Annotated in this window: 59 protein-coding genes, 2 tRNA genes and 1 riboswitch (1 of these 62 running past the window's edge); of the genes, 53 read left to right on the forward strand and 8 right to left on the reverse strand. The window is 32.6% G+C overall.

The annotated features are described in order from the left end of the window. The 7 genes from HMPREF3058_RS00445 to HMPREF3058_RS00475 all read left to right on the forward strand — a co-directional run bounded on the left by HMPREF3058_RS00445 (position 1) and on the right by HMPREF3058_RS00475 (position 7,236). Positions 1 to 75, forward strand: a tRNA-Gln gene (locus HMPREF3058_RS00445). Between the two features lie 3 nt (positions 76 to 78). After that, positions 79 to 151, forward strand: a tRNA-Lys gene (locus HMPREF3058_RS00450). Positions 152 to 316: 165 nt separating this feature from the next. Continuing rightward, on the forward strand, positions 317 to 1,126 hold the full coding sequence (gene cdaA / locus HMPREF3058_RS00455; RefSeq protein ID WP_002475624.1) for a diadenylate cyclase CdaA: 810 nt from the start codon (positions 317 to 319) through the stop codon (positions 1,124 to 1,126). Then, a complete protein-coding gene (locus HMPREF3058_RS00460; protein WP_002447826.1) occupies positions 1,127 to 2,062 on the forward strand; it encodes a CdaR family protein in 936 nt (311 codons plus the stop codon). It abuts the gene before it with no gap. Between the two features lie 24 nt (positions 2,063 to 2,086). Beyond that, positions 2,087 to 3,442, forward strand: a complete 1,356-nt coding sequence (gene glmM / locus HMPREF3058_RS00465) for a phosphoglucosamine mutase (RefSeq protein WP_002447825.1) — start codon at positions 2,087 to 2,089, stop codon at positions 3,440 to 3,442. 630 nt (positions 3,443 to 4,072) lie between these two features. Next, positions 4,073 to 5,878, forward strand: coding sequence for a glutamine--fructose-6-phosphate transaminase (isomerizing) (glmS, locus tag HMPREF3058_RS00470; RefSeq protein ID WP_002491174.1), 1,806 nt, complete (start codon positions 4,073 to 4,075; stop codon positions 5,876 to 5,878). A gap of 500 nt (positions 5,879 to 6,378) precedes the next feature. Beyond that, positions 6,379 to 7,236 (forward strand): HAD family hydrolase, encoded by an 858-nt coding sequence (locus HMPREF3058_RS00475; protein WP_002491187.1) that lies wholly within the window; start codon positions 6,379 to 6,381, stop codon positions 7,234 to 7,236. A 318-nt stretch (positions 7,237 to 7,554) separates the two neighbouring features. Here HMPREF3058_RS00475 and HMPREF3058_RS00480 read toward each other — a convergent pair whose 3' ends face one another. After that, positions 7,555 to 8,706 (reverse strand): hypothetical protein, encoded by a 1,152-nt coding sequence (locus HMPREF3058_RS00480; protein WP_002499551.1) that lies wholly within the window; start codon positions 8,704 to 8,706, stop codon positions 7,555 to 7,557. A 132-nt stretch (positions 8,707 to 8,838) separates the two neighbouring features. Between HMPREF3058_RS00480 and HMPREF3058_RS00485 the strand changes: the two genes are divergently transcribed. Beyond that, the gene (locus HMPREF3058_RS00485; protein ID WP_002490707.1) at positions 8,839 to 9,570 is read left to right on the forward strand and encodes a metallophosphoesterase family protein; all 732 of its coding nucleotides are present in this window, start codon (positions 8,839 to 8,841) and stop codon (positions 9,568 to 9,570) included. A 263-nt stretch (positions 9,571 to 9,833) separates the two neighbouring features. Here HMPREF3058_RS00485 and czrB read toward each other — a convergent pair whose 3' ends face one another. Next, positions 9,834 to 10,787, reverse strand: a complete 954-nt coding sequence (gene czrB, locus HMPREF3058_RS00490; protein WP_002475612.1) for a CDF family zinc efflux transporter CzrB — start codon at positions 10,785 to 10,787, stop codon at positions 9,834 to 9,836. Further along, a complete protein-coding gene (gene czrA / locus HMPREF3058_RS00495) occupies positions 10,774 to 11,115 on the reverse strand; it encodes a Zn(II)-responsive metalloregulatory transcriptional repressor CzrA (protein ID WP_002475625.1) in 342 nt (113 codons plus the stop codon). The genes czrB and czrA overlap by 14 nt, the downstream gene beginning before the upstream one ends. A 144-nt stretch (positions 11,116 to 11,259) precedes the next feature. Here czrA and HMPREF3058_RS00500 point away from each other — a divergent pair, with 144 nt between their 5' ends. The 6 genes from HMPREF3058_RS00500 (at position 11,260) to HMPREF3058_RS00525 (ending at position 16,616) form a co-directional block, all read left to right on the forward strand. Then, on the forward strand, positions 11,260 to 11,916 hold the full coding sequence (locus HMPREF3058_RS00500; RefSeq protein ID WP_002491172.1) for an SDR family oxidoreductase: 657 nt from the start codon (positions 11,260 to 11,262) through the stop codon (positions 11,914 to 11,916). Positions 11,917 to 12,560: 644 nt separating this feature from the next. After that, positions 12,561 to 13,499, forward strand: coding sequence for a type I phosphomannose isomerase catalytic subunit (locus tag HMPREF3058_RS00505; RefSeq protein WP_002447815.1), 939 nt, complete (start codon positions 12,561 to 12,563; stop codon positions 13,497 to 13,499). 55 nt (positions 13,500 to 13,554) lie between these two features. Then, a complete protein-coding gene (locus HMPREF3058_RS00510; protein ID WP_002458728.1) occupies positions 13,555 to 13,782 on the forward strand; it encodes a hypothetical protein in 228 nt (75 codons plus the stop codon). Positions 13,783 to 14,014: 232 nt separating this feature from the next. Continuing rightward, on the forward strand, positions 14,015 to 15,391 hold the full coding sequence (locus HMPREF3058_RS00515) for an EVE domain-containing protein (protein ID WP_002491193.1): 1,377 nt from the start codon (positions 14,015 to 14,017) through the stop codon (positions 15,389 to 15,391). A 180-nt stretch (positions 15,392 to 15,571) separates the two neighbouring features. Continuing rightward, on the forward strand, positions 15,572 to 15,982 hold the full coding sequence (locus tag HMPREF3058_RS00520; RefSeq protein ID WP_001829885.1) for a thiol-disulfide oxidoreductase DCC family protein: 411 nt from the start codon (positions 15,572 to 15,574) through the stop codon (positions 15,980 to 15,982). Between the two features lie 187 nt (positions 15,983 to 16,169). Then, positions 16,170 to 16,616, forward strand: coding sequence for a Dps family protein (locus HMPREF3058_RS00525; RefSeq protein WP_001829900.1), 447 nt, complete (start codon positions 16,170 to 16,172; stop codon positions 16,614 to 16,616). Positions 16,617 to 16,740: 124 nt separating this feature from the next. Here the strand turns inward: HMPREF3058_RS00525 and deoD are convergent, their stop codons facing one another. Then, positions 16,741 to 17,451 carry a purine-nucleoside phosphorylase gene (deoD, locus tag HMPREF3058_RS00530; protein ID WP_002447810.1) on the reverse strand — a complete coding sequence of 237 codons (711 nt, stop codon included), beginning with the start codon at positions 17,449 to 17,451 and terminating at the stop codon, positions 16,741 to 16,743. A gap of 206 nt (positions 17,452 to 17,657) precedes the next feature. Between deoD and deoC the strand changes: the two genes are divergently transcribed. The 4 genes from deoC to HMPREF3058_RS00550 are packed head-to-tail and all read left to right on the forward strand — an operon-like array spanning position 17,658 to position 21,205. After that, on the forward strand, positions 17,658 to 18,320 hold the full coding sequence (gene deoC, locus HMPREF3058_RS00535) for a deoxyribose-phosphate aldolase (protein WP_002458726.1): 663 nt from the start codon (positions 17,658 to 17,660) through the stop codon (positions 18,318 to 18,320). Positions 18,321 to 18,353: 33 nt separating this feature from the next. Continuing rightward, on the forward strand, positions 18,354 to 19,655 hold the full coding sequence (locus HMPREF3058_RS00540) for a pyrimidine-nucleoside phosphorylase (RefSeq protein ID WP_002491189.1): 1,302 nt from the start codon (positions 18,354 to 18,356) through the stop codon (positions 19,653 to 19,655). A 12-nt stretch (positions 19,656 to 19,667) separates the two neighbouring features. Further along, on the forward strand, positions 19,668 to 20,858 hold the full coding sequence (deoB, locus tag HMPREF3058_RS00545; RefSeq protein WP_002496991.1) for a phosphopentomutase: 1,191 nt from the start codon (positions 19,668 to 19,670) through the stop codon (positions 20,856 to 20,858). Further along, positions 20,855 to 21,205 (forward strand): DoxX family protein, encoded by a 351-nt coding sequence (locus HMPREF3058_RS00550; protein ID WP_001829969.1) that lies wholly within the window; start codon positions 20,855 to 20,857, stop codon positions 21,203 to 21,205. Before deoB ends, HMPREF3058_RS00550 begins: the two co-directional genes overlap by 4 nt. A 159-nt stretch (positions 21,206 to 21,364) precedes the next feature. On the opposite strand, the gene HMPREF3058_RS00555 is transcribed toward HMPREF3058_RS00550, so the two are convergent. Beyond that, positions 21,365 to 21,835, reverse strand: coding sequence for an S-ribosylhomocysteine lyase (locus tag HMPREF3058_RS00555; protein ID WP_001829929.1), 471 nt, complete (start codon positions 21,833 to 21,835; stop codon positions 21,365 to 21,367). 226 nt (positions 21,836 to 22,061) lie between these two features. Between HMPREF3058_RS00555 and HMPREF3058_RS00560 the strand changes: the two genes are divergently transcribed. From HMPREF3058_RS00560 to HMPREF3058_RS00570, 3 genes are all read left to right on the forward strand, one after another. Then, the gene (locus tag HMPREF3058_RS00560) at positions 22,062 to 23,246 is read left to right on the forward strand and encodes a M20 family metallopeptidase (RefSeq protein ID WP_001829962.1); all 1,185 of its coding nucleotides are present in this window, start codon (positions 22,062 to 22,064) and stop codon (positions 23,244 to 23,246) included. After that, positions 23,246 to 24,436, forward strand: a complete 1,191-nt coding sequence (locus tag HMPREF3058_RS00565) for an L-aspartate--L-methionine ligase LdmS (RefSeq protein ID WP_002491191.1) — start codon at positions 23,246 to 23,248, stop codon at positions 24,434 to 24,436. Before HMPREF3058_RS00560 ends, HMPREF3058_RS00565 begins: the two co-directional genes overlap by 1 nt. 173 nt (positions 24,437 to 24,609) lie before the next feature. Next, entirely contained in the window at positions 24,610 to 25,275 is a 666-nt protein-coding gene (locus HMPREF3058_RS00570) for a DUF2750 domain-containing protein (RefSeq protein WP_002447806.1), read from the forward strand. A gap of 221 nt (positions 25,276 to 25,496) precedes the next feature. Here HMPREF3058_RS00570 and coaW read toward each other — a convergent pair whose 3' ends face one another. Further along, the gene (coaW, locus tag HMPREF3058_RS00575) at positions 25,497 to 26,294 is read right to left on the reverse strand and encodes a type II pantothenate kinase (RefSeq protein ID WP_002458722.1); all 798 of its coding nucleotides are present in this window, start codon (positions 26,292 to 26,294) and stop codon (positions 25,497 to 25,499) included. 302 nt (positions 26,295 to 26,596) lie between these two features. Between coaW and HMPREF3058_RS00580 the strand changes: the two genes are divergently transcribed. The 3 genes from HMPREF3058_RS00580 to HMPREF3058_RS00590 all read left to right on the forward strand — a co-directional run bounded on the left by HMPREF3058_RS00580 (position 26,597) and on the right by HMPREF3058_RS00590 (position 30,048). After that, positions 26,597 to 27,457 carry a GNAT family N-acetyltransferase gene (locus HMPREF3058_RS00580; protein WP_070731036.1) on the forward strand — a complete coding sequence of 287 codons (861 nt, stop codon included), beginning with the start codon at positions 26,597 to 26,599 and terminating at the stop codon, positions 27,455 to 27,457. A 110-nt stretch (positions 27,458 to 27,567) separates the two neighbouring features. Then, positions 27,568 to 28,104, forward strand: a complete 537-nt coding sequence (rpoE, locus tag HMPREF3058_RS00585) for a DNA-directed RNA polymerase subunit delta (RefSeq protein WP_002491186.1) — start codon at positions 27,568 to 27,570, stop codon at positions 28,102 to 28,104. Between the two features lie 336 nt (positions 28,105 to 28,440). Then, on the forward strand, positions 28,441 to 30,048 hold the full coding sequence (locus tag HMPREF3058_RS00590) for a CTP synthase (protein WP_002491188.1): 1,608 nt from the start codon (positions 28,441 to 28,443) through the stop codon (positions 30,046 to 30,048). Positions 30,049 to 30,273: 225 nt separating this feature from the next. Here the strand turns inward: HMPREF3058_RS00590 and HMPREF3058_RS00595 are convergent, their stop codons facing one another. Then, positions 30,274 to 30,795 carry a DUF2529 domain-containing protein gene (locus HMPREF3058_RS00595; protein ID WP_001829945.1) on the reverse strand — a complete coding sequence of 174 codons (522 nt, stop codon included), beginning with the start codon at positions 30,793 to 30,795 and terminating at the stop codon, positions 30,274 to 30,276. A gap of 219 nt (positions 30,796 to 31,014) precedes the next feature. Between HMPREF3058_RS00595 and fdaB the strand changes: the two genes are divergently transcribed. From fdaB to fabZ, 26 genes are all read left to right on the forward strand, one after another. Further along, positions 31,015 to 31,875, forward strand: coding sequence for a class IIb fructose-bisphosphate aldolase FdaB (gene fdaB / locus HMPREF3058_RS00600; protein WP_001829938.1), 861 nt, complete (start codon positions 31,015 to 31,017; stop codon positions 31,873 to 31,875). A 356-nt stretch (positions 31,876 to 32,231) separates the two neighbouring features. Continuing rightward, positions 32,232 to 33,491, forward strand: a complete 1,260-nt coding sequence (locus HMPREF3058_RS00605) for a UDP-N-acetylglucosamine 1-carboxyvinyltransferase (protein ID WP_002490695.1) — start codon at positions 32,232 to 32,234, stop codon at positions 33,489 to 33,491. A 427-nt stretch (positions 33,492 to 33,918) separates the two neighbouring features. Then, positions 33,919 to 35,346 carry an aldehyde dehydrogenase family protein gene (locus HMPREF3058_RS00610; protein ID WP_002475465.1) on the forward strand — a complete coding sequence of 476 codons (1,428 nt, stop codon included), beginning with the start codon at positions 33,919 to 33,921 and terminating at the stop codon, positions 35,344 to 35,346. A gap of 303 nt (positions 35,347 to 35,649) precedes the next feature. Next, positions 35,650 to 36,966, forward strand: coding sequence for a transcription termination factor Rho (rho, locus tag HMPREF3058_RS00615; protein ID WP_002447799.1), 1,317 nt, complete (start codon positions 35,650 to 35,652; stop codon positions 36,964 to 36,966). 117 nt (positions 36,967 to 37,083) lie between these two features. Further along, positions 37,084 to 37,341, forward strand: a complete 258-nt coding sequence (locus HMPREF3058_RS00620) for a type B 50S ribosomal protein L31 (protein ID WP_001829959.1) — start codon at positions 37,084 to 37,086, stop codon at positions 37,339 to 37,341. Between the two features lie 287 nt (positions 37,342 to 37,628). Next, on the forward strand, positions 37,629 to 38,228 hold the full coding sequence (locus HMPREF3058_RS00625; RefSeq protein ID WP_002447798.1) for a thymidine kinase: 600 nt from the start codon (positions 37,629 to 37,631) through the stop codon (positions 38,226 to 38,228). Further along, positions 38,228 to 39,304 carry a peptide chain release factor 1 gene (prfA, locus tag HMPREF3058_RS00630; RefSeq protein WP_002447797.1) on the forward strand — a complete coding sequence of 359 codons (1,077 nt, stop codon included), beginning with the start codon at positions 38,228 to 38,230 and terminating at the stop codon, positions 39,302 to 39,304. The genes HMPREF3058_RS00625 and prfA overlap by 1 nt, the downstream gene beginning before the upstream one ends. Next, the gene (gene prmC / locus HMPREF3058_RS00635; protein ID WP_002491178.1) at positions 39,291 to 40,127 is read left to right on the forward strand and encodes a peptide chain release factor N(5)-glutamine methyltransferase; all 837 of its coding nucleotides are present in this window, start codon (positions 39,291 to 39,293) and stop codon (positions 40,125 to 40,127) included. Before prfA ends, prmC begins: the two co-directional genes overlap by 14 nt. A gap of 164 nt (positions 40,128 to 40,291) precedes the next feature. Beyond that, on the forward strand, positions 40,292 to 41,335 hold the full coding sequence (locus HMPREF3058_RS00640; protein WP_002491180.1) for an L-threonylcarbamoyladenylate synthase: 1,044 nt from the start codon (positions 40,292 to 40,294) through the stop codon (positions 41,333 to 41,335). Next, a complete protein-coding gene (locus tag HMPREF3058_RS00645) occupies positions 41,332 to 41,751 on the forward strand; it encodes a low molecular weight protein arginine phosphatase (RefSeq protein WP_002491177.1) in 420 nt (139 codons plus the stop codon). The genes HMPREF3058_RS00640 and HMPREF3058_RS00645 overlap by 4 nt, the downstream gene beginning before the upstream one ends. Positions 41,752 to 41,859: 108 nt before the next feature. Then, the gene (locus tag HMPREF3058_RS00650; protein ID WP_002458715.1) at positions 41,860 to 42,384 is read left to right on the forward strand and encodes a TIGR01440 family protein; all 525 of its coding nucleotides are present in this window, start codon (positions 41,860 to 41,862) and stop codon (positions 42,382 to 42,384) included. 24 nt (positions 42,385 to 42,408) lie between these two features. Then, complete coding sequence (gene glyA, locus HMPREF3058_RS00655; RefSeq protein ID WP_002458714.1) at positions 42,409 to 43,647, forward strand: serine hydroxymethyltransferase; 1,239 nt, start codon at positions 42,409 to 42,411, stop codon at positions 43,645 to 43,647. Positions 43,648 to 43,675: 28 nt separating this feature from the next. After that, positions 43,676 to 44,305, forward strand: coding sequence for a uracil phosphoribosyltransferase (gene upp / locus HMPREF3058_RS00660; RefSeq protein WP_002458713.1), 630 nt, complete (start codon positions 43,676 to 43,678; stop codon positions 44,303 to 44,305). A 36-nt stretch (positions 44,306 to 44,341) separates the two neighbouring features. Then, the gene (wecB, locus tag HMPREF3058_RS00665) at positions 44,342 to 45,475 is read left to right on the forward strand and encodes a non-hydrolyzing UDP-N-acetylglucosamine 2-epimerase (protein ID WP_032602800.1); all 1,134 of its coding nucleotides are present in this window, start codon (positions 44,342 to 44,344) and stop codon (positions 45,473 to 45,475) included. Positions 45,476 to 45,627: 152 nt separating this feature from the next. Beyond that, a complete protein-coding gene (locus HMPREF3058_RS00670) occupies positions 45,628 to 45,978 on the forward strand; it encodes an ATP synthase subunit I (protein ID WP_002491197.1) in 351 nt (116 codons plus the stop codon). A gap of 25 nt (positions 45,979 to 46,003) precedes the next feature. Further along, on the forward strand, positions 46,004 to 46,732 hold the full coding sequence (gene atpB / locus HMPREF3058_RS00675) for a F0F1 ATP synthase subunit A (protein WP_002491184.1): 729 nt from the start codon (positions 46,004 to 46,006) through the stop codon (positions 46,730 to 46,732). A gap of 42 nt (positions 46,733 to 46,774) precedes the next feature. Then, a complete protein-coding gene (gene atpE, locus HMPREF3058_RS00680; RefSeq protein ID WP_001048816.1) occupies positions 46,775 to 46,987 on the forward strand; it encodes a F0F1 ATP synthase subunit C in 213 nt (70 codons plus the stop codon). A gap of 97 nt (positions 46,988 to 47,084) precedes the next feature. Beyond that, positions 47,085 to 47,600, forward strand: a complete 516-nt coding sequence (locus tag HMPREF3058_RS00685; protein ID WP_002447787.1) for a F0F1 ATP synthase subunit B — start codon at positions 47,085 to 47,087, stop codon at positions 47,598 to 47,600. Beyond that, positions 47,600 to 48,139: a F0F1 ATP synthase subunit delta gene (locus HMPREF3058_RS00690; protein WP_002447786.1), complete on the forward strand. Its 540-nt coding sequence runs from the start codon at positions 47,600 to 47,602 to the stop codon at positions 48,137 to 48,139. Before HMPREF3058_RS00685 ends, HMPREF3058_RS00690 begins: the two co-directional genes overlap by 1 nt. Positions 48,140 to 48,161: 22 nt before the next feature. Next, positions 48,162 to 49,673 carry a F0F1 ATP synthase subunit alpha gene (gene atpA, locus HMPREF3058_RS00695; protein ID WP_002458710.1) on the forward strand — a complete coding sequence of 504 codons (1,512 nt, stop codon included), beginning with the start codon at positions 48,162 to 48,164 and terminating at the stop codon, positions 49,671 to 49,673. 86 nt (positions 49,674 to 49,759) lie between these two features. Continuing rightward, positions 49,760 to 50,626, forward strand: a complete 867-nt coding sequence (gene atpG, locus HMPREF3058_RS00700) for an ATP synthase F1 subunit gamma (protein WP_002458709.1) — start codon at positions 49,760 to 49,762, stop codon at positions 50,624 to 50,626. 21 nt (positions 50,627 to 50,647) lie between these two features. Then, the gene (atpD, locus tag HMPREF3058_RS00705; protein WP_002447783.1) at positions 50,648 to 52,060 is read left to right on the forward strand and encodes a F0F1 ATP synthase subunit beta; all 1,413 of its coding nucleotides are present in this window, start codon (positions 50,648 to 50,650) and stop codon (positions 52,058 to 52,060) included. Between the two features lie 19 nt (positions 52,061 to 52,079). Further along, positions 52,080 to 52,484, forward strand: coding sequence for a F0F1 ATP synthase subunit epsilon (locus HMPREF3058_RS00710; protein WP_002491183.1), 405 nt, complete (start codon positions 52,080 to 52,082; stop codon positions 52,482 to 52,484). A gap of 148 nt (positions 52,485 to 52,632) precedes the next feature. Next, on the forward strand, positions 52,633 to 52,866 hold the full coding sequence (locus tag HMPREF3058_RS00715; protein ID WP_002495678.1) for a DUF1146 family protein: 234 nt from the start codon (positions 52,633 to 52,635) through the stop codon (positions 52,864 to 52,866). Positions 52,867 to 52,975: 109 nt separating this feature from the next. After that, positions 52,976 to 54,241 (forward strand): UDP-N-acetylglucosamine 1-carboxyvinyltransferase, encoded by a 1,266-nt coding sequence (gene murA, locus HMPREF3058_RS00720; protein ID WP_002458708.1) that lies wholly within the window; start codon positions 52,976 to 52,978, stop codon positions 54,239 to 54,241. Positions 54,242 to 54,274: 33 nt separating this feature from the next. Further along, positions 54,275 to 54,712, forward strand: a complete 438-nt coding sequence (fabZ, locus tag HMPREF3058_RS00725; protein WP_002447779.1) for a 3-hydroxyacyl-ACP dehydratase FabZ — start codon at positions 54,275 to 54,277, stop codon at positions 54,710 to 54,712. Between the two features lie 317 nt (positions 54,713 to 55,029). On the opposite strand, the gene HMPREF3058_RS00730 is transcribed toward fabZ, so the two are convergent. After that, a complete protein-coding gene (locus HMPREF3058_RS00730) occupies positions 55,030 to 55,470 on the reverse strand; it encodes a YwpF-like family protein (RefSeq protein ID WP_002458706.1) in 441 nt (146 codons plus the stop codon). Between the two features lie 190 nt (positions 55,471 to 55,660). On the opposite strand from HMPREF3058_RS00730, the gene HMPREF3058_RS00735 reads away from it, so the two are divergent. The 3 genes from HMPREF3058_RS00735 to tenA all read left to right on the forward strand — a co-directional run. After that, positions 55,661 to 56,056, forward strand: coding sequence for a single-stranded DNA-binding protein (locus HMPREF3058_RS00735; protein WP_002447777.1), 396 nt, complete (start codon positions 55,661 to 55,663; stop codon positions 56,054 to 56,056). Between the two features lie 387 nt (positions 56,057 to 56,443). Further along, positions 56,444 to 57,103, forward strand: coding sequence for a transglycosylase family protein (locus HMPREF3058_RS00740; RefSeq protein ID WP_002447776.1), 660 nt, complete (start codon positions 56,444 to 56,446; stop codon positions 57,101 to 57,103). A 113-nt stretch (positions 57,104 to 57,216) separates the two neighbouring features. Beyond that, positions 57,217 to 57,315, forward strand: a riboswitch (TPP riboswitch). Positions 57,316 to 57,386: 71 nt separating this feature from the next. After that, positions 57,387 to 57,671, forward strand: partial view of a thiaminase II gene (gene tenA, locus HMPREF3058_RS00745; RefSeq protein WP_002491179.1) — the start only. The gene runs 405 nt beyond the window's last position; 285 of the gene's 690 nt are visible here — the first part of the coding sequence; it begins with the start codon at positions 57,387 to 57,389; its stop codon lies beyond the right edge, outside the window.

Consider the following 57,671-nt stretch of genomic DNA (forward strand, 5'->3'; position numbering starts at 1 on the left):
TGGGCTATAGCCAAGCGGTAAGGCAACGGACTTTGACTCCGTCACGCGCTGGTTCGAATCCAGCTAGCCCAGCCATTAGAGCCATTAGCTCAGTTGGTAGAGCATCTGACTTTTAATCAGAGGGTCAGAGGTTCGAATCCTCTATGGCTCACTTTCTAGACATCTTCAATTGAAGGTGTCTTTTTTTATTTGTTAGAATTTTTTACTTTTATTTCTTATTTAAGAATTTTTATAAAATGTTATTTTGTCGTATGACAGTGTTAATAATGATTGGTATAATAATCAATATGGAAAAGTATTACCCGGAGGAGATGTCATGGATTTTTCCAATTTTTTTCAAAATCTAAGTACTATAAAAATTATTACTAGTCTACTGGATTTACTGATTGTTTGGTATGTGTTGTATCTTCTCATTACAGTTTTTAAAGGTACTAAAGCAATTCAATTATTAAAAGGGATAGTTGTCATTGTTATCGGCCAGCAAATCAGTAAAATTCTTAACTTAACAGCAACATCTAAATTGTTTGATATTGTAATTCAATGGGGTGTTTTAGCTCTCATTGTGATATTTCAACCTGAAATAAGAAGAGCCTTGGAACAATTAGGTAGAGGAAATTTTTTAAAACGGTATACGAATACTTATAGTCGCGATGAAGAAAAGTTGATTCAATCTGTATCTAAAGCTGTTCAATATATGGCTAAGCGTCGCATTGGTGCGCTTATTGTTTTTGAAAAAGAGACAGGTTTGCAGGACTATATAGAAACTGGAATACCGATGAATTCTGATATATCTCAAGAGTTACTAACTAATGTATTTATCCCTAATACACCATTACACGATGGTGCAATGATAATTCAAGGAAGTAAGATTGCCGTTGCTGCAAGTTATTTACCATTATCAGATAGTGTTAAAATATCAAAAAGTTTAGGAACTAGACATAGAGCGGCAGTTGGAATTTCAGAAGTTTCTGATGCTTTTACTGTTGTTGTATCTGAAGAAACTGGTGATATATCAGTCACTTTTGATGGAAAATTAAGAAGAGATATTTCAAAAGATGTTTTTGAAGAATTGCTTGCTGAACATTGGTTTGGTGCACACTTTCAAAAGAAAGGTGTGAATTCATAAATGCTTGAAAGTAAATGGGGATTAAGATTTGTCGCTCTCATATTAGCAGTATTTTTCTTTTTATCAGTAAATAATGTATTCGGAAATATATTTAATACAGATGATTTATCACAAAAATCATCCAAAACCATTCAAGATGTGCCCGTTGATGTTATTTATAATAATAAAGACCTACATGTAACTAAAATTCCTGAAAACGTCGATGTTAATTTAACAGGACCACAATCAAAATTAATCAAAATTGAAAACCCTGAAGATTTGAAAGTAGTCGTTGATCTTTCTGGAAAAAAAGCAGGGAAATATCAAAAAAAATATCAAGTTAAAGGCATAGATAGTGGTATCAACTATCAAATTAAACCTGAAGTAGCACACATTAACCTTGAAAATAAAATAACACGAGTTATGCATGTACAACCAGACATTAGTAGTAATAGTTTAGACCCAAAATATAAAATAAGTAAACAAAGTATTTCACCAGAAACTGTAAAAGTGACTGGTGGAGAGCAACAGTTAAAAAATATAGCTTATTTAAAAGCAACCTTTAAAAATTCTAGTAAAGTGAACAAAGATACCAATGATGTTGCAGATGTTAGTGCATTTGATAAACAATTAAATAAATTAAATGTATCAATTAATCCAAATGAGGTTAATTTAAAAGTAACAGTTGAACCATTCAGTAAAATGGTTAAGGTACGTACAAAAACAACGGGTAAGCTTAATGAAAATAAAGAATTAGATAGTGTTAAACTAGAAGATAAAGAAGTAGAAATCTTTGGTAATAGAGATGAATTACAAAATATTAATGAAATTACTGCTGAAGTAGATATTGATGGCATTTCAGAATCTACAGAAAAAACAGTATCATTTAACTTACCTAAAGATGTGACTAAAGTGAATCCAAAGGAAACAAAAGCGTATATAAATGTTAAAAATTGATAGATACAAAAGGAGCGTTTAAAAATGGGAAAATATTTTGGTACTGATGGTGTTCGTGGTGTCGCTAACCAAGAACTCACACCTGAATTGGCTTTTAAACTAGGTAGATACGGAGGATATGTACTCGCACATAACAAAGGTGAAAAGCATCCTCGAGTTTTAGTAGGAAGAGATACAAGAGTATCAGGAGAAATGCTAGAATCTGCATTAATCGCTGGTTTAATTTCAATTGGCGCAGAAGTGATGCGTTTAGGTGTTATCTCAACACCAGGTGTGGCTTATTTGACTAAAGAAATGGAAGCAGCATTAGGTGTTATGATTTCTGCGTCACATAATCCGGTTGCTGATAATGGAATTAAATTTTTTGGTTCAGATGGCTTTAAATTGTCAGATGATCAAGAAAATGAAATTGAGCAATTATTAGATCAAACCAATCCTGATTTACCACGTCCTGTAGGAGAGGATATTGTACATTATTCAGATTATTTTGAAGGTGCACAAAAGTATCTAAGTTATCTTAAATCCACAGTCGATGTAAATTTTGAGGGTCTTAAAATAGTATTAGATGGTGCAAACGGGTCAACTTCTTCTTTAGCCCCATTCTTGTTTGGCGATTTAGAAGCGGATACTGAGACAATAGGATGTAATCCAGATGGTTATAATATTAATGAACAATGTGGCTCTACTCATCCAGAAAAATTAGCTGAAACGGTGTTAGAAACTGGAAGTGACTTTGGTTTAGCTTTTGATGGAGATGGAGATCGCATTATTGCGGTAGATGAAAATGGACAAATTGTAGATGGAGATCAAATTATGTTCATTATTGGTCAAGAAATGTATAAAAACCAAGAACTCAATGGAAATATGATAGTTTCGACAGTTATGAGTAACCTTGGTTTCTACAAAGCTCTAGAAAAAGAAGGTATTCAGTCAAACAAAACTAAAGTGGGAGATCGCTATGTTGTCGAGGAAATGAGAAGAGGAAATTATAATCTTGGTGGTGAACAATCGGGTCATATCGTATTAATGGATTACAATACTACTGGTGATGGATTATTAACGGGTGTTCAATTGGCCTCTGTTATTAAAATGAGTGGTAAAACTCTAAGTGAGTTAGCTTCTCAAATGAAAAAGTATCCACAATCTCTAATTAATGTGAGAGTGACTGACAAATATCGTGTTGAAGAGAATATTCATGTTCAAGAGATAATGACTAAAGTTGAAACCGAGATGAACGGTGAAGGAAGAATTCTTGTTCGACCTTCTGGAACTGAACCTTTAGTACGTGTAATGGTTGAGGCTGCAACTGACGCGGATGCTGAAAGATATGCTCAAAGTATCGCTGACGTTGTTGAAGAAAAAATGGGTTTAGATAAATAATATTTTCATGTTTAAATTCATATATAACAGATTTATGATGTTACTATCATAAATCTGTTTTTTTAAAACAGAATTTTATCTTTTAAAAAGATTTGAAAAATATATTTTTTTATTTTGAGAATAATTCGCTGATGTATCTATTCAGAACTATTACTATTTATAAAAAATACTGTTAAATCGTTTGCAAATTAATTCGTTATCAGTGTACAATAAATATTAATGGGAAGGAGGAAAGTCTAGGTTATTAATAATTAAAGCGCCTGTGCAAAATGCTTAAATAGTTGTCAAGTATTAAAAGTTAAAATAGTAGAGCTTTTATAGATAATTATTTGGCTTTTGTAGACGAGGAGGATAGTGATCGAATCAGATCGGCGGATGCTATCCCGGATGTGGCACATTCGTTAGCTTATTAAGTAAATCATTAAGGTGACTTAGTGGACAAAGTTAATAAGATCGCCAAACTAAATAAATTATTTTGGGAAACTACGGATAGCGTGTATAAAATTCATATAATATCACGCTTATTTCATGATGTAATCGTTAATAATAATTATGATAGGGGATTATCAAATTTAACCAGTGATAATTAATCATAATAGCCGTGTTATCCCATTTGTTGGAGGATATTATATGTGTGGAATTGTAGGTTATATTGGCTACGATAATGCCAAAGAATTACTATTAAAAGGGTTAGAAAAATTAGAATATCGTGGTTATGACTCAGCAGGTATTGCTGTAGTTAATGATGATGGTACAAAACTTTTTAAAGAAAAGGGAAGAATTGCTGAATTACGTAAAGTTGCAGATAATAGTGATGAGGATGGTACGTTAGGAATTGGTCATACACGTTGGGCGACACATGGTGTTCCAAATTATGAAAATTCACACCCACATCAGTCAACATCTGGACGTTTTACATTAGTTCATAATGGTGTAATTGAAAATTACGAAGAATTAAAAGCTGAATATTTATCTGATGTCACTTTTTCATCAGAAACTGATACGGAAGTTATCGTACAATTAGTAGATTATTTTTCTAAGCAAGGATTAGCTACAGAAGATGCATTTACAAAAGTAGTTAAATTATTAAATGGGTCATATGCTTTAGCACTATTAGATGATAATGATAAAGATACTATTTATGTGGCTAAAAACAAGTCTCCGCTTTTAGTAGGTGTAGGTGAAGGTTTCAATGTTATTGCTTCTGATGCTCTAGCAATGTTACAAACTACAAATCAATACAAAGAGATACATGACCATGAAATAGTTATCGTTAAGCGAGACACAGTAGAAATTAAAGATCTTGAGGGGCATATTCAACAACGTGATACGTATACGGCAGAAATAGATGCTGCTGATGCAGAAAAAGGCGTATATGATCATTACATGTTAAAAGAAATTCATGAACAGCCTGCAGTGATGCGTCGTATAATTCAAGAATATCAAGATGAAAAAGGTAATTTAAAAATCGATGCAGAGATTATTAATGATGTAGCAGATGCTGATCGTATTTACATCGTTGCAGCTGGTACTAGTTATCATGCTGGATTGGTTGGTAAAGAATTTATTGAAAAATGGGTAGGTGTACCTACTGAGGTTCATGTAGCTTCTGAATTTGTATATAATATGCCACTTCTTTCTGAAAAACCACTATTTATTTATATTTCACAATCTGGTGAAACAGCTGATAGTCGTGCTGTTTTAGTTGAAACAAATAAATTAGGTCACAAATCATTAACAATTACTAATGTTGCTGGCTCAACATTATCACGTGAAGCGGATCATACATTACTTTTACATGCTGGACCTGAGATTGCAGTCGCATCTACAAAAGCATATACAGCGCAAATTGCTGTTTTATCTATCTTATCTCAAATTGTTGCTAAATATCATGGTCGTGAAACCGATGTTGATTTATTAAGAGAACTTGCTAAGGTTACTACTGCTATAGAAACAATTGTTGACGATGCACCTAAGATGGAGCAAATTGCAACGGATTTCTTAAAAACTACTCGTAATGCATTCTTCATTGGAAGAACAATTGATTATAATGTTAGTTTAGAAGGTGCATTAAAATTAAAAGAAATTTCTTATATTCAAGCTGAAGGATTTGCAGGTGGGGAATTAAAGCACGGAACAATCGCTTTGATTGAAGATGGCACACCTGTCATAGGTTTAGCTACCCAAGAAAACGTTAATCTATCAATTCGTGGAAATATGAAAGAAGTAGTAGCACGTGGTGCATATCCTTGTATGATTTCAATGGAAGGTTTGAATAAAGAAGGAGACACATACGTGATTCCACAAGTACATGAATTATTAACTCCATTAGTATCTGTAGTGACAATGCAATTAATCTCATATTATGCTGCATTACAACGAGATTTGGATGTGGATAAACCTCGTAACCTAGCCAAATCGGTTACAGTAGAGTAAAATGTTTATAATTTAGAGTAGCCTAAGTGGCTACTCTTTATTTTTTGAATTAATTTTAGAATTATGCTTCAATTAATTTTAACTAAGCGTCTAATGCCGTTGGTTAAGGACTTTAATGAGGTACCCTAAATTATTAATATTGGATGAACCTACAACTGGATTGGATTTTATATAAAGAGGCAACTATTTAAAACATTAGGTAAGCATATTTTAAATGATTCACAACTTTCTGTCATACATGTAACGCATATACATATAATAGAAGAAATGCCGTTATTTGTGAAAAAGTTTTACTTAAAGACATTTACATATTTAACAAGGGTAATATTAAAGATATTATGAGATCCTTATCGGATAACAAATTTTTTGGGAGAGATGTCATTGTAAATAAAAGAAGACGACAATATAGTATGTTCAAAGTGTAATCAAAGCCGTTGCACTTTAGTATGATAAGTGACACAATTTAAGTGTATAAGTTAGAGTCTTGAATGGAGGATAATATGAAAAATATAAAAGCAATTTTTTTAGATATGGATGGAACGATATTACATGAAAATAATAAAGCCTCGGAATATACTAAACAAGTGATTAATCAATTGAGAGAACAAAATTATAAAGTTTTCCTTGCTACTGGGAGATCTTATTCTGAAATCAGTCAACTTGTTCCAAATGGATTCACTGTAGATGGTATTATCAGTTCGAATGGAACTTCAGGTGAAATTCATGGAGATAATTTGTTTAGACATAGTTTAACTTTAAAACAAGTACAGAAAATTGTGGAATTGGCTAAAAAACAACATATATATTATGAAGTTTTTCCTTTTGAAAGTGATCGCATATCTCTTAAAGAAGATGAAGATTGGATGAAAGAAATGATTTCCACTATAGAGCCACCTGACGCTGTAAGTCAAAGTGAGTGGTCATCGAGAAGAGAAGCAATTAAAGGAAAAATAGATTGGCAAGATACCTTACCTGATGCACACTTTTCTAAAATATATTTATTCAGTCCCAAATTAGATAAAATAACTGATTTTCGCAATCATCTTGTTGAAAATCAAACAAATTTAGGTATTACCGTATCTAATTCTTCGCGTTATAATGCTGAAACGATGCCATATCATACTGATAAAGGTACAGGTATCAAGGAAATGATTGATTACTATGGTATTCAGCAAGAAGAAACTTTAGTTATTGGTGATAGTGATAATGATAGAGCTATGTTTAATTTTGGCCACCACACTGTTGCAATGAAAAATGCAAGACAAGAAATTAAAAATCTTACAGATGATATTACCGAATACACGAACGAAGAAGATGGTGCAGCACATTACTTAAAAACTCATTTATTAGATAACTAGTCTTCAAGTCAGTATCTTGTTATTAAGTGGTCGATCACGATAGTTTATATCAGTAAAAATTTTGAATTTATAAAGTAGGCAAATGGACACTTTCATATTTAATCATGAAAGTGTCCATTTTTTATTTAAATTATATGCCTATCAACTGGTTCATTATGATTATTTAAATTATATGCTTGAGCATTAATAAAATATTAAAGAGGATTTTCACAAAAATATATTTACAATATAAAAAGCCCAACATGAAAGATTATTAAAATTTCATGTTGGGCAAAATACTTTAAATTTAAATTAATAAAGTAGTCTAACGACAATCAACTATTTCTTATCAAATAGATTTTTAGATTGTTCTGTAACATTTTCTTTATTTTCATCTACTTTTTCTTTGATGGAATCATCTATGTTATTTTTTTGGCTATCAGTTTTTTCTTGTTGTACATGTGTTTGTTGATCTTTCATTTTATCTACTTCTGTATCTTTTGAATCGGAAGCATTCAATGTAGTATCTACTTTGTCGTTTACAGTATCTTTGTTATTATTTTTATTTTTATGACGTCTTTTGCTTTTGACTGGTTGGTCACCACGTTTAACGAAATAATTAATAATTCCAAAAATCAAAATGTAATAAAGACATAAACGTAATACTATAGATACGATTCTAGCTATAATAATAATAGTTTGAGCCACCATTTGAGACATACTGCTTGTTAAGTATTGTACACCGAATAATAGTGGTTTGTTTATAATACTTGCAAGTAAACCGATAAGTAATACGCCAATGAAAAATTTAAACCAAGTTTTCTTACCGTTTTTAATACCTTTAAATCCTTCTTTTAAATTACTCATTACTTTACGAGATGAATCTTCTGTATAAGCGGTAGTATAATTAATAATGAATATAATTACAAACCAATAGAAAATTGATGAAATGAAACCTGTTATGAGTAACAACACAATTTGTATTGAGATTAAAATTCCCATTGGATTGTCGTAGCCGCTTAATGATTGTTGTAAACCGATTAATAATGGACTAAGAGCTAAAGTATATAATTTATTTAATAGCACTAGAATAAGTACAATCACAATAAATAAAACTAATGTTATTAAAGCCAAGATTACTGATTTAGCATATTTACCTTTTTTAAAAGCAAAAAATAAATCACTAAAGAGAACTTTCTCTTTATTAATAGCTTTTTGAATTGCATATACTGTACCAATTATCAATGGGTAACCTACAAAAATAAATAATAAAGCTAAAATGAGTAAAATAAAAATAATAGATACAATAGGTTTTGTAGTAGGTTCACCGAGTTGAGCTAACATGGGTAACCTTTGGGCTCTTAATATAACTAATGAGAATGCAATATTAGAAGTAATATAGCAAATGACAAAAGTTAGTAATGAGATTAGTATTAACTTTAGATTATGTGGTTTTGCTTTTTGAAATCCGGATTTATAATAATTAAACAAATTTTAAGCACTCCTTTTTTTTCATATAAATACAATATCAAAATTCTAATAAATTTTAAATTAATATCTAACATAATAGAGCACAAAATGTTAGAATATGCTAATAAGATAACATTGAAGGGAGATAATATCATGAAATTTGCTGTTATCACTGATATTCATGGAAACTTTGATGCGCTTCAAACTGTTTTAGATGATATTGATAGTAGAGATGATATTGAAAAAATTTATAACCTAGGTGATAACATAGGGATTGGACATGAGACAAATAAAGTACTGGATACTATATTTGACCGAGATGATATGGAAATGATCGCAGGTAATCATGATGAAGCTATTATGTCACTCGTCAATGGAACACCTTATCCTGAAGATTTAAAAGGGAAGTTTTATGAGCATCATCAATGGATTGAAGGACATTTAGATGAGTCCTATTACGATGAAATTAATCAATTGCCAAGATATATTGAAATGACCGTAAAAGGGAAAAAGATTTTATTTATTCATTATGAAATTGAAAATGATAAAATGTCAGCTCCCATTGATGAACAACCTTTTGCGCCTATTACAAAAGATGACGAACAAGCTATTTCTAAATTATTTAAAGATAAAGAAGCCGATTTAATTTTATTTGGACATAACCATAGATTGCATATGTTTGATGATAAATCTACAGTATATTTTAATCCTGGATCAGTAGGTTTGAACAACGGTTCTAACACCGTATATGGTATTATTACCGTTAATGAAAAAGGAATTTCAGTAGAAAGAGTGAAATTAGCGTACAATAATGAAGAATTTTTAGCAGGTTTTGAAGAAAAGCAAGTACCAGCTAGAGAATTTATATTTAAGAATTTCATTTAAAGTAAGATGTTTATATGTGAAAAAGTAAATATTGAGATAGATTTATCTGAAATTTATAACACCTATTGAAAATTTTTAGAGCGTGGGAACATAAACTGATGTCCCACGCTCTAAATATATATAGGATGATTGAAATGGAGTTCTACTCACATCAACTCTCTTTTAAATTAAGATATGATTTTTAGGTTGAGTCTTTGAATGCAATAGAACCTTCAATCTACATCTTTATTTATAATCAAAAAGGATCGTTAGAAATAAACGCTCTAATGAGAGTGCTCATGTATACCTGAGCATAATGTTGATTCGTCGTGTTTGTGTTCTGGTGTTTCAAGTTGTATTGTCATATGCTGAATATTTAATTGCAATAGGTCACTTTCGATTGACTTTAGCATTGTTTCACACGTTTGAACTGATAAATATTCTGGTACAACTGCATGACAACTTAATGCATTCATATCATTTGAAATGGTCCATACATGACAATCATGTACATTTTGAATTCTTTCATCTTTACTTATTGCTTTAATTACAGCATTTAAATCTATATTGTTAGGCGTTCCTTCCATCAATATGTTAAGGGATGATTTAGAAATGCCGTAAGCATTTTTTAAAATAATTAACGAAACTAAAATACTGGCTAAAGGATCCGCTAATGTAAAATTAAAACCCCAAATTAAGAGAGAAGCAACGATTGCACCAACAGAGCCGAACAAGTCTCCAAGTACATGTAAAAATGCGCCTCGCATATTAAGGTTGTGAGAGGTATCTCCTCCTTTAAACATGAGTATCGCTACAATGATATTTACCATAAGACCAATCACACTAATGATGAACATTTCCTTCGATTGAACCTCAGGAGGTTCTAAAAATCTTCGTATCGCTTCGATTATTATAATAATACTAATGATAAATAGGGTAACTCCGTTGAAAAGTGCTGCTAGAATCTCAAAACGTTTGTAACCATATGTTTTACTTTTGGTAGCATGCTTTTCAGCATATATAAAAGCTATAAGAGCTACTCCTAAGGATATGGCATCACTTAGCATGTGAAAACCATCAGACAATAATGCTAGACTATTTGCCAAGAACCCACCTATAATTTCTACAAGCATGAAGAGACTAATAATAATAAAAGAAAACATGAGTACTTTCTTATTATCTGTATGAACGTGTCCGTGTGCATGAGAATGATGATGTTGATGATTATGATTTGTCATTAGAAATTCCACCTTCACTAGGATGTTTGGCGTGGTGAATAGCTTGTTTAAGTAAAGTTGAAACGTGTCTATCATCTATAGAATAAATCATTGATTGCCCTTGTCTTTTAGATTTAACAAGATGAGTGCTTTTAAGTAGTTTCAATTGATGTGATACATTTGACTGAGTCATATTTAAAGAATGTGAAATATGTCCAACACTTGCTTCACCGTTTTCAAGAAACTCCATAATTCTGACACGATTAAAATCACTTAAAGCTTTGAAAATATGAGTGACTTTAATCAATATATCCTGATTGCTTTCATCGTTAATATGATATCCACTCATTGTAAATTCACACTCCAACATATGAATATTTGTTCATATATTAATATAATGAGAATATTGAAGTATGTCAATGATACACTAACGTTTAGTATTCTCTTGAAGTGGTAAATACAAAATACAATTTTTTGAAGGAGGACGTTTGAAATGAGTATTTTAGTTATTGGAGCAAATGGTGGCGTAGGTTCTAAACTAGTAAGTCAATTAAAGGAAGAACACGTTGATTTTACAGCTGGTGTGCGTAAGGAAGATCAAGTTAAAGAATTAGAAAATAAAGGAATTAAAGCTACTTTAATAGATGTAGAAAAAAATAGTATTGATGATTTAAAAAATATCTTTACAGATTATGATAAAGTCATTTTTTCGGTTGGATCTGGAGGAAGTACTGGAGCGGATAAAACAATCATTGTTGATTTAGATGGTGCTGTAAAAACAATTAAAGCTAGTAAAGAAGCGGGTATCAAACATTACGTTATGGTATCAACGTACGATTCTAGACGTGAAGCATTTGATGCGAGTGGAGATTTAAAACCGTATACAATTGCAAAGCATTATGCTGATGATTACTTAAGAACATCAAATCTTAATTATACAATTGTACATCCAGGTTCACTTACAGATGATGCTGGAACTGGAAAAATAGAAGCTGATTTATATTTCGACAAACCAGGATCAATTCCACGTGAAGATGTTGCTACAGTTTTAAAAGAAGTAGTAACTTCTGATGGTTTTAATAATCAAGAATTCCAAATTTTAAGTGGCAATCATGATGTTAAAGATGCATTGAAAAACTATGAATCTTAACATTTAAAATTAAGTACGTATTAAAAATTATTTGTCATTTTTAAAACAATTTGATGCAAAATTCATTCTCTATTATCGATAGAATTGTTGTAGTTTGCTTTTAAATACTTCAATTTCTAATCAGTATTTGAGGGGGGCAAGATAAGAAAATCAAAAAGTCTTATCTTGTTCCCTTTTTATATTAAACGTTAAATATTTCAATGAGTATAATTACACTCATTGTTCTGCTTTTAAATGAACTTGAAAAAAGAGAAATGCTGGATTCTATTGAAGCCAATTTAACGCTTTGTTATTTTAAGGCGTCATTTACAGAAAATAATGGTATAGTAATGAATAAAGCGCTTTATTAGAATAGTAAAAATGATGCTATTCAATTTATTATGCAGTTGATATAATATGTAAGAATCCTACGTCAAATGGACACAGGATACAAAGTGTATAAAATGATAGTATATTCATATAGTAGTTTGTGAAATAATCATATATGCTACACTCAAAACGAGTGAGAAAGAGAGCTAGCTTCAAATACATATCTTAAAAGAAGAGCTATGTTGTATCAAAAGTATTTTTATTATTTAACATTGTGTGATATTCAAGCATAGATAATGATTAAAGTTTAGGCTTTTAATAATGGAGGTGTGAACATGCCGTTATTTTTAAAACCCATTTTTCTCGATAAAGTATGGGGCAGTGATAATCTTCGCCAATTTGGGTATCAACTACCTAATAATCATATAGGTGAATGTTGGGGAATTTCAGCACATCCACATGGCAAAAGTGTGATTGAAAATGGTATATTTGCTGGTCAAACATTGGATCAAGTATGGAACAATCATAGAGAAATGTTTGGAGATTTTCCAAGTAAAGATTTTCCGTTAATGGCTAAAATTGTAGATGCTGCTGCGCCATTGTCTATTCATGTACATCCAGACGATTCTTATGCATATGAACACGAAGAAGGTCAATATGGAAAATCTGAATGTTGGTACATCATTGAAGCTGATGAAGGTGCAAAGATTACTATAGGTACGTATGCGAAATCTCGTGATGAATTTGAAGAGCAATTGAAGCAAGGTACATTTGAAAAACATTTGAGAACAATACAAGTGCAACCAGGAGATTTTTACTTTATACCAGCTGGAACGATACATTCCATAGGTGCAGGCATTATGGCGTATGAAGTCATGCAATCATCAGATATTTCATATAGAATTTATGATTATCATAGAAAAACAGACAATAGTGAGGAACGTGAATTAAATATAGATAAGGCATTAGATGTTATTAATTATTCAAATGAACTACCTAATATCACTCCTCAAAATGAAGTGATAGAAAATCACAATTGTACACATATTGTATCGAGTGATTTTTTTACTATGGTTAAGTGGGATATTTCTGGTACTCTAAATTATATGAAGCCTAGAGAATTTTGTCTTGTTTCTGTTTTAGATGGACAAGGTAAACTTATTGTAGATGGTGATATATATGAAATATCTACAGGTTCAAACTTTGTGTTAACTTCTGAAGATTTAGATAGTGTTTTCGAAGGAGATTTCAAACTAATCATTAGTTACATTTAATAAGTATTAAAAAATATACCAATTTAAGTATAGGTGATATAAGGAGAGAGGCTTTGTGAAGCAATTTTTATATATTTCTCTAGTTTGTGGCATTATTTCAGGAGCAGGTATATTTTTACAATTACCGCATTATCCATCTATGATGATTCCAAGATTTGTGGCGATTCTTGGAATAATTAGCGCTGCAATCACAATAAGAGATAAGGAAATAAGTGGTATGCTTAAACTTGGTGGAATAATGATTAATATAATGCCGTTACTTGGGAGTGTTATTGCTAAATGAAAGATGACGATATGCAAGTGTCTAACGATGATACTTGCATTTTTAATTTTTAAAAGCAACTTTTAATGATAAGTGTTGTTTAGAATAGTGAATGATATTATGATAAAATAAATAAAAATATTTAATAATAATGATGATCACATTAAAGTGATTACTGATGAGACCCATGGTTGTTTAGAGTGAATGATATGAAAATAGAACATAAATTAATTTTAGGATAAGGAGCATTATAATGACTGAGGAAATTAACTATTTTTGGCTTAATTGTGGTTACAATAGATGGAATCATAATGAACCATTAGTGGGACAGACAGCGTTATTTGAATCTGGCGCACATTTTAATCCTACACAAGGATATAGAGCATTTAAAAAAGCTAAAGCTGGAGATCAAGTGATTTTTTATCAAGTACAAACAGATTCTGGTCTTTTAGGTATAGGTGAAATTATAAGTGTGCAATCCGGTGCTCAAAATAAAATAAGAGTAGAATTTAAATTTAAAGAAACGCTAAAACCACTTACAACTGATTATCTTAAAAGAAGTGAAGTACTCGATTTTCGTATGAGTAACATGAGAGAAACACTTTTCAACCAAATCAGAGAGTCAGAATTTGAGTTAATAGTTAGTTTAGGTAAAGGAAAATCAAAAATTCCTCGATATTTTTTATTAGCAGAAACAGAAGCGTTTGAACCTGGTAAAAACTATACTATATTTACTCATACATTTAATGGAATCAAAAGGAATGGTTATCATTTTTACACTCAACTAGAGGTAGGTGATAACATTATTATATATAATAAATATCAAAATCAATCGGTTATCGGTATTGGCGAAGTATCAAAGCATTTACATGAGAAACCACCTATACCAGGTCGAACGAATAGTACAGCTATTGAAATTTTTTATGAGAAAGATATTAAGCCCATTTCATTAGGTCATTTGAATAAACATCCTAAATTGAAGAATTTGTATTTCTTACAAGAAAATGCGAAACAGTCAATAGCAAGTATGTCACAAGCTCAATACGATGCCATTTTGGACATGAGTATGAATAATGGTATTAAACATCCTTTTGAAACAGTAAAAAAAGCAGAACTATCAACTCAAAATGCTGAAGATGATAGTTTAAAACCTTTTGTATTATTAGTTGTTGAGCAAAAAGGAGAAGGCTTAAAGGCTGCTGAAGAATTACTCCAAAAAACTAATGCAAACCCTGTGATTACAAGTGGACATCCAGATTTTACTGAAGATATGCTTTATGGTAAATATTTACCAAATGAGTCAGGAGCGCTATATTATCGTGAAGGATTCATTACACACCTAATGCCTAAGAAAGATAAAAGTTATTTAGTCATTGATAACTTCAATCGCATCGATGTGGATATTTTCCAAACATATATTAATGTACTTGAAGGCTATGAAGTGACATTACCAAGATATAATAAAGATGGAAGCATGATTAAGTGGTCAAAAAATAAGGATTCTTTTTATCATTTTAATCCTAATTGGCATATTATTGGTATTACATATGACTCTATAGAAAAAATTAAGCAAAAATATTCGTCACAGTTTTTAAAATATACGCGTATCGTCAAAGTGAATCATGACTAATCGTGTAATCAGTCGTATGAAGAACACATAACTGATTCATTTTATAAAGTAGATTATAACTATACATTTCCTAGTGATTTAAACCTTATTAAGTTAGAATGATGTTAACTTAATAAGGTTTATTTATTATACCTAAATGGGAATATAAATAATTAAGCAATGAAAAAGGAGTGTATACACATGCCAATAATTTATTATGATGGAAATTGTGTTTATTGTTATAACTATGCAATTTGGTTAATTCAAAATGGACTTTCACATAAATATGAGTTTGCAACAATTAAAGGTCAAATAGGTAAACAATTTTTTGAAAATTATCCTGATGCTCAAAATAAGAATAGTGTTATTCTTCAAAAAGGGAATCATTTAGAATTTGAATCACAGGCTGTTGCAACATTGATATCGTCACTACCTAATCACTCTAAATTTCTTGGAATAGGATTAAGATTAATTCCCAAACCATTAAGAGATTTAGGATATCGATTATTTGCAAATAATCGAGATAAAATGTGGAAAACACATTGGCACAAGCCAACTGATTATGAAAAATCATTTTTTCTTGATGATAATGAAAAAATCAAACTAACCTAATTGATAAAATATGATTTAATTGATAATAAAAGAAGATGAACAAGCTCAAAATTGAAATCATTTAGACAGATTTTTTGAGAAATTAAAGTAATATTTATTTTGTCTCTTAGTGTTATTTTACTTTACAAATTAGAATTATTATAATATAATAACTATTGTAAAAATGAGGTCCGAAGGAGTGTTTGATATGAGTCAACAACAAGATGTAGTCAAAGAATTAAATCAACAAGTCGCAAACTGGACGGTAGCTTATACAAAGTTGCATAATTTCCATTGGTACGTTAAAGGCCCTAATTTCTTTTCTTTACACACAAAATTCGAAGAATTATACAATGAAGCTAGTCAATATGTTGATGATTTAGCAGAAAGAATTTTGGCAATAGGTGGTAATCCAATAGGAACACTTTCCGAGTGTTTAGATAAATCAATAGTAAATGAAGCAGGAAAACATTATTCAGCTGAAGAAATGGTAGAAGAATTGTCTAAAGATTTTTCTAAAATCTCTAAACAATTAGAACAAGCAATTGAAGTGGCTGGAAGCGCTAGTGATGACGTTTCAGAAGATATGTTTATCGGCATGCAAACTTCAGTTGATAAGCATAATTGGATGCTACAATCTTATTTAGGTCATTAATTTTTAGTAACTTACATTTTAATTTTTAAATTGACGATCTCAAATATTTTTAGTGTAGCTATTTGAAAAGAGTGGGACGACAAACGCATTTAGTGTTTGTCATCCCACTCTATTTTTATATTTTCTATTCGGCTATTTCGAGTGCTATTTCCATCATTTGAGTAAATGATGTTTGTCTCTCTTCTGCACTAGTGGCTTCATCTCTTAGAATATGATCACTCACTGTAAAAATACCTAAAGCCTTTTTATTTGCATGGATGGCATTTAAATATAAACCTGCAGACTCCATTTCGATACCTAAGATACCCATTTTTTTCCATGAATCATTAAAAGTTGAATCAGCATTATAAAATGTATCAGATGACAAAACGTTACCTACGTGTGATACGGCACCAATTTCATCAGCAGCTTTCTTAGCTTTCGCTACTAGATTAAAATCAGCAATAGGTGCAAAGTGACCCGGTATATTAAATTGATCAACATAATTTGAGTTTGTAGAAGCGGCTTGTGCAATAATTACATCATATAAATTGACATCTTCTTGAAGAGCGCCACACGAACCTACGCGAATGATTGTATCCACATCAAAGAAATGGTAAAGTTCATAAGAATAAATGCCAATACTTGGAATCCCCATCCCAGACCCCATTACAGAAACTTCTTTGCCTTTATAAGTTCCAGTGTAACCAAACATATTACGTACTGTATTGAATTGTTCAACATTTTCTAAAAAATTTTCAGCAATATATTGAGCACGTAATGGATCGCCTGGCATTAATACAGTTTTAGCTATTTTAACTCCATTTGGGTTAATGTGAGGTGTACTTTCTGTCATAATATATCTTCTCCTTAATAGTCAGTTCGCAATATCATTATAACCGTTATATTACCATTTTAAGATAACATTTGTTTATCTTTTTTGCGAATTTTTGTACTATATAATTAAAGGTAAATATGTTTTGTTTTTTAAAGATATATTAAAGTTATGTGAAGATTTAATATTCTGAGATAGTAATAAACTAAAAACATGGAGGAAAAATGATGAATAAAGCAAAATTAATAGACCATACATTATTAAAACCTGATTCAACAAAGGAACAAATTGATACTATTATAAATGAAGCAAAAGCATATCAGTTTAAGTCTGTATGTGTGAACCCTACACACGTACAATATGCATCTGAACAACTTAAAGGAACTGATGTTTTAGTGTGTACTGTTATTGGATTTCCACTAGGTGCAACAACTACAGCAGTTAAATCTTATGAAACAAAAGATGCGATTAATAATGGCGCTCAAGAGATTGATATGGTGATAAACATTGGAGCACTTAAGGATGGTCGTTTTGATGAAGTGCAAAATGATATCGAAGCCGTCGTTCAAGCAGCCAATGGTAAAACAGTTAAGGTCATTATTGAGACTGTTTTATTAACTGAGAAAGAAAAGATTAAAGCATGTCAATTATCTGAAGCGGCAGGTGCACATTTTGTTAAAACATCCACAGGTTTTGCTGGTGGGGGTGCTACAGTTGAAGATGTAAAATTAATGAAAGATACTGTTGGTGATCGTTTAGAAGTGAAAGCGTCAGGTGGCGTGAGAAATCTAGAAGATTTTAACAATATGATTGAGGCGGGTGCTACACGCATTGGTGCTAGTGCCGGTGTGCAAATTATTCAAGGACTTGAGTCGAATACTGATTACTAATACTAAATTTATTGTCTAAGGGAATGATGAATAATGAGAATGATTGACATCATAGAAAAGAAACGAGACGGTAAGTCATTAACAAGAGAAGAAATAGAATTTTTTGTAAACGGATACACTCGTGGGGAAGTTCCAGATTACCAAGCTTCAAGTTTAGCTATGGCGATATTCTTTCAAGATATGAATGATGAAGAAAGAGCCGCATTGACAATGTCAATGGTTAACTCAGGAGAGAGAATCGACTTAAGCGATATCAATGGTATAAAGGTAGACAAGCATTCTACAGGGGGCGTCGGTGATACAACGACACTCGTTCTTGCCCCATTAGTAGCGGCAGTAGGTGTTCCAGTTGCAAAGATGAGTGGTCGTGGTCTAGGACATACGGGGGGTACGATAGATAAATTAGAATCAGTTAAGGGATTTAATGTTGAAATCAGTGAAAAAGATTTTATAAAACTTGTAAATGATAATCAAGTAGCAGTAATAGGCCAATCAGGCAATCTCACACCAGCTGATAAAAAATTATATGCATTGAGGGATGTAACAGGAACAGTTAATTCTATTCCCCTCATCGCTTCGTCCATAATGAGTAAGAAAATTGCTGCTGGTGCAGATGCAATTGTTCTAGATGTCAAAACTGGCAGTGGTGCGTTTATGAAGACGCTAGATGATGCCGAAGCGCTTGCGCATGCGATGGTTAGAATCGGTAATAATGTAGGTCGTAATACGATGGCTATTATTTCAGATATGAGTCAACCTTTAGGAAATGCAGTTGGTAATGCGCTCGAATTAAAAGAAGCTATCGCAACATTAAAAGGAAATGGACCGAAAGATCTAACAGAGCTTGTGTTAACACTTGGTTCTCAAATGGTTGTCTTAGCTGAACAAGCAGAATCTTTAGATGAAGCGCGTCAGATGTTAGTCGATGCTATAAAAACAGGAAAAGCTTTAAACAAATTCAAAACATTTCTATCGAATCAAGGAGGAGATGACTCAATTGTGCATTCTCCTGAAAAGTTGCCTAGCGCGAAATATCAAGTTGAATTTAAAGCTAAAAAAGATGGTTTTATAACTGAAATAATAGCTAATGAGATAGGCGTTGCTTCAATGATGTTAGGCGCTGGTCGTCAAACAAAAGAAGACGATATTGATTTAGGTGTAGGTATCGTGTTAAATAAAAAAGTAGGAGAACATGTTGAGAAGGGTGAAAATATTTTAACTATTCATACAAACACCAAAAAGATCGATGATATTTTAAACAAACTAGACAATAGTATTACTATTGAGAGTAAGGGCGAAGCTCCAACCTTAATTCATAAAATAATAACCGAGTAGGAGATGTAAATGATGACTAGACCGTTCAAAAGAATTCATCTAATAGTTATGGACTCAGTAGGTATAGGCGAAGGTCCTGATGCAGCGGCATTCAATGACGAAGGATCACACACTTTAAAGCATACTTTAGAAGGATTTAAGCAAAAGTTACCACATCTAGAACAACTTGGATTAGGAAATATTGCACCGCTTCCTGTTGTTTCAAAAGTTACGCATCCGGGTGCGTTTTATACCAAACTAAGTGAAGCTTCAGTAGGCAAGGATACAATGACAGGACATTGGGAAATTATGGGGTTAAATATAATGCAACCATTTAAGGTTTATCCAAATGGTTTCCCAGCAGAGCTTGTTAAAGAGATTGAATCAATGACTGGACGCAAGGTTGTAGCAAATAGACCTGCTTCAGGAACTCAGATTATTGACGAGTGGGGCGAACATCAAATGAAAACTGGAGATTTAATAGTTTATACTAGTGCTGATCCAGTTTTACAGATTGCTGCACATGAAGACGTGATTCCACTTGAAGAACTTTACGAGATTTGTGAAAAAGTTCGTGAACTAACAAAAGATCCTAAATATTTAATAGGAAGAATCATTGCTCGACCATATGTTGGAGAACCTGGTAACTTCACTAGAACTTCTAATCGACATGATTACGCGTTAAAACCATTTGGACGAACAGTGATGAATAGCCTTAAAGATAATGGTTATGATGTAATCGCGATTGGTAAAATTAACGATATTTATGATGGTGAAGGCGTGACAGAAGCTATACGTACTAAAAATAATATGGATGGTATGGATCAATTGATTGAAGTTGTAAAAAAAGATTTTGAAGGCATCAGTTTCCTTAATTTAGTTGATTTTGATGCATTGTATGGCCATCGTCGTGATAAAGAAGGCTATGCTCAAGCAATTAAAGATTTTGATCTTCGTTTACCTGAATTAATGAATCATTTAAGAGAAGATGATTTAGTTATTATTACAGCTGATCATGGTAATGATCCAATTGCTAAAGGTACAGATCATACACGTGAATACATTCCACTTTTAATGTTTAGTCCAAAAATTAAAGATTATCATGAACTTTCACAAGACACGACATTTAGCTCTATCGGTGTTACAATAGCAGATAACTTCAACGTAGAATTACCTAAATATGGAAAAAGTTATTTAAAAGAAATGGGGGTTGAGCATCAATGAAGGTTTTAAGATTCTTATTAGGACTAGCATTTGGAACAGCTGGTGTTTTACATTTTACTAGAGAGAGACAATTTAGAAATATTGTTCCAGATTATTTACCTTTACAAAAAACTGCCGTATTGGTAACAGGGGTCATAGAAATCTTTTTTGGTATCATGTTGCTTATTAAAAGGCCAGCATCATGGTTGAAAAAGGGTATTAATTTATTCTTGTTAGCAGTGTTCCCAGCAAATATTTATATGGCTCGTAAAGGATTGCCATTAGGTGACAAAGAACTACCTAAATGGGCACTTTATTCTAGATTACCATTGCAATTTGTGCTTATTAAAGCCATTAAAAAATTATAATTTTTTCAGAAAATAAGACCTTCTAAAATGATGACTAGTTAGCATTTTAGAAGGTTTTTTATAAAAAAAGAGAAATGTCGAAGGGAAGATTTATTCGACATTTCTCCATAATGATATTAATTAAGCGTTTTATGCTTAGTTGTATGGTTAAATGGTTAACTATTTACCTTCTCCATAGATGTCGTTCCATTGCTCTCTTTTATCTAAGAATGCTTGAGCAATTGTTTTAGCACCTTCTAAAGAATGACTTGCAGCCCAACCACATTGAACCTCATTACAAGCTGGAACTTCGCTAGCATTTAACACATCATGCAATGTTTGATCTATAATATTTAATACGTCATCGTAGTCGTCATGATTAATAAATGAAACATAGAATCCAGTTTGACAACCCATAGGACTTAAATCTACTACTTTATCAGTATGATTTCTAATGTTTTCTGCCATTAAATGCTCTAAGGAATGTAGACCAGGCATATCCATATGTTCCTTATTAGGCTGTTTGAAACGAATGTCATATTTGTGTATGACATCACCATTAAGACCCTCCATAGTACCGGCTAGACGAATAAAAGGTGCAACAACCTTAGTATGGTCTAAATTAAAGCTTTCTACATTCATTTTAGTCATGCATTTATCCTCCTTATTGCTATATAGCAATTTTTGTTTAATTCAATAAATAGATTGTAACAATACTCATATACATTTACAATTTTTCTAAACTAATAGACTGTTATCTTTTAAATTGTAAGAAAATTGTGTAAAAATTAATGACAACCAATATTAAATCCGATAAAATAAGTAATAATTAAAAAAGAATGATTGATACGCAAAGTTTCAAAGGGAGTTAGATACAATGCATAATAAACAAAAGATATTAGATTTTATAGAGAATAATAAATATGATTATGTTGAAATAAGTCATCGTATTCATGAACGCCCTGAATTAGGCAATGAAGAAATTTTTGCATCGAGAACGTTAATTGACCAATTAAGAGCAAATCGATTCGAAATCGAAACGGATATTGCAGGACATGCAACAGGATTTATAGCAACGTATGATTCTGATATGACTGGACCGGTTATAGGATTTCTAGCTGAATATGATGCTTTACCTGGTCTTGGTCACGCGTGCGGGCATAATATTATTGGTACTGCTAGCGTACTTGCTGCAGTAGCACTAAAAGAAGTCGTCGATGAAATTGGTGGTAAAGTAGTCGTTTTGGGATGTCCTGCTGAAGAAGGTGGGGAAAATGGCTCCGCAAAAGCTTCTTATGTTAAAGCAGGTGTCATTGATGAAATTGATGTGGCATTGATGATTCATCCTGGAAATGAAACCTATCGTACAATTAATACTTTAGCTGTAGATGTTCTAGATATTAAATTCTATGGACGTAGTGCGCATGCATCTGAAAATGCAGATGAAGCATTAAACGCTTTAGATGCAATGATTTCATATTTTAATGGTATAGCACAGTTAAGGCAACACATTAAAAAAGGACAACGAGTTCACGGGGTTATTTTAGACGGTGGTAAAGCGGCTAATATTATACCTGATTTTACACATGCGAGATTTTATACTCGAGCTACTTCGCGGAGAGAACTTGATGTTTTAACTGAAAAAGTAAACCAAATTGCAAGAGGTGCTGCGATTCAAACTGGGTGTGATTTTGAATTTGGTCCTATCCAGAATGGTGTAAACGAATTTATTAAAGCGCCTAAACTTGATGATTTATTTGAAAAATATGCAACTGAATTAGGAGAAGAAGTGATTGATGATGATTTTGGTTATGGATCTACAGATACAGGTAATGTAAGTCATGTTGTACCAACAATCCATCCACATATTAAAATTGGTTCTCGAAATCTTGTAGGACATACCCACCGCTTTAGAGAAGCGGCTGCAAGTTTACAAGGTGATCAGGCACTAATTCGAGGTGCAAAAATTTTAGCATTAATGGGACTAGAATTAATCGAAAATAAACCGTTGTTAGACGAAATAATTGAAGAGCATACGCATATAAAGGGGCATGTTAAGTAATGAATAATAAAGTAAATGGTCCGTTTCTCACACTTAGTGATTTGTATAATGATGACATTGTTTACACATCTCGACCTTCATATGTGTCGAATCCATGGTTGAAACCAGATGAACATCAATCAAATTTCTTAACTGGAAGAGAATTACTTATAGCTAATCGTTTTCCTGTCATTGTTCATGAGGCAAGTGTTACAAACAAATTAGAACAACTTTTTAATATAGTGGGTAGGGAAATTCCACCACATACTTATAAATTTAATAATCAAGAAACATATGAAAGCTTGATAAGGAATTTAGCTCTTCATTACGGTAAAAAAATCTACTTTCAATATATTCATGATGAAGATATTCTACCTAAAGAATATTATGCACTTGATAAAGATGTTTTTGTTGCTCTTAATAATAAAGCACGAATTCCGGAATGGACTAATAACAAATATCTACCACAAAGAGAAATTGTCTCAATTAAAGATTTTGAATCTCGTATTCAAACATGGTCGTATCCATTTGTCATAAAACCAGGCGATGATTTACCTACAGCAGGAGGATATGGTGTTATGATTTGTTATAATGATACAGATTTAGATAAAGCTATCACACGCATCAACAATGCATCAGCAGAGACTGAACATTTAATCATTGAACAAAAAATTAATGCAGTGAATAACTATTGTGTACAATTTGCTTATTCAGATGATATTGGTATCAAATATTTAGGAACAGCGCAACAGTTAACTAATGACTATGGATTTTACAACGGAAATGAAAATGTTAATGATGTGCCTCAGAATGTAATAGACGCTGGTAGAGAGATTATGGAAATAGGCGTAAGCAAAGGTTTTTTTGGTGTAGCAGGTTTTGACTTACTAGTAGATGATAAAAATGATGTTTATGCGATTGATTTAAATTTTAGGCAAAACGGATCAACGAGTATGCTACTTTTAGCAAAAGATTTAACTCATGGATATCATAAATTTTACAGTTACTTTTCTAATGGAGATAATACAAAATTCTATAATGCTATTTTAAAATACGTAGAATTAGGTGTACTTTATCCACTTTCCTATTACGATGGAGATTGGTATGGAAAGAATCAAGTTAATTCTAGATTTGGCTGCATTTGGCATGGAGAAAATAAAGAATTAATTAATCGATATGAACAACAATTTATATTGGAAGCTGGATTATAAGTGTATGATTCTTTAAGGATATTAAGTAGTGTTTGATAAAGAAGTTAGAATAATCAATCATGTCCCAGTTTACAAATAAGATTTGAATTTTAACATTATTGACTATCAATCGTTAGTATTTTAAGATTTAAAGTAAGAAACACTATGAATAACTTATGAATTGAGGGTTAAGTATGTCATACAAATATGAAGCATTTTTTAAAGATATTTTGATTAATGAATATATTTATTTTGCTTCAAAAAATAAAAAATTAATTAGAATACAACATGAGAATTTGCCATTTATTGCTATGTGGACAGACGAAAATGTTGCTGAGTCTTATTTGTTACATCATTCAATCGAATACGACAAAATCATTAGAGCAGATATTGACCGTTTTGTAACATATGAAATGGATGAAATCTTTGATCCTGGTGACAAAGTTTTAGTTAATGTGAATAATGGTGAAGAAGGAAACATTGTAGATATAGTTAAAATGACTGATGAGTTAATGTCTGAATTAGATGATATAAGAATGAGAGAGTTTGTTAAAGATGTCGCAAAATATGACGAAGTATACGGATTGACAAACAAAGGTGAAAAGAATTTTATTATGATTTCAGATGATGACCATAATAAACCTCACATCATGCCTGTTTGGAGTATTAAGAGTAGAGCGCGTAAAGTACGTGATCAAGATTTTGAAGAATGTGATTTAATTGAAATTGAAGGTAAAGTCTTTAGTGAATGGTTAGACAAGTTACGCGATGATAATAAAGCAGTAGCGATTGATTTGAAATCAGGTGTTGTAGGTACTGTTGTATCAGCGCAAAAATTGTCAAATGAAGCAACATTTTAATTGATTATATTAGAAAAAGTCTGCAACATGTGTTTATAGTATTTACACCCCAAAAGTTAGATTTTAGTTTAACTTTTGGGGTGATTTTTTATAAACGAATATTATAAATTTGATAGTAAAATGATGTTTGAAGCTAACACTGAGAAAATTCAACGTATAAAGTAAGTTAGATGGTAAGGTAAGTAACAATCAATACCAATTTGCTTCCACTCATCTTCCTATTAGAGGTAAAGTGCTCCTAAAGCGCCTGAAAAAGCACCATTCTCAATATAGTATGGTTTAAATCCTCTTAGAACAGTGTAATTCTCAACAACTTCACGTAGTAATTGATTGTTATTAAATGATGAACCGATATATACAACGTGCTTAGTCTTATATTCACGTGCTAAAGTAATAGCCATAGTTGTTATAACTTCACCAACGACACCAATTGCAGAGGCAAGTTTGTTAGCTGAAGTAAACTGATTATCTAAGTGATGTAATACATTTCCAAAATTTGCTGCTGTTAAATCTCCAGGAATTGGTGGTTCAGTATCTTTATAAATATGTTTTACTTTTAAATCAATGGCATCACGATCACCATTTTGAGCTAAATTCGTTAATTCTTTATAATCTGTTATATTGGACAATAAATAGCCTAAACCTTGTATCATCCCACCTCCGGTACCTACACCTCCAACACGTTGTTGCTCTTTTCCGTCAAAATAGTGGAAAGAAGTACCTGTTCCTACATTAGCAAAAATGTAATGTTCAATTTGATGACCTTGTTCATCCAATAAAATTTCTAAACCTTTTGATGATGCATCGAACTCTACAAATATTTCAGGTGATTGATGAATTTGATCTGCTATTACTCCAGCATTTCCACCTGTAAGCTTTAATGTTTCAATTTCTTCATTGTTAAGCCAATCTATGACTTTTTGGATGTTAGTTGTTAATTCAGTTCTGTAATATCTGCGATTGTCATGCTCTTGTACAATTTTAATTAAAGTGCCTCCAGCATCAATTCCAATCTTCATATGTCTATCACTCCATAACAATTATTGTCACTCATTATAGTATAGTAAATTAACTGAAAAACAAGTGAATATTTATAGAAAGCTCTTATTAAGATACACTTATTTTAATAATAAAGTTAATAATAAATATAGGGTAGTCATTATAGTGATGACATACATATTAATAAAATGAGGTTGTAATGAGTTGAATTAGGGTAAAATGATGTTGAGCAAGAGAAAATGTTATACATAACGAGTCCGATAGTCATAATTATTTAATTCATATATAATATAAATGGTAATTAATAGATAGGGGTAAAGCAATGTTTATAAAAAGGGATTTTGATGATATTACAGTTCAAGTATATGAAGAAAAATATAGAAATGCACTTAACCAATTTGAATTAAGTGAAAGACAACAAATATATTCTTCATTACCTCAAACTGTTTTAGATGATGCATTAAAAGATGAAAATCGAATTGCCAATGTAGCTTTAAATAAAGAAGGAAAAGTAGTGGGGTTCTTCGTATTGCATCGTTATTATCAACATGAAGGTTATGATACACCAAACAATGTTGTTTATGTACGTTCATTGTCAGTTAATGAAAAGTTTCAAGGCCATGGATATGGGACAAAAATGATGATGTTTTTACCAGAGTATGTTCAAGCATTATTTCCTGATTTTACACATTTATACTTAGTAGTAGACGCTGAAAATCAAAGCGCTTGGAACGTTTATGAACGTGCAGGTTTTATGCATACAGCTACAAAAGAAGAAGGACCTATGGGGAAAGAAAGACTCTATTATTTAGATTTAGATTCAAAACATGTGTCTTCTTTAAGGTTAAAAGAGGGGGAGTCAGCATATAGTGATGATATTCATGTGATTAATTTGCTTAAAGATGATGTAAAGGTAGGGTTTATTGCACTAGAACAAAATGATAATAAAATGAATATTTCTGCAATCGAGGTTAATAAGCAAAATAGAAATGAAGGAATTGCAGAAAGTGCTTTACGTCAATTAGCAACGTATATACGTAAACATTTTGAAAACATTGAAGTTTTATCAATTACTTTATATGGCGAACGTAATGAGTTAAAACCATTGTGCTTGAATAGTAATTTTGTAGCAATAGAGGAAACTGAGGATTATACACGTTTTGAAAAATATATTAATTATTAACAGTGATTGCTAAATCACAACTTGTCATTTATAATTTATTTTTGTTACTATTAATAAATGATTATTTGACGTTAATTTAAAGAAAATCCTTTGAAAGGAAGTATTTTTATATGAAAATTCAAGATTACACAAAAGAAATGATTGATGAGAAATCATTTATCGACATGGCCTATACTTTATTAAATGATAAACAAACAACGATGAATTTATATGATATTATTGATGAATTTAAATCTTTAGGTGGATATGAGTATGAAGATATTGAAAATCGAATAGTCCAATTCTATACCGATTTAAACACAGATGGTCGTTTTTTAAATGTAGGAGAAAATCTTTGGGGTCTACGTGACTGGTACTCTGTAGATGATATTGAGGAAAAAATCGCACCAACAATTCAAAAATTCGATATTCTAGATGACGAAGATGAAGAAGATCAAAACCTTAAATTATTAGGTGATGACGACACTGATGAAGATGACGATATTCCTGCTCAAACAGAAGATCAAGAAACATTAGACGAGTCAGATAATGATGAAGATGATGTTGAAATGAATGATACAGATATCGTTATTGATGAAGACGAAGACGAAGATATTGCTGAAGGTGAAGAAGAAGCCTTTGAAGACGCCGAAGACTTTAATGATTAATCAAGTAACTATATTTTAATTTAAAAATATGTCTCGCTTTATAACAGAAACATTAAAGTGGGACTTTTATTTTTATTTAAAAGGTGGTAGTATTTTATTTGGGCTCCTTTAATTAGGACACGTGTATTAAATAGATACGCTCCCCTTACAATTGCTGTGAGAGGGAGCGATTTTTTTATTTTTAATATTCATAATGAAATGTAAAAGTGAATCAAATTGTTGAGTAATATACCAAATTTATTTCATTATTATTGTTAAATACATAGTTTACTCACAGTTTTTAATAGATTTTATCAATCATTAAATAGTTTACTAAATTATACAGGAGGTCAGACAATGACAAAGTTTATTTTTGTAACAGGCGGGGTTGTGTCATCATTAGGAAAAGGGATAACAGCCGCTTCTCTAGGAAGATTACTTAAAGATAGAGGACTTAAAGTTACAATACAAAAATTCGATCCATATTTAAATGTAGACCCAGGTACAATGAGTCCTTATCAACATGGTGAAGTGTTCGTTACAGATGATGGTGCTGAGACTGATTTAGACTTAGGACATTATGAACGTTTTATAGATATTAATTTAAATAAATATTCAAATGTTACTGCCGGAAAAGTATATTCACATGTGTTGAAAAAAGAGCGTCGTGGTGATTACTTGGGTGGTACTGTACAAGTTATTCCTCATATTACAAACGAAATTAAAGAAAGATTGCTATTAGCTGGTGAGAGTACTAATGCGGATGTTGTAATTACTGAAATTGGTGGAACAACAGGTGATATAGAGTCTTTACCTTTCTTGGAAGCCATTCGTCAAATTAGAAGCGACTTAGGTCGTGAAAATGTAATGTATGTACATTGTACTTTGCTTCCATATATTAAAGCTGCTGGGGAAATGAAAACAAAACCTACACAGCATAGTGTTAAAGAATTACGAGGCCTAGGTATCCAACCTGATTTAATAGTAGTACGAACAGAATACGAAATGACACAAGATTTGAAAGACAAAATCGCGCTATTCTGTGATATCAAAAAGGAAAGTGTTATAGAATGTAGAGATGCAGATTCTCTTTATGAAATTCCGTTACAACTTAGTAAGCAAAATATGGATGACATTGTTATTCAACGTTTACAATTAAATGCCAAGTATGAAACGCAACTGGATGAGTGGAAACATCTATTAGATACCGTTAATCATTTAGATGGTAAAATTACAATTGGTTTAGTTGGTAAATATGTGAGCTTACAAGATGCTTATCTATCAGTTGTTGAATCACTTAAGCATGCTGGTTATCCATTTAAAAAAGATGTTGTGGTAAAATGGATTGATTCAAGTGAAGTTAATGATCATAATGTTGAGGCTTATTTATCCGACGTTGATGGTATTTTAGTTCCTGGTGGATTTGGATTCAGAGCAAGTGAAGGTAAAATTGCAGCTATTCGTTATGCCCGTGAGAATAACATACCGTTCTTTGGCATTTGTTTAGGTATGCAATTGGCAACTGTTGAATTTGCGCGTCATGTTTTAGGCTATGAAGGTGCGCATTCAGCAGAATTAGATCCAAGTACACCTTATCCAATTATAGATTTATTACCAGAACAAAAGGATATTGAAGATTTAGGTGGAACCCTAAGACTTGGTCTTTATCCTTGCCACATTAAAGAAGGTACATTGGCAGAGAAAATTTATAATAAAAATGATATTGAAGAACGTCATCGTCATAGATATGAATTCAATAACGAATTTAGGGAACAATTAGAAAGTAACGGTATGGTCTTTTCAGGGACAAGTCCAGATGGTCGTTTAGTAGAAATTATAGAAATACCTAAAAATGATTTCTTTATTGCATGTCAATTCCATCCTGAATTCTTATCAAGACCTAATCGTCCACAGCTTATATTTAAATCATTTGTAGAAGCGGCGTTAAATTACCAACAAAAATAATTGTTTTGATGCACAAACAATATAAAGCTAAATAAAAATGGTCATTTCCTTAAAAGCAAAAGGAAATGACCATTTTTTAATTGTCCATTAAACTTTATCAGTGTACTTTATTTATCATTATACATTAGATGTTTTGGTTATAATTATTATACGTTCTTGCTTCATCAGTTAATTACACGGATGAAATTATTTTATAGAAAATAATTGAACGACTACACACATATTCTACAAATCCAAATCTCTAGTCATTTCAATCATTTGAGTATAAATATCATAATAAATATAATTTAAGGCCATCGGATGTGGTTGAATGATTTTATCATAATCTTCTGTGTAAACAATGGGCCTAGGTGTTGATAAATTAACATAATGAATTAAATGATTTGGAAAATCATCTCGTTTAGGGTTATTACAAATAAGCACTAAATCGACATCTAAATCAATAAGTTGGAGTACATCACTTTCAACTTCCGAAGTGTAGTATGGTGAAAATAACAGTACCCTATCTGTAGTATCTATATCGTTAAAATTTTGTAAATCTTCAAGTGGTAAACTAGACGCTAATTTTTCATGGCTTTGTAATATGAATGATTCATAGAATTTTAAATCATCGTACCCTTTGATATAGACATGTCCTTCTCCACCAATTGCTTGAATGAGGCATTGAGCTGCCATTTGAATATCTAACTCTTGTTTTTCAAGCCGATTAAAAATACCAGTTAATTGTGTGTTTAAGATTTTTGACATTGTAAACCTCCAATCTCTTTACTGAAATATTGTAAATAATCCTAGGTAGATATGCAATATGTGAACATTTTTCGAAATATATTCGCTTCCAAAAACGTAAAAACAATTAAATTCGAAAAATATCAATATTAAATAAAATATTCGAATGCAATCAGTATATATTTTTGATATAATGACGTTGAAAAAAACGTGCACTGATGCACTCAAGGAGGAACTTTCATGCCTTTAGTTTCAATGAAAGAAATGTTAATCGATGCGAAAGAAAACGGTTATGCGGTTGGTCAATACAATCTTAATAACCTCGAATTTACACAAGCTATTTTAGAAGCGTCTCAAGAAGAGAATGCGCCAGTTATTCTAGGTGTTTCTGAAGGGGCAGCTCGTTATATGAGTGGCTTTTATACAGTTGTGAAAATGGTAGAAGGTTTAATGCATGACTTAAACATCACAATCCCAGTAGCAATTCATTTAGACCACGGTTCAAGCTTTGAAAAATGTAAAGAAGCAATTGATGCTGGATTCACATCTGTAATGATTGATGCATCTCATAGTCCTTTTGAAGAAAATGTTGAAATCACTTCTAAAGTAGTTGAGTATGCTCACGATAGAGGCGTTTCTGTAGAAGCTGAATTAGGTACAGTTGGTGGACAAGAAGACGACGTAGTTGCTGATGGCGTTATCTATGCAGACCCTAAAGAATGTCAAGAACTAGTAGAAAAAACTGGAATTGATACTTTAGCACCAGCATTAGGTTCTGTACATGGACCATATAAAGGCGAACCTAAATTAGGATTTAAAGAGATGGAAGAAATTGGTGCTTCAACTGGATTACCTTTAGTACTACACGGTGGTACAGGTATTCCGACTAAAGATATTCAAAAAGCTATTCCTTATGGTACTGCTAAAATTAACGTGAATACTGAAAATCAAATTGCGTCTGCTAAAGCAGTTCGTGAAGTATTAAACAACGACAAAGATGTGTATGATCCACGTAAATATTTAGGACCAGCACGTGAAGCTATTAAAGAGACAGTTAAAGGTAAAATTAGAGAATTCGGTACTTCTAATCGCGCTAAATAATTTAAATATCTTTGTTATTGGTCATTGAACATAAGTTCAGTGACCTCTTTTTATGCTATAATAATGACAGAAATTTACATTTTATGGTTACAATATTCAATATTGGGAAGATTTCATATAATAAAATAGCTTACAAACGAATAATTAACAAAATAAATGATTAACTGAAAAGATAAGTGGTATTAGTTCATTGACGTATTCTTAGTCGTAATTAGCAATCTTTATAAAAAGCAAAATGATGCTATAAACAAATTGTATTTATTGTAAAAATAAGTATTTTACAAATAAAGTAAAATTATCTTATAATGCTAATAATGTGATATTTTAAAAAGAAGGAAACAAAGGAGAAAAGTGATATGGCTCAAGAGGTAATAAAAATTAGAGGTGGACAAACACTAAAAGGAGAAGTAGAAATTAGTGGAGCAAAAAATAGTGCAGTTGCTATTATCCCCGCAACTTTATTAGCTCAAGGACAAGTAAAGTTGGATGGCCTTCCTCAAATCTCTGATGTCGAAACTCTAGTAAGTTTGTTAGAAGATTTAAATATTAAAGCAAGATTAAATGGTAAACAATTAGAAGTGGATACTACACAAATAGAGAATGCACCTCTACCTAATAATAAAGTTGAGTCTTTACGTGCTTCTTATTATATGATGGGTGCAATGCTTGGTCGTTTTAAAAAATGTGTAATTGGATTGCCGGGTGGATGTCCACTCGGACCAAGACCTATTGACCAACATATTAAGGGGTTCAAAGCATTAGGTGCAGAAATTGACGAATCTAGCAATACATCCATGAAATTAGTAGCAAAAGAACTTAGAGGCGCTCATATATTTTTAGATATGGTAAGTGTTGGAGCGACGATTAATATTATGCTTGCGGCAGTTCATGCTAAAGGTCAAACTGTTATTGATAATGCAGCCAAAGAACCTGAAGTTGTAGATGTTGCGAACTTTTTAATGAGTATGGGTGCTGATATTAGAGGAGCTGGTACAACATCAATAAAAATTAATGGTGTTGAGGAACTAAAAGGTTCAGAGTATCAAATTATTCCAGATAGAATTGAAGCTGGTTCTTATATGTGTATGGCCGCAGCAATGGGTGAAGAGGTCATTTTACATAATATAGTCCCTAAACATGTTGAAGCTTTAACTGTTAAGTTAAAAGAGTTAGGTGTAGATATTGAAATAGAAGATGAAAAAATTATCATTCGTAAACAAGCACCGTATAAAAATGTAGATATAAAGACGCTTGTTTATCCAGGTTTTGCAACTGATTTACAACAACCTATTACACCATTATTATTCATGACAGAAGGACCTTCGTTTGTGACTGATACTATTTATCCAGCGCGTTTTAAACATGTAGAAGAATTACAGCGTATGGGTGCTAATATTAAATCGGATGAGGGAACAGCTGTAATTAAACCTTCGACACTTAATGGCGCTGAAGTATATGCAAGTGATTTACGCGCAGGCGCTTGCTTAATTACTGCAGGTTTAATAGCTGAAGGTGTGACAACAATATTTAATGTAAAACATATTTATAGAGGATATACTAACATCGTTGAACATCTTAAAGCACTTGGTGCTGATATTTGGACGGAAACGGTTTAATTCTTAACACAATTTTTAAATTAACAACATTTATATTTGAGTGATATGAAATAGTGAGTGTATCAGAATTCAAGTTAAATACGTTGTTTCTCTGCAACAAATCCCAAACTTATAATGTTTGTAAAATGATCTGATGAATTAATCTAATTTAGGATGTTTAAATAGAGTACAATAAAGATTGATTTAAGCGCAATTTAAATTTAGTGATTGACTTACTTATAAGTTAAGAAAGTCTGGGACATTATTGTCTCAGGCTCTTTTTGATTCGAAATCAAATTTGAGAAATGTAATTTCATATTTCAATTATAGTAAGCGCATTTTAGTAACTAGTATTTATTTAAATCAACCTGTGAGCAAGTTATGTTTATTATCTGTAAAAATAGGATAGTATATGTATATAAGTTTTCTAAGGAGTGAATATAATAAGATGAGAAATTTCACTAAACAATATATAAACGGTGAATGGGTTGATAGTGCAAGCGGCGAAACTATTGATGTTATTAATCCTGCAACTGAAGAAGTAATGGGTAAAATTGCTAACGGTAACGAAGAAGATGTTAATAAAGCTGTAGATGCTGCAGATAAAGTATATTTAGAATTTAGACATAGTTCTGTTGATGAAAGAAGAGAACTTTTAGATAAGATTGTAAAAGAATATCAAAATAGAAAAAATGATTTAATTGAAGCAATTACCGATGAACTAGGAGCGCCTTTATCAGTTTCCGAGAACGTTCATTATCAAATGGGATTGAATCACTTTACAGCTGCAAGAGATGCTTTAGATAGCTTCCAATTTGAAGAACAACGTGGCGATGATTTGGTTGTTAAAGAAGCCATTGGAGTTGCTGGACTTGTTACACCTTGGAATTTCCCTACAAACCAAACTTCACTTAAATTAGCTGCTGCGTTTGCTGCTGGAAGTCCTGTTGTTCTAAAACCATCTGAAGAAACACCATTTGCTGCAATTATTTTAGCAGAAATTTTTGATAAAGCAGGCGTACCTAAAGGTGTGTTTAACTTAGTTAATGGTGATGGATCTGGAGTAGGAAATCCTTTAAGTGAACATCCTAAAGTAAGAATGATGTCATTTACAGGTTCTGGTCCTACAGGTTCAAAAATTATGGAAAAAGCTGCAAAAGACTTCAAAAAAGTGTCTCTTGAATTGGGTGGGAAATCACCTTATATCGTATTAGATGACGTTGATGTTGAAGAAGCTGCTAATGCAACAACGAAAAAAGTTGTTAACAATACAGGGCAAGTTTGTACTGCAGGAACACGTGTACTTATTCCTGAAAGTATTAAAGAAGACTACTTAACAGCAGTTAAAGAAGCATTTAGTAAAGTTAAAGTAGGTCAACCAAGAGAAGAAGGAACTCAAGTAGGTCCTATTATTAGTAAAAAACAATTCGATCAAGTTCAGGATTACATTGATAAAGGTATCAATGAAGGAGCAGAGTTATTCTACGGCGGTCCTGGTAAACCAGAAGGATTAGATAAAGGTTATTTTGCGCGTCCAACTATATTTATTAATGTAGATAATCACATGACGATTGCACAAGAAGAAATTTTCGGACCTGTTATGTCTGTAATCACTTATAATAATCTTGACGAAGCTATTGAAATTGCTAATGATACGAAATATGGTCTTGCTGGCTATGTTATTGGTAAAGATAAAGATACATTGAGACATGTCGCTCGTTCAATCGAAGCTGGTACAATTGAAATTAATGAAGCTGGTAGAAAACCAGACTTACCATTCGGTGGTTATAAAGAATCTGGCTTAGGTCGTGAATGGGGCGATTATGGTATCGAAGAATTCTTAGAAGTAAAATCAATAGCTGGATATTTTAAATAATTAGTAAATTAAATTAAAAGTTGCAATTAAACAAAACACGGAACTAATTTTGTTCTGTGTTTTGTTTTTTATGTTAAAATTCCTAAAATCATTTTGTAATTAAAATGAAAATTTGCTATAGTTAGTCTAGTAATTAGAAGGTTGAGAAATATATAAACGTATAAATATAGCTATAATGTGACTTTTTATTATTGACAGTCACATAAGTATCAAGATAAACATCTATTATTTGGTTAAGCTAACTATACGTTTATTATTTTTGAACTTCGTAAAATAAATAATTAATGAAATGGGTGCAAGTCTATGCCTGGTAGAGAACGAACATCTCCGCAGTATGAATCTTTCCACGAATTATATAAAAACAATACTACTAAAGAGCTCACTCAAAAAGCCAAATCTTTAAAATTAACTAATTACAGTAAATTAAATAAAAAAGAATTGGTACTTGCCATTATGGAAGCACAAATGGAAAAAGATGGTAATTACTATATGGAAGGAATATTAGATGATATTCAACAAGATGGATATGGTTTCTTAAGAACCGTTAACTATTCTAAAGGTGAGAAGGATATTTATATTTCTGCAAGCCAAATTCGACGTTTTGAAATAAAACGTGGTGATAAAGTAACGGGTAAAGTTCGTAAACCAAAAGATAATGAAAAATATTATGGTCTACTTCAAGTTGATTTTGTGAACGATCATAATGCAGAAGAAGTCAAAAAACGTCCTCACTTCCAAGCTTTAACACCTCTTTATCCTGAAGAAAGAATCCTATTAGAAACGCAATCTACAAATTATTCCACTCGTATTATGGATTTAGTCACACCAATAGGTCTTGGTCAACGTGGTCTTATAGTTGCACCACCTAAAGCTGGTAAGACAAGTTTATTAAAAGAAATCGCTAATGCAATAGCGAGTAATAAACCTGAAGCGAATTTATTTATCTTACTAGTAGGTGAGCGTCCAGAAGAAGTGACGGATATTGAAAGATCGGTTGAATCTGCAGAAGTCGTTCATTCGACTTTCGATGAACCACCAGAACATCATGTTAAAGTTGCTGAATTATTATTAGAGCGTGCAAAGCGATTAGTTGAAATTGGAGAAGATGTAATTATACTTATGGACTCCATAACACGTTTGGCTCGAGCGTATAATTTAGTCATACCACCTAGTGGACGTACATTGTCAGGCGGGCTTGATCCCGCTTCATTACACAAACCTAAAGCGTTTTTTGGTGCAGCACGTAACATTGAAGCTGGGGGAAGTTTGACAATTTTAGCTACTGCTTTAGTTGAGACAGGATCTCGTATGGATGATATGATTTATGAAGAGTTCAAGGGTACAGGTAATATGGAATTACATCTTGATCGCAAGTTATCAGAACGTAGAATATTCCCAGCGATAGACATAGGTCGTAGTTCAACACGAAAAGAAGAGCTATTAATCACTAAAGCGGAATTAGATTCATTATGGCAATTACGAAATTTATTTACCGATTCAACAGACTTTACAGAACGTTTTATTAGAAAACTTAAGCGTTCGAAAAATAATAAAGAATTCTTTAAGCAATTGCAAAAAGCAGCTGAAGAGAGTACTAAAACAGGAAGACCAATTATTTAAACTCGTAGATTAAGGGTTGCGTTTTCCATATATTACTATTATAATTACACAGTATTGGGTAAAAAAACTCACAAATAACTCTGTTCCAGATGGTTCAGGGCAAAGGAGCTGAAAAAAATGAAACAAGGAATTCATCCTGAATACCACAAAGTTATCTTTTTAGATACAACAACAAACTTTAAATTTTTAAGTGGTTCTACAAAAACATCTTCAGAAACTATGGAATGGGAAGATGGAAATGAATACCCAGTTATTCGTTTAGATGTATCATCAGATTCTCATCCATTCTATACTGGACGTCAAAAATTCGCAGCAGCGGATGGTCGTGTGGAACGTTTCAACAAAAAGTTTGGACTCAAATCAAACAACAACTAATTTTGGATTTCAACTGTCTACTTTCCCGTTTGGGTATTGTAGACAGTTTTTTATTATAGAGTTTCGTTGAATCATCAACTCTATATCAAAGCTCTTTATATCTATAAAATCTATCGATAAGTATAAACATTTATAGAGATGTGTAAAATCTTTTATAGATTATTCGTTTAATTATTAAATTTCATAATACACCTGTAAATTATGATTCTTACTTTGAAAATACATTTATATACATAAAAAATATGATATAATTAAGCGATTATGTTTTGAAAAAGGTGGAACTATCAATGTATGAAACGTACCATTCAGGTTGGATTGAAACCATAACAGGAAGTATGTTTAGTGGAAAATCTGAAGAACTTATACGTCGCTTAAGACGTGGAATCTACGCTAAACAAAAGGTGGTTGTTTTCAAACCAGCAATTGATGATCGTTACCATAAAGAAAAGGTCGTCTCACATAATGGTAATGAGATAGAAGCGATTAATATATCTACAGCTCAAGAAATTTTAAATCATAAGCTAGAAGAAGTAAACGTCATCGGAATTGATGAAGTGCAATTTTTTGAAGATGATATTGTCAACATAGTTGAAAAATTAGCCGAAAACGGGCATCGTGTTATTGTAGCAGGTTTAGATATGGACTTTAGAGGAGAACCGTTTAAACCTATGCCCAAGTTGCTCGCAGTTAGTGAACATATTACAAAGTTGCAAGCAGTATGTTCTGTATGTGGTTCACCCTCGAGTCGTACACAGCGGTTAATAAATGGTGAACCGGCAAAAGAAGATGATCCCATCATATTGGTTGGTGCAAATGAAAGTTACGAGCCACGTTGTAGAGCACATCATATAGTTGCGCCTAGTGAAAATGAGAAGGAGGAAATGTAGTGTTTGATCAATTAGATATAGTAGAAGAACGATATGAACAATTAAATGAATTACTGAGTGATCCTGATGTAGTGAATGACGCTGATAAATTAAGAAAATATTCAAAAGAACAAGCTGACTTACAAAAGACTGTTGATGTGTATAGAAGTTATAAGACCAAAAAAGAAGAATTACAAGATATTGAGGATATGTTAAGTGAAACATCTGATAAAGAAGAAGTTGAAATGCTAAAAGAAGAAAGTAGCGCTTTAAAAACAGAATTACCTGATATGGAAGAAGAATTAAAAATCTTACTTATACCTAAAGATCCTAATGATGATAAAGATGTTATTGTCGAAATTCGTGCAGCTGCAGGGGGAGATGAAGCTGCAATATTTGCTGGGGACTTAATGAGAATGTATTCAAAATACGCCGAGGCAAACGGATTTAAAACAGAAATAGTAGAAGCTTCAGAAAGTGATCATGGTGGATATAAAGAAGTGAGTTTCTCAGTATCTGGTACAGGTGCTTACAGTAAATTAAAATTTGAAAATGGTGCACATAGAGTACAACGTGTGCCTGAAACAGAATCAGGAGGGCGAATTCACACTTCCACTGCAACTGTTGCTGTATTACCTGAAGCTGAAGATGTCGAAATTGAGATACGTAATGAAGATTTAAAAATTGATACTTATCGTTCTAGTGGTGCTGGTGGTCAGCACGTTAATACGACTGACTCTGCAGTACGTATTACACACTTGCCGACGGGTGTTATAGCAACTTCTTCTGAAAAGTCTCAAATTCAAAACCGAGAAAAAGCAATGAAAGTTTTAAAAGCGCGATTATATGATATGAAATTGCAAGAAGAACAACAAAAATATGCTTCTCAAAGAAAATCAGCTGTTGGTACAGGCGATCGCTCTGAAAGAATAAGAACTTATAATTATCCTCAAAGTCGTGTGACAGATCATCGGATTGGTTTAACGCTTCAAAAGTTAAATCAAATTATGGAAGGACATTTAGACGAGATTGTGGAGGCACTCACACTTTCAGAACAAACTGAGAAACTGAAAGAATTAAACAATGGTGAATTATAAAGAAAAGTTTGCAGAAGCCAAGACAATTGCTATAAATGAAGGGTTTGAATCAACTCGTGCCGAATGGTTGTTTTTAGATGTTTTTGGTTGGTCAAAAACAGATTATTTAATTCATAAAGATGAACAAATGTCTTTGACATCGATTAACAAATTGGATAAAGCGTTGGATAGGATGGTCACTGGAGAACCTATCCAATATATTGTTGGATTTCAGTCATTTTATGGTTATCAATTTAAAGTGAATCAACACTGTCTTATACCAAGGCCTGAAACTGAGGAAGTTATGCTGCATTTTTTAAAATTGTGTAAAAAGACTGATACCATAGCAGATATTGGAACTGGAAGTGGTGCTATAGCAATTACGCTTAAGTTACTGCAACCTGAATTAAATGTTATTGCAACAGATTTGTATGAAGATGCTTTAAGTGTAGCTAAGCAAAATGCAAGTCACTATCACCAAAATATTCAGTTTTTGCGTGGAAATGCTTTAAAACCGCTAATTGAAAAAGATATAAAATTGGATGGGTTAATATCTAATCCACCATACATAGGTCATAGCGAAATAATAGATATGGAGTCAACAGTACTAAATTATGAGCCGCATCATGCTCTATTCGCTGAGAAAAACGGATTTGCTATTTATGAGTCAATATTAGAAGATTTACCATTTGTAATGAAACAAGGTGGACATGTTGTTTTTGAAATTGGTTATCAACAAGGAGATATCTTAAAAAGAATGGTTCAAGATTTATATCCTGAAAAAGAAGTAGAGATTTTCAAAGATATCAATGGAAATCAGCGAATTATATCTATTATTTGGTAGTTAAACAATTTATACGATATTGTTTTTATCGTTGTTTTGTTTATGAAAAACATGACTTTCGATCAGCAACATAGCACGGGTGGAATTTTAATTCAACTTTTTGAAAATGAATTAAATTCTGCCCTTATTTCTTTACAGCATACAATCACAGAAGAGGTGAAAACATGCACACACAAATATGGGATTTAAGAATGTATAAAAATAATGTTAGTCAATATCCACATATTGATGAGATAAAACAAACTTTCCTAGATGGAGGTTTAGTAGCGATACCTACTGAAACAGTATATGGTCTTGGAGCGAATGCTAGAAACGAAGAAGCAGTCGAAAATATCTATGTTGCAAAAGGACGTCCGTCAGATAATCCGTTAATCGTCCATATTCACAGTATTGAACAACTCGATGATTTTGTAGAGCATATCGATGATAAGGTTAAAGTATTAATGGATGAATTTTGGCCGGGACCTATTTCTTTTATATTACCACTTAAACAGGGTTATCTTTGCAGTAAAGTGACTGGTGGATTAGAATCTATCGCTGTTAGAATGCCTAGTCATAAAATAGGGAGAGCATTACTTCAAATTGTAGATGAACCCATAGCAGCTCCTAGTGCTAATATTAGTGGTCGTCCGTCACCAACAACCTTTGAACATGTGAATAGAGATTTAAATGGCAAAGTCAACGGTATAGTTAATGGTGATCAATGTGAAGAGGGGCTTGAAAGTACTGTGATTGATTGCACACAGTTTCCGTTTCGTATTGCGCGACCAGGTTCAATTACACAAGATATGATAGAAAGTAGACTACCACATTCGATAAATCGTCAAATATATGAGGAAAATGAAAAGCCTATCGCACCTGGGATGAAATATAAACATTATTCCCCAGAAACCCCTTTAACAATTGTTAAAGATTTAAATAAAAAAATAGCTAATGATGATAAATGGTCAAAAGTAGCATTTGTATTTCCACAGAGTCAAAAAAGTTTGATTCCCGAAAATAGCATTTTTATATCATTATGTGAAAATAAGGAAGATTTTAAATCAGCAGGCCATAATTTATATGAAATTTTACATGAACTTGACCGGAATGAAGAAATAGAAGAGGCATATATTTATGGATTTAAAGATAACCATCATTCTGAAGCTATTATGAATAGAATGTTAAAAGCAGCAAGTTATAAATTAGTTAAAGGTGAAAAGCTATGAAAATAATTTTTGTATGTAGTGGCAACACTTGTCGAAGCCCACTGGCTGAAAGTATAGCCAAGTCCCTTTTACCAAACGATAGCATAGCTTCAAGAGGACTATTCGCAGTTGAGGGACAGGCCATATCTAAGGAATCGTTAGAATTAATTCATAAGTACGGTTTACCTGAACCATCGCTAGCTCAAACTTTTCGTATAGATGATCTTGATGCTGATATTATACTTACCATGACGCAAGCTCATAAAGACTTGATATTTTCTATTTATGGACGACAATCTAATGTCTTTACATTAAATGAGTATGTAGGTGACACACAGGAAATTGATGATCCATTTGGTGGCTCATTCGATGTTTATGAACAAACTTATATCAAAATTTATGATTTAGTCGACAAAATAAAATTTAAACACGAGTAAAGTAAAATATATATAATTAGTATATGTTAAGCTTTAAATAAGTTATAATTAAGGAGTATAGCAAGTTTGCTATGTTCCTTTTTATTTTTTACAAAGGGGTGGGTTCAAATGCGTGATTTACAACAACTGCTTGATGAATTGAAAGATATGTCATTCTTTAACCCAGGCGAAATGTGTATCATTGGTTGTTCAACTTCTGAAGTTATAGGTAAACGTATTGGTTCTGTTGGATCGATGGACGTAGCTAAAGAAATTTATGAAAATTTGAAACAACTTGAGATTGATACAGGCGTGACATTTGCTTTTCAAGGATGTGAACATATTAACCGGGCAGTAACGATAGAAAGAGCAAATTTCAATCCATTGACTATGGAAGAAGTTACTGTCATTCCAGACGTTCATGCAGGTGGTAGTTTATCCACTTACGCTTATCAACAAATGGAAGATCCTATTGTTGTTGAGCATATTACTGTTTCAAAAGGTATAGATATAGGTCAGACCTTAATTGGAATGCATATTAAACATGTGTGTGTTCCTGTAAGAACAAGTGTTAAACAAATTGGAGAAGCTATCGTTACCATAGCGACATCTAGACCTAAGAAAATTGGTGGCGAACGAGCTAAATATCAATAAATATTGTGGAAGAAGGGGATTCAAATGTCTTATATCGAGAAGAAGGACAAAGTTGTTTACGATGCTATTCAAAAGGAGTTTCAACGACAAAATAGTAATATTGAACTTATTGCATCAGAAAATTTCGTATCACAAGCAGTTATGGAAGCTCAAGGTTCAGTATTAACGAATAAATATGCTGAGGGTTATCCTGGACGTCGTTATTATGGCGGGTGTGAGCACGTAGATGTAACTGAGGCCATTGCCATTGATAGAGCAAAAGCTTTATTTGGAGCAGAACATGTTAATGTCCAACCCCATTCAGGTTCTCAAGCTAATATGGCTGTATATTTGGTTGCTTTAGAAATGGGCGATACTGTGTTAGGTATGAATTTGAGTCATGGTGGGCATTTAACTCATGGGGCACCTGTCAATTTTAGTGGTAAATTTTATCATTTTGTTGAATATGGTGTGGACCAAGAAAATGAATTAATTAACTATGATGAAGTGAGACGTTTAGCAATTGAGCATCAACCTAAATTAATTGTAGCTGGTGCTTCAGCATATTCAAGAACTATTGACTTTAAAAAATTTAAAGAAATTGCAGACGAAGTAGGAGCTAAATTGATGGTAGATATGGCACATATTGCTGGTTTAGTAGCTGCTGGTTTACATCCTAATCCTGTAGAATATGCTGATTTTGTGACTACTACAACTCATAAAACTTTACGTGGTCCACGTGGTGGTATGATTTTATGTAAAGAAGAATATAAAAAAGATATAGATAAAACAATCTTCCCAGGTATTCAAGGCGGTCCACTAGAACATGTCATCGCTGCAAAAGCTGTTGCATTTGGAGAAGCTTTGAACGACGATTTTAAAGATTATCAAAATCAAGTCATTAAAAATGCACAAGCTTTAGCTCAAACATTAATTGAAGAAGGGTTCAGAGTTGTATCTGGCGGAACAGACAATCATTTAGTTGCAGTTGATGTTAAAGGTTCTATCAATATGACTGGTAAATTAGCTGAAGAGACACTTGATAAAGTAGGAATTACATGTAATAAGAATACTATTCCATTTGATAAAGAAAAACCGTTTGTAACAAGTGGTGTTAGACTAGGAACACCTGCAGCTACAACTCGTGGTTTTGATGAATCTGCATTTGTGGAAGTAGCAAAAATTATTAGTTTAGCATTAAATAACTATGATAATGATACTAAACTAAATGAAGCTAAAGAGAGGGTTCACGCACTCACATCTAAATATCCATTATATAATTAATAGATATACACATTGGAGGAAAATGATTATGAGTAAAGTACATGTTTTTGATCACCCATTAATACAACACAAACTAAGTTATATTAGAGACGCTCACACTGGAACAAAAGAGTTTAGAGAACTTGTAGATGAAGTCGGTATGTTAATGGCCTATGAAGTAACTAGAGACTTAGAACTACAAGATGTTGAAATACAAACGCCTGTGACTAAAATGACAGCTAAACGTTTGGCAGGTAAAAAGTTAGCAATTGTACCTATTTTAAGAGCTGGTTTAGGCATGACAGATGGTGTGTTAAGTCTTGTTCCTGCTGCTAGGGTAGGACATATAGGACTTTATAGAGATCCAGAGACTCTTGAAGCGGTAGAGTACTTTGCGAAAATGCCTCAAGATATCGATGAACGTCAAATTATTGTGGTTGATCCTATGCTTGCTACTGGTGCTTCAGCTATTGAAGCAATTTCTTCATTAAAAAAACGAGGAGCTAAAAGTATACGTTTTATGTGTTTAATAGCTGCCCCTGAAGGCGTTGAAAAAATGCAAGAAGCACACCCAGATGTAGATATATACATTGCAGCATTAGATGAAAAATTAAATGACAAAGCGTATATTACACCTGGTTTAGGTGATGCAGGGGATAGATTATTCGGTACTAAATAATAGATTCGGAGATAGATATTTTTGAAGAAAAAAGTTATGACCATATTTGGAACTAGGCCTGAAGCTATAAAAATGGCTCCGTTGATTAAAACGTTAGAAAAAGATTCTAACCTGGAACCCGTTGTTGTAGTCACCGCCCAACATAGGGAGATGCTTGATTCAGTGTTGAATACTTTTAATATAAGTGCAGATTATGATTTGAATATTATGAAAGCTGGTCAAACACTGTCTGAAGTAACATCTGAAGCAATGAAAAAGTTAGAAGATATCATACAAAAGGAAGTGCCTGATATGGTACTTGTTCATGGTGATACAGTGACAACCTTTTCTGGAGCGTTAGCTGCATTTTATAGTCAAACACCTATAGGACATGTTGAAGCTGGATTAAGGAGTTATAATAAATATTCACCTTATCCAGAAGAAATAAATAGACAAATGGTTGGGGTAATGGCAGATTTGCACTTTGCCCCAACCTATAATGCTGCACAGAATTTAGTAAAAGAGGGTAAATTAGCCAAACATATAGCTATCACTGGTAATACAGCCATTGACGCAATGAAATATACAATCGATTACCAATATTCATCATCTATTATACAAAAACATAAAAATAAAAACTTTATTTTACTCACAGCACATAGACGTGAAAACATAGGTAAACCTATGATAAACGTGTTTAAAGCGATTAGAAAGTTGATTGATGAATATCATGATTTAGCGTTGGTCTATCCTATGCATATGAATCCCAAAGTAAGAGATATAGCGCAAAAATATTTAGGAAATCATCCTAGGATTGAATTGATAGAACCACTTGATGTGGTTGATTTTCATAATTTTGCTAAACAAGCATATCTCATTATGACTGACTCTGGTGGAATACAAGAGGAGGCACCATCATTACATAAACCTGTTTTAGTATTGAGAGATAGTACTGAAAGACCGGAGGGTGTAGATGCTGGAACTTTGAGAGTCATTGGTACGAATGAAGAAGATGTCTATAATGAAACTAAAAAATTATTAGAAAAACCAGACCTTTATCAAAAAATGAGTCAAGCTGTTAATCCATATGGCGATGGACAAGCTAGTGAGAGAATTGTGCAACATATAAAATATTATTTTAATTTGACAAATGACAGACCCAATCATTTTGAATATACAAAAGATTTATAAAATGACAAATGTGAATTTTTTGTGACAAAAACCAGTGAAAATTTAACAAGAATTTGAATAGAATTGACACCATACAACCGGCTATATTATCATTTAGATTGTATGAGTGGAACGGTTTACATGATTGGTATAGGACACTCGGAGGCTATAAAATGCGTCGTTTCAACATCATTTTCAAACAATATTTGCAATATTATCTTTATTTATTGGTAATAGTTGGAATATTGTACTCAATTTCACCCCGCCCATTTTTCTTGGGTCTTATGATAGGTACATGTGGTTCTTTAGTAAATACATACATCTTTGAGATTTATTTAGCTAAATCAATGCATAAAGAATCGACACAAATGTCTACTGGTAGTACTTGGAGGTATTTAGTGGCAATTATTGCATGTGTATTATGGTTATTCTTTAAAGAACACATTAATATTATCGGAGTTTTAATTGGGTTAATGATTTCTTATATTGTAATCATATTGCGCCCTCTACTACAAAGGGAGTAAAAATTTAATAGAAAGAGGTGAGTTTATGGATCACAAATCCCCACTCGTTAGTTGGAACGTCTTTGGTTTCGATATTGTTTTTAATCTGGCCAGTGTTTTAATGGTAGTGATTACAGCCATTTTAGTTTTTATTTTAGCTATAGTTTGCACTCGAAACTTAAAGAAACGACCAACTGGAAAACAAAACTTCATTGAATGGGTATTTGATTTTGTTAGAGGTATTATTGAAAGTAATATGGCCTGGAAAAAAGGTGGGAACTTCCACTTCTTAGCAGTGACATTAATTCTTTTCATTTTTGTAGCCAACATGCTTGGTTTACCGTTCGCAATTGTCACTCATGACCATACGCTATGGTGGAAATCACCAACAGCAGACGCTACGGTAACTCTAACGTTATCTACAACTATGATTTTGTTAACGCACTATTACGGTATTAAAATGCGTGGAACAAAAGCTTATGGAGCTGGATATTTTAAACCTTTCTGGCCATTGGCTATTATTAATGTATTCGAAGAATTCACTTCTACATTAACTTTAGGTCTACGTTTGTACGGTAATATTTTTGCAGGTGAATTATTACTCGGTTTACTTGCATCATTGTTCTTTGAACAACCTGCATGGGGTTGGATAATTAGTATTCCTGGATTAATAGTTTGGCAAGCGTTCTCTATATTCGTGGGAACGATCCAAGCATATATCTTTGTAATGCTTTCAATGGTTTACATGTCACATAAAGTGGCAGACGGACATTAATATAATTTAGTAACTATATAAATATTAGGAGGAAATTTTATTATGAATTTAATCGCAGCGGCAATCGCAATTGGTTTATCAGCATTAGGTGCAGGTATTGGTAACGGTCTTATCGTATCTAGAACAGTTGAAGGTGTAGCACGTCAACCAGAAGCACGTGGTCAATTAATGGGTATCATGTTCATTGGTGTTGGTTTAGTTGAGGCATTACCAATCATCGGTGTTGTAATTGCATTCATGACATTTGCTGGATAAGACATTTTATAAGGCGAAGTCTAACGAGAGACTATCGCCGTTCGTTTTGTTTTTTATAGCTTAGTGATTATTTTGACGAAAGGAGTGTCATGAGCCCGTGACTGCAACAGCTAATACATTTATTCTCGGTGCAGGAGTTGAATGGGGGACAACAATTGTAACACTCGCAACATTTGTAATCCTCATCATACTTTTGAAGAAATTTGCTTGGGGTCCATTAAAAGAAGTAATGGATAAACGTGAACGTGATATCAATAAAGATATTGACGACGCAGAACAAGCTAAGATAAATGCTCAAAAACTTGAAGAAGAAAATAGAAAGACACTTAAAGAAACTCAAGATGAAGTTCAAAAAATCTTAGATGATGCTAAGATTCAAGCACGTAAGCAGCATGAAGAAATTATTCATGAAGCTAACGAAAAAGCTAATGGTATGATTGAAACTGCTCAAAGTGAAATTAATAGTCAAAAAGAACGTGCAATTTCTGATATTAATAATCAAGTTTCTGAACTATCAGTACTTATTGCATCTAAAGTTCTTAGAAAAGAAATTTCAGAGCAAGATCAAAAAGAATTAGTTGAAAAGTATTTAAAAGAGGCAGGGGATAAATAATGGCAAAGGTAGCAAAAAAATATGCCAAAGCATTATTTGATGTCGCTCTAGATACAAATCAACTAGATGTTGTCTATGAAGATTTAGAAACAATTAGCCATTCATCGTTTGATTTCATAAAACAACTTAAAGCAATTGATAGTAATCCAAGTTTAACTGCAAATCAACGTAAAGAATTTGTAGAAAGAGTTTACAACGAAGCAAATCCATATGTGGTAAATACTTTAAAAGTATTAGCAGATAACCGACATATTTCAATTGTAGAGAATGTTTTTAAATCATTCCAAAATTTATATAACAAACACTACAAACAAGATTTTGCTATTATTGAATCGACTTACGAGTTAAGCGAAGATGAAATATCAAGAATTGTAGAACTTATAAAAAAGCAAACTGAATTGTCAAATGTAATTGTTAACACTAAAATCAATCAAGATCTAATTGGTGGATTTAGAGTTAAGGTTGGAACTACAGTTATGGATGGTAGTGTTAGAAATGACCTTGTTCAATTACAAAGAAAATTTGAAAGAGCTAACTAATATTTAAAGAGGAGTGACATAGATGGCCATAAAAGCTGAAGAAATCAGTGCATTGCTTCGCTCACAAATTGAAAATTATGAGTCAGAAATGTCCGTTACAGATGTTGGTACAGTACTCCAAATTGGTGACGGTATCGCATTAATTCACGGACTTAACGACGTTATGGCTGGTGAGCTAGTAGAATTCCATAACGGTGTTCTTGGTTTAGCACAAAACCTTGAAGAATCTAATGTGGGTGTGGTTATTTTAGGACCATATGAAGAAATTAGTGAAGGTGACGAAGTTAAACGTACTGGCCGAATTATGGAAGTACCAGTCGGAGAGGAAATGATAGGAAGAGTTGTTAATCCTCTTGGACAACCTATTGACGGGCAAGGTCCAATCAATGCGACTAAAACCCGTCCTGTGGAGAAAAAAGCAACTGGCGTAATGGATCGTAAATCTGTAGATGAACCATTACAAACAGGTATCAAAGCAATTGATGCTTTAGTACCTATTGGTCGAGGTCAACGTGAATTAATCATTGGTGACCGTCAAACTGGTAAAACAACAGTTGCAATTGATTCAATCTTAAACCAAAAAGATCAAGATACAATTTGTATTTATGTTGCAATAGGTCAAAAAGATTCAACTGTTCGTGCAAATGTTGAAAAATTAAGACAAGCAGGTGCTTTAGACTACACAATCGTTGTATCTGCATCCGCAGCTGATCCAGCACCATTACTTTATATTGCGCCATATTCTGGTGTAACTATGGGTGAAGAGTTCATGTTTAATGGAAAACATGTTCTTATCGTTTACGATGATTTAACTAAGCAAGCGGCAGCATACCGTGAGTTATCATTATTACTACGTAGACCACCAGGTCGTGAAGCATATCCTGGGGACGTCTTCTACCTACACAGTAGATTATTAGAAAGAGCTGCAAAACTTAACGATGATCTTGGAGGCGGTTCAATTACTGCTTTACCAATCATTGAAACTCAAGCTGGCGATATCTCAGCTTACGTTCCAACAAATGTTATCTCAATTACTGACGGACAAATATTCTTGCAATCTGATTTATTCTTCTCAGGTGTTAGACCAGCGATTAATGCTGGACAATCAGTATCTCGTGTTGGTGGTTCAGCTCAAATTAAAGCGATGAAAAAAGTTGCAGGAACATTACGTTTAGACTTGGCTTCATATCGTGAGTTAGAATCATTTGCGCAATTTGGTTCTGATTTAGATGAATTCACAGCTAAAAAGTTGGCGCGTGGTGAACGTACTGTTGAAGTCTTAAAACAAGGTCAAAACAACCCACTGCCTGTAGAACATCAAGTACTTATTATTTTTGCATTAACTAAAGGTTACTTAGATGATATTCCTGTACAAGATATCACTCGTTTTGAAGAGGAATTTAACCACTGGGCTGAGTCAAATGCAACTGAGTTATTAAATGAAATTAGAGAAACTGGTGCTTTACCAGATGCTGATAAATTTGATTCTGCTATCACAGAATTTAAAAAAGGTTTTAATAAATCAGAAGAATAAAATCTAATTTAATCGTAATATAGAGAGTACATTCTAAATCTTATAAATCGTTAAATTAAGATTAATACTCCAAAGGTGGTGAGATAATGGCCTCTCTTAAAGAGATAGACAGTCGTATTAAATCGACAAGTAAGATGAAGCAAATCACTAAGGCGATGAACATGGTTTCTAGTTCAAAATTACGTAGAGCTGAGAAAAATACTAAATCATTTAGACCTTATATGGAAAAGATGCAAGATGCTATTACAGCTGTAGCTGGTTCAAATAGTACTTCTAATCATCCAATGCTTAAATCTAGAGACATTAAAAGAAGTGGTTACTTAGTAATTACTAGTGATAAAGGCTTAGCCGGTGCCTATAGTACAAATGTTTTAAAAACATTAGTAAACGATATCAAATCTAAACACAACGACAGTAGTGAATATAGCCTAATCGTTTTAGGTCAGCAAGGTGTAGATTTCTTCAATCATAGAGGATATGAAATTGAAAGTTCTTTAGTTGAAGTTCCAGATCAACCTTCATTTAAGTCTATTCAATCTATAGCTAAACATGCTATTGATTTATTTAGCGAGGAAAACATAGATGAATTGACTATTTATTACAGTCATTATGTTAGTGTCTTAGAAAATAAACCTGCAACTAAACAAGTTTTACCATTATCTCAAGAAGATTCAGGTCAAGGACATGGTCAAATGTCTTCATACGAATTTGAACCAGATAAAGAATCTATATTAAGCGTTATTTTGCCACAATACGTTGAAAGCTTAATCTACGGTACAATTTTAGATGCAAAAGCTAGTGAACATGCTTCACGTATGACAGCAATGAGAAATGCTTCAGATAATGCGACAGAACTAATCGATGATTTATCATTAGAATACAATAGAGCGAGACAAGCTGCGATTACTCAACAAATTACTGAAATTGTTGGTGGATCATCAGCTCTTGAGTAATAATAAAAGGAGGAAATCAACATGGGAATTGGCCGTGTAACTCAAGTTATGGGTCCAGTAATAGATGTTCGTTTTGAACATAACGAAGTACCTGAGATAAATAATGCATTACACATCGAAGTTCCTAAAGAAGATGGAACGCTTCAATTAACGTTAGAAGTTGCACTTCAACTAGGTGACGATGTAGTTCGTACAATTGCAATGGACTCAACTGACGGCGTTCAAAGAGGAATGGAAGTTAAAGATACAGGTAGAGACATTAGTGTACCTGTCGGTGACGTAACTCTAGGAAGAGTGTTTAACGTACTAGGAGAAACTATTGACTTAGATGAAAAAATTGATGATTCAGTACGACGTGACCCTATCCATAGACAAGCTCCAGGATTCGACGAATTATCAACAAAAGTAGAAATCTTAGAAACTGGTATTAAAGTAGTAGACTTATTAGCACCTTACATTAAAGGTGGTAAAATTGGATTATTTGGTGGTGCCGGTGTAGGTAAGACCGTATTAATCCAAGAACTTATTAATAACATTGCTCAAGAACACGGTGGTATTTCAGTATTCGCTGGTGTTGGTGAACGTACACGTGAAGGTAATGATCTTTACTATGAAATGAGCGACAGTGGTGTTATCAAGAAAACTGCAATGGTCTTTGGTCAAATGAACGAGCCACCTGGTGCACGTATGCGTGTAGCATTATCCGGATTAACAATGGCTGAATATTTCCGAGATGAAGAAGGTCAAGATGTGTTATTATTCATTGATAACATTTTCAGATTCACTCAAGCTGGTTCAGAAGTTTCTGCGTTATTAGGTCGTATGCCATCAGCTGTTGGTTATCAACCTACACTTGCTACAGAAATGGGTCAATTACAAGAACGTATAAGTTCAACAAATAAAGGTTCAGTTACATCAATTCAAGCTGTTTTCGTACCAGCCGATGACTATACTGACCCTGCGCCAGCAACAACGTTCGCGCACTTAGATTCAACAACAAACTTAGAGCGTAAATTAACAGAAATGGGTATTTATCCAGCTGTAGACCCGCTTGCTTCTACATCTAGAGCTTTGGAACCTTCAGTAGTAGGTCAAGAGCATTATGATGTGGCACGTGAAGTTCAATCTACTTTACAAAAATATAGAGAGTTACAAGATATAATTGCAATTCTTGGTATGGATGAATTATCTGATGAAGATAAGCAAACTGTGGAACGAGCACGTAGAATTCAATTCTTCTTATCACAAAACTTCCACGTTGCAGAACAATTCACTGGACAAAAAGGTTCATATGTACCTGTTAAAACAACAGTTGCAGACTTCAGAGATATTTTAGATGGTAAGTATGACCATATCCCTGAAGACGCATTCCGTTTAGTAGGTAGCATGGAAGACGTAATTGAGAAAGCAAAAGATATGGGTGTTGAAGTCTAATAATTAGGAGGTATGGATAATGAATACACTTAGACTAAATATTGTCACTCCTAATGGTTCTGTCTATGAACGTGAAGACGTTGAGATGGCTGTCTTACAAACAACAGCTGGAGAAATGGGGATTATGTATGGTCACATTCCAACTGTTGCTGCATTAAAAACAGGTCATGTGAAAGTTAATTTTCACAACGGAAATGAATTTATTGCTGTAAGTGATGGCTTTATTGAAGCAAGACAACATCAATTATCAATTATCGTCCAAACGGCCGAACCTGCTAATGAAATCGATGTTGAAAGAGCTAAATTAGCTAAGTCGAGAGCAGAATCACATTTAGAAGATGATGATGATAATACAGACATAAATAGAGCTAAAAGAGCACTTGAACGAGCAAATAATCGTTTACGTGTTGCAGAATTACAATAATTAAAAAAGGTTCGATAGTATATTTTAATAACTATCGAACCTTTTTTTAAATTGTAAAATATTAAAAACTAATATCCATTTTTATAAGTATCTTTATTGCCTCTTTTCGTGTACAATGTTATACAGTAATCTTACGAAGGAGCTTAATATGGATTATCTTGGTCAGTTCGCAATTGTACATTTAATCTTACATGTTGTTTGTATTTGCGTAGCTTATTGGGCTTTAAATTCCATAAAATTAGATCAACTTTTTAAAAAGGGCTACCCATTACAAGTTCAAGTTTGTATGATTTTTATTTCTATTTTACTGGGTACGGCAGTTAGTAACTTTATAGTTGATTTATTGCAATATTCAACTCAAGTGAAATACTTGATAAAATAACTATGTAATTGTTATTTAATTTATAGGTTAAATGTGATCATATGACGAATATTTAATTATAATGTTGGGAAACGAATAACTGATTAGAGTTTTAAGTGGAGGATTAAAGATGGATAAAATAGTAATAAATGGTGGAAATCGTTTAACTGGTGAAGTAAATGTTGAAGGAGCTAAAAATGCTGTATTACCTGTACTTACAGCGTCATTACTTGCTTCAGAAGGACAAAGTAAACTAGTTAATGTCCCAGAGTTAAGTGATGTTGAAACAATCAATAATGTATTATCTACACTCAATGCAAATGTAGAGTATGATAAAGATAAAAATGCAGTTAAAGTTGATGCAACTAAAACTTTAAATGAAGAAGCCCCTTATGAATATGTGAGTAAAATGCGAGCAAGCATCTTGGTTATGGGACCATTACTCGCTCGATTAGGGCATGCTATTGTTGCTTTGCCAGGAGGATGTGCGATTGGAACACGTCCTATTGAGCAGCACATTAAAGGATTTGAAGCTTTAGGTGCAGACATTCATTTAGAAAATGGAAATATTTATGCAAATGCTAAAGATGGATTAAAGGGAGCACATATCCATTTAGATTTTCCAAGTGTAGGTGCAACTCAAAATATTATTATGGCAGCGTCCTTGGCATCAGGAAAATCTATCATTGAGAATGTCGCTAAAGAACCTGAAATTGTTGATTTAGCTAATTATATTAATGAAATGGGCGGTAAAATCACAGGTGCTGGTACTGATACCATTACGATACATGGTGTTGAAAAACTTTACGGTGTTGAACACGCAATTATACCAGATAGAATTGAAGCTGGAACGCTACTTATCGCAGGTGCAATAACTCGTGGTGACATATTTGTACGTGGTGCAATTAAAGAACATATGGCTAGTTTAATATATAAGCTTGAAGAGATGGGGGTAGATCTTGAATATAATGAAGAAGGTATAAGAGTTACAGCAAATGGAGATTTAAATCCAGTAGATGTAAAAACTTTACCTCACCCAGGTTTCCCAACTGATATGCAATCTCAAATGATGGCTTTATTATTAACAGCAAATGGACACAAAGTGATTACTGAGACAGTTTTTGAAAATAGATTTATGCACGTTGCAGAATTTAGAAGAATGAATGCGAATATAAGTGTTGAAGGAAGAAGTGCTAAAATTGAAGGAAAAAGCCATTTACAAGGTGCTCAAGTTAAAGCCACGGATTTAAGAGCTGCTGCAGCCTTAATCTTAGCTGGTTTAGTTGCCGAGGGAACTACGCAAGTGACTGAGTTAAAGCATCTTGATAGAGGATACGTCAATTTACATGGAAAACTAAAAAGTCTAGGTGCAAACATAGAACGAGTTAATCAATAATATTATTACAGCTTAAGCACGGAGGTTTTAAAAATGGAAACGATTTTTGATTATAATCAAATTAAACAAATTATCCCACACAGACAACCTTTTTTACTAATAGATAAAATTGTAGAATATGATGAAGGTAAAAGATGTGTAGGACTAAAGCAAGTATCGGGTAATGAACCATTTTTCCAGGGACATTTCCCTAATTACGCTGTGATGCCTGGTGTTCTCATAACGGAGGCTTTAGCGCAAACTGGTGCAGTAGCTATGTTAAATAGCGAAGAAAATAAAGGAAAAATAGCATTATTTGCAGGCATTGATAAGTGTCGCTTCAAAAAACAAGTCGTACCTGGAGATACATTAATGTTGGAAGTTGAAATAACTAAAATAAAAGGCCCTATAGGTAAAGGTTCGGCTAAAGCGACTGTTGATGGCCAACTTGCTTGTAGCTGTGAACTTACTTTTGCTATTCAAGATGCTTAACCTTAGATAATTAAACTCTTAAGGTAAAATAATTCGTATTGTGATAATAAAATAGTAAAAACATATTTAAAGAAAGTTGCACAGATTATTGACCTAACTTTTCATGTCTATTGAATTTCTGGTTGAAATGCTCTAAGTCAGGTCTCGTCTGAAATTATAAGTATCAATAGTAGTGCTTTTTAATATAGTAATTAGTGTTCGTATAGAGCCTGGAACAATGGTTAATTCATGTTCTAGGCTTTATTTATGTTCAACATTTAAATTTGTATATGATTTAAATATATGAAAATTAAATGTTTTATAATTACCCTATGTGTTTATCTTTCGATTTTCTCATCTTTCAACTTAGGTTTTGATTGCATCATACGATTAAATGTTTTTTTTAACTTTTCACCAGTAAGTCCTTCATCAACTAATTCTTCTAATAAACTCTCAGCGTATTCTTGTCTCAAAGTGTAGATGTGACATTCTAAAACGACTGACATTGAATATTTAAAATTTTTAACGCTTTTAACTGTTGCATTAAATAACGCTGGATCGTTAGCAGGTCTTGTAATAACTACTCTAATATCTAAAAGTTGTTTGTTTTCCTTATATTGATTAAATGTTTCATAGTGTTCATTTGAAATAACTATTTCTAGTAACCACCCAGTGCCACTTCCCTCTTTATTTATAATCACACCATCTTCAATAGCGTATTCGGATATAGCACCATGTTCATTTACAATTTGAAATCTTACTGCCTTAAAAGTTTTCATAATATCACTTCTCCAAATTTTTTTATTCATACAAAAATATAAATTTATGTCAGATTTAGATATAATACTTCAATATTTTCTTTAAATATATCAAAATCTCATCATCATTTACTAACAATTTCAATAAAATTGTGGTTTTGACCAGTGAACTAAGCTCAGTTATGATTAGAGCATAAGAAGGAGGTGACACATGTTAAATAAAATAGTCATTGTTGGTAGAATGACGAAAGATGCTCAAATATATGAAAAGGAGGATAACAAAATAGCAACATTTTGCGTTGCTACAGAAAGAAACTACAAAGATGATAATAACGAAATTTCTTCAGATTATTTGCTTTGTAAAGCTTTCGGTAAAACTGCCACTAATATTGAAAAGTACACTAGTCAAGGTACTTTAGTAGGTATAACTGGGCAAATGCGTTCAAGAAAATATGAAAAAGAAGGCCAAACACATTTTGTTACAGAATTATACGTTGAAACAATTAAATTCATGTCCCCCAAAAATAAAAACAATGAAACTCCCTCTGATAATCAATTTGAAAACAACACTTATCAACCTGATGATTTAGAAATAATTCATATTTAAACAACTATCTTTTCCTTTAAAACTCCATCCTATATTTAATAAATTAATTTATCCTTTCTTTCAATTATACTCGAGCGGCCTTTGTTAATCATAAAACATTAATTAAAGGTCGCTTTAAATACATATCAAAGGCCTATAATTTTGATAATTATCTGATAAATTTCATTTATATTACAACGATATTGTGATAATGTGACTCGAAAAAACTATCATGATAGGAATAATTACGGTTATTCATTAGAATTAGTATACTATTTAATGTAATTGCAGTGTAAAAAAATGGCGTTTATTTTTATTTCAGTGTAACCTGCACGATTTTTATAGATGTTACAGTAGGTTACGTAAACAAATTAAGAAAACAAATCACTTTTAGGAGGATTTTTAATAATGAAAAAAACATTAGTTGCATCATCATTAGCTATAGGACTAGGCGTTGTAGCAGGCAACGCAGGACATGACGCACATGCAAGTGAGACTACAAATGTTGATAAAGCAGAATTAGCTCAAAAAGCGTTAACTAATGATCAATCACTAAATGAAAGCCCTGTTCAAGAAGGTGCTTATAACATTAATTTTGATTACAATGGCAATTCTTATCATTTTGAATCTGATGGTTCTACTTGGAGTTGGAGTTATGAATCAACAAACAATGCTACGCAACCTGTTCAACCAAGCCAATCTCAAGTAGCAACACAACAACAACCTGTACAAGTATCAGCACCACAAAATGAGCAAACAGCGCAACCACAAACAAAATCAACATCTGCAAGTCAAACTTCTTCAAGTAAAGCTTCAAGTGGTTCATCAGTAAATGTAAATTCACATTTACAACAAATTGCTCAACGTGAATCAGGTGGCGATATTCATGCAATAAACCCATCTTCAGGTGCAGCAGGTAAATATCAATTCTTACAATCAACTTGGGATTCTGTTGCTCCAAGTCAATATAAAGGTGTATCACCTGCAAAAGCTCCAGAAAGCGTACAAGACAAAGCAGCAGTAAAATTATATAATACTGGTGGCCCAGGTCATTGGGTAACTGCTTAATTAAAATATGAAGTATGTACCATCTTCTCGAATTTGAGAAGATGGTTTTTTATTATACGACTTATTTGATTTACATGTAATCGTTTGCTATGGTTGATAATGAATCATATATTATTTACTACTAGGGGAGCCAAAAGGCTGAGATGAATGTATTCAGACCCTTATAACCTGATTTGGTTAATACCAACGTAGGAAAGTAGTTATTAACTATTCGTCATTAAGATGTCTTGGTCTAACTACTTTCCTCGTTGGGAAGTAGTTTTATTTTTTGAGGAGGCTAATTATGACATTTTCAAAAGAGTTGAGGGAAGCATCAAAACCTATTATTGATGATATTTACAATGATGGTTTTATTCAAGATTTACTAGCAGGTAAGTTATCTAATCAAGCTGTAAGACAATACTTAAGAGCAGACGCTTCTTATTTAAAAGAGTTTACAAATATTTATGCAATGCTCATACCCAAAATGAGTTCCATGGATGATGTTAAATTTCTAGTAGAACAAATTGAATTTATGTTAGAAGGAGAAGTTGAAGCGCATGAGGTTCTAGCTGATTTCATTAATGAA

The organism is Staphylococcus sp. HMSC068G11 (assembly GCF_001815825.1).
In the GTDB taxonomy this organism is placed as follows: domain Bacteria; phylum Bacillota; class Bacilli; order Staphylococcales; family Staphylococcaceae; genus Staphylococcus; species Staphylococcus epidermidis.

Excerpts from the sequence above, each read along its gene's own strand:
- rpoE (WP_002491186.1), top strand. The coding sequence starts at position 27,568 with ATGAAAATTCAAGATTACACAAAAGAAATGATTGATGAGAAATCATTT.
- HMPREF3058_RS00565 (WP_002491191.1), top strand. The coding sequence starts at position 23,246 with ATGAATAATAAAGTAAATGGTCCGTTTCTCACACTTAGTGATTTGTAT.
- HMPREF3058_RS00610 (WP_002475465.1), top strand. The coding sequence starts at position 33,919 with ATGAGAAATTTCACTAAACAATATATAAACGGTGAATGGGTTGATAGT.
- atpE (WP_001048816.1), top strand. The coding sequence starts at position 46,775 with ATGAATTTAATCGCAGCGGCAATCGCAATTGGTTTATCAGCATTAGGT.
- atpG (WP_002458709.1), top strand. The coding sequence starts at position 49,760 with ATGGCCTCTCTTAAAGAGATAGACAGTCGTATTAAATCGACAAGTAAG.
- HMPREF3058_RS00625 (WP_002447798.1), top strand. The coding sequence starts at position 37,629 with ATGTATGAAACGTACCATTCAGGTTGGATTGAAACCATAACAGGAAGT.
- HMPREF3058_RS00740 (WP_002447776.1), top strand. The coding sequence starts at position 56,444 with ATGAAAAAAACATTAGTTGCATCATCATTAGCTATAGGACTAGGCGTT.
- cdaA (WP_002475624.1), top strand. The coding sequence starts at position 317 with ATGGATTTTTCCAATTTTTTTCAAAATCTAAGTACTATAAAAATTATT.
- HMPREF3058_RS00505 (WP_002447815.1), top strand. The coding sequence starts at position 12,561 with ATGCCGTTATTTTTAAAACCCATTTTTCTCGATAAAGTATGGGGCAGT.
- HMPREF3058_RS00645 (WP_002491177.1), top strand. The coding sequence starts at position 41,332 with ATGAAAATAATTTTTGTATGTAGTGGCAACACTTGTCGAAGCCCACTG.
- HMPREF3058_RS00620 (WP_001829959.1), top strand. The coding sequence starts at position 37,084 with ATGAAACAAGGAATTCATCCTGAATACCACAAAGTTATCTTTTTAGAT.
- HMPREF3058_RS00515 (WP_002491193.1), top strand. The coding sequence starts at position 14,015 with ATGACTGAGGAAATTAACTATTTTTGGCTTAATTGTGGTTACAATAGA.
- HMPREF3058_RS00570 (WP_002447806.1), top strand. The coding sequence starts at position 24,610 with ATGTCATACAAATATGAAGCATTTTTTAAAGATATTTTGATTAATGAA.
- atpB (WP_002491184.1), top strand. The coding sequence starts at position 46,004 with ATGGATCACAAATCCCCACTCGTTAGTTGGAACGTCTTTGGTTTCGAT.
- HMPREF3058_RS00670 (WP_002491197.1), top strand. The coding sequence starts at position 45,628 with ATGCGTCGTTTCAACATCATTTTCAAACAATATTTGCAATATTATCTT.
- HMPREF3058_RS00710 (WP_002491183.1), top strand. The coding sequence starts at position 52,080 with ATGAATACACTTAGACTAAATATTGTCACTCCTAATGGTTCTGTCTAT.
- HMPREF3058_RS00580 (WP_070731036.1), top strand. The coding sequence starts at position 26,597 with ATGTTTATAAAAAGGGATTTTGATGATATTACAGTTCAAGTATATGAA.
- deoB (WP_002496991.1), top strand. The coding sequence starts at position 19,668 with ATGACTAGACCGTTCAAAAGAATTCATCTAATAGTTATGGACTCAGTA.
- glyA (WP_002458714.1), top strand. The coding sequence starts at position 42,409 with ATGTCTTATATCGAGAAGAAGGACAAAGTTGTTTACGATGCTATTCAA.
- HMPREF3058_RS00690 (WP_002447786.1), top strand. The coding sequence starts at position 47,600 with ATGGCAAAGGTAGCAAAAAAATATGCCAAAGCATTATTTGATGTCGCT.
- czrB (WP_002475612.1), bottom strand. The coding sequence starts at position 10,787 with ATGACAAATCATAATCATCAACATCATCATTCTCATGCACACGGACAC.
- HMPREF3058_RS00715 (WP_002495678.1), top strand. The coding sequence starts at position 52,633 with ATGGATTATCTTGGTCAGTTCGCAATTGTACATTTAATCTTACATGTT.
- HMPREF3058_RS00595 (WP_001829945.1), bottom strand. The coding sequence starts at position 30,795 with ATGTCAAAAATCTTAAACACACAATTAACTGGTATTTTTAATCGGCTT.
- HMPREF3058_RS00460 (WP_002447826.1), top strand. The coding sequence starts at position 1,127 with ATGCTTGAAAGTAAATGGGGATTAAGATTTGTCGCTCTCATATTAGCA.
- HMPREF3058_RS00640 (WP_002491180.1), top strand. The coding sequence starts at position 40,292 with ATGCACACACAAATATGGGATTTAAGAATGTATAAAAATAATGTTAGT.
- prmC (WP_002491178.1), top strand. The coding sequence starts at position 39,291 with ATGGTGAATTATAAAGAAAAGTTTGCAGAAGCCAAGACAATTGCTATA.
- HMPREF3058_RS00555 (WP_001829929.1), bottom strand. The coding sequence starts at position 21,835 with ATGACTAAAATGAATGTAGAAAGCTTTAATTTAGACCATACTAAGGTT.
- rho (WP_002447799.1), top strand. The coding sequence starts at position 35,650 with ATGCCTGGTAGAGAACGAACATCTCCGCAGTATGAATCTTTCCACGAA.
- HMPREF3058_RS00475 (WP_002491187.1), top strand. The coding sequence starts at position 6,379 with ATGAAAAATATAAAAGCAATTTTTTTAGATATGGATGGAACGATATTA.
- wecB (WP_032602800.1), top strand. The coding sequence starts at position 44,342 with ATGACCATATTTGGAACTAGGCCTGAAGCTATAAAAATGGCTCCGTTG.
- HMPREF3058_RS00500 (WP_002491172.1), top strand. The coding sequence starts at position 11,260 with ATGAGTATTTTAGTTATTGGAGCAAATGGTGGCGTAGGTTCTAAACTA.
- atpD (WP_002447783.1), top strand. The coding sequence starts at position 50,648 with ATGGGAATTGGCCGTGTAACTCAAGTTATGGGTCCAGTAATAGATGTT.
- fdaB (WP_001829938.1), top strand. The coding sequence starts at position 31,015 with ATGCCTTTAGTTTCAATGAAAGAAATGTTAATCGATGCGAAAGAAAAC.
- glmM (WP_002447825.1), top strand. The coding sequence starts at position 2,087 with ATGGGAAAATATTTTGGTACTGATGGTGTTCGTGGTGTCGCTAACCAA.
- atpA (WP_002458710.1), top strand. The coding sequence starts at position 48,162 with ATGGCCATAAAAGCTGAAGAAATCAGTGCATTGCTTCGCTCACAAATT.
- czrA (WP_002475625.1), bottom strand. The coding sequence starts at position 11,115 with ATGAGTGGATATCATATTAACGATGAAAGCAATCAGGATATATTGATT.
- HMPREF3058_RS00540 (WP_002491189.1), top strand. The coding sequence starts at position 18,354 with ATGAGAATGATTGACATCATAGAAAAGAAACGAGACGGTAAGTCATTA.
- deoD (WP_002447810.1), bottom strand. The coding sequence starts at position 17,451 with ATGACAGAAAGTACACCTCACATTAACCCAAATGGAGTTAAAATAGCT.
- HMPREF3058_RS00730 (WP_002458706.1), bottom strand. The coding sequence starts at position 55,470 with ATGAAAACTTTTAAGGCAGTAAGATTTCAAATTGTAAATGAACATGGT.
- coaW (WP_002458722.1), bottom strand. The coding sequence starts at position 26,294 with ATGAAGATTGGAATTGATGCTGGAGGCACTTTAATTAAAATTGTACAA.
- HMPREF3058_RS00590 (WP_002491188.1), top strand. The coding sequence starts at position 28,441 with ATGACAAAGTTTATTTTTGTAACAGGCGGGGTTGTGTCATCATTAGGA.
- upp (WP_002458713.1), top strand. The coding sequence starts at position 43,676 with ATGAGTAAAGTACATGTTTTTGATCACCCATTAATACAACACAAACTA.
- HMPREF3058_RS00735 (WP_002447777.1), top strand. The coding sequence starts at position 55,661 with ATGTTAAATAAAATAGTCATTGTTGGTAGAATGACGAAAGATGCTCAA.
- glmS (WP_002491174.1), top strand. The coding sequence starts at position 4,073 with ATGTGTGGAATTGTAGGTTATATTGGCTACGATAATGCCAAAGAATTA.
- HMPREF3058_RS00605 (WP_002490695.1), top strand. The coding sequence starts at position 32,232 with ATGGCTCAAGAGGTAATAAAAATTAGAGGTGGACAAACACTAAAAGGA.
- deoC (WP_002458726.1), top strand. The coding sequence starts at position 17,658 with ATGAATAAAGCAAAATTAATAGACCATACATTATTAAAACCTGATTCA.
- HMPREF3058_RS00525 (WP_001829900.1), top strand. The coding sequence starts at position 16,170 with ATGAGTCAACAACAAGATGTAGTCAAAGAATTAAATCAACAAGTCGCA.
- HMPREF3058_RS00650 (WP_002458715.1), top strand. The coding sequence starts at position 41,860 with ATGCGTGATTTACAACAACTGCTTGATGAATTGAAAGATATGTCATTC.
- HMPREF3058_RS00560 (WP_001829962.1), top strand. The coding sequence starts at position 22,062 with ATGCATAATAAACAAAAGATATTAGATTTTATAGAGAATAATAAATAT.
- murA (WP_002458708.1), top strand. The coding sequence starts at position 52,976 with ATGGATAAAATAGTAATAAATGGTGGAAATCGTTTAACTGGTGAAGTA.
- HMPREF3058_RS00520 (WP_001829885.1), top strand. The coding sequence starts at position 15,572 with ATGCCAATAATTTATTATGATGGAAATTGTGTTTATTGTTATAACTAT.
- fabZ (WP_002447779.1), top strand. The coding sequence starts at position 54,275 with ATGGAAACGATTTTTGATTATAATCAAATTAAACAAATTATCCCACAC.
- HMPREF3058_RS00550 (WP_001829969.1), top strand. The coding sequence starts at position 20,855 with ATGAAGGTTTTAAGATTCTTATTAGGACTAGCATTTGGAACAGCTGGT.
- HMPREF3058_RS00485 (WP_002490707.1), top strand. The coding sequence starts at position 8,839 with ATGAAATTTGCTGTTATCACTGATATTCATGGAAACTTTGATGCGCTT.